The following is a 56,904-nucleotide window of genomic DNA, read 5'->3' as shown; positions in this document are numbered from 1 at the left end:
ACGCGGAGGCGGAGGTGGAGAGCGTGGCGCGCTCGGCGCTGCGCGCGGCGCGCTCGGCGGCGGCCTTGCGGGCGGCCTCGGCGGCCTTCTTCTTGGCCTCCGCCTTCTTCTTGGCCTCGGCGAGGTCCTTCTTGGCCTCCGCGGCGGCCTTGGCCGCGGCTGCGTCACGCTCGGCGCGCAGTTCGTAGTTCGCGGCCGCCTGCTGGGTGGCGGCGGCGGACTGGGCGACCTGAGCGGACATATCGGCCGTCAGGGTGGGCAGTTCGATGGTCTGGGTGACCGGCTCGGCGGCGTTCGCCGAGGCCGACGCACCCGCCGCTGCCATGCTGAGAACGCCACCGGCAACTCCGGCACGCAGGGCGATCGAAGAGGTCGCGCTGCGGCGGGGCTTCCGGTGGCTGCGTATGTGAGCGGTGTGGGACATGGGAACAACCGGTACCAGGGGCTCCTTCATATCTTCAAGAAACGTGTGCTGCGCCACAGTTGTTCAATCGGGCTCCCAAAACCCCCTCGCGAGCCCCTTTATTGACGCCGTAACGGACATTCCGGGCTCACCGTAACCGGCCTGTGATCACGGTCTTTGATCAATACGCCCGAATTGCCCCGCACCTACCATCGGTTGGGTTGATTGGCCAAGCCCCGTTCTCATGGGCCTCTCATGCGTGTGACGGAGGTCACGGAACGGCTGCCGGGATGGGCGCGTCCGGCGCGGGAGATCACGACCGGATCACGACCTCGCGAAGATCGTGAACGAATGCACGCGTCCACACTCCGCCCCGCACGCCCCTCGATGTGTGAACGCGCCTCTATCAAGAGATCGACTCCCTCGCCAATTTGCATGCAAGGGAACCCTCTTGATATTGAGACGCCCCCTCCGGCCTGCGCTGACGAGCCAAAATGTCACCTCTCGTGATCACTCGGACGCTTCGGGTGTGAAGATCACCGCTCATCCGACTTCATGATCGATCGTCAGGTGGTGGAGATCACAAAGCTTGTGCAATACCCCGTGTCGCAGATCACAGAGCGTCGGGCATAAGATGCACGCGGTTGGGCTTGTGACCTGCTTCACATGTTCCCGATCTTCGCCGGGGCGGGCGGGGTTCGAGGGACAGGTGGGGCGGAAGTGGGCCCGACGCAAACCGCCAGCAGTCAGTGCCGACTGAGAGGAGCGAGGAGCGGTGAACGCTTATGCGCCCATCCTCGTACTGGGAGCCCTCGGGGCAGGCTTTGCGATCTTCTCCGTGGTCATGGCCACGTTGATCGGGCCCAAGCGGTACAACCGGGCCAAGCTCGAGGCCTACGAATGCGGGATCGAGCCGACCCCCACGCCGGCCGGCGGCGGGCGCTTCCCGATCAAGTACTACCTGACGGCGATGCTCTTCATCATTTTCGATATCGAGATCGTCTTCCTCTACCCCTGGGCCGTCACGTTCGACGCCCTGGGGATTTTCGGGCTCGTGGAGATGCTGCTCTTCGTGCTCACCGTCTTCGTCGCGTACGCGTACGTATGGCGGCGCGGCGGCCTGGAATGGGACTGAGGGGCCACACGTCATGGGACTCGAAGAAAAGCTGCCGAGCGGCTTCCTGCTGACCACCGTCGAGCAGGCCGCGGGCTGGGTGCGCAAGTCGTCCGTCTTCCCCGCCACGTTCGGCCTCGCCTGCTGCGCCATCGAGATGATGACCACGGGCGCCGGCCGCTACGACCTGGCGCGCTTCGGCATGGAGGTCTTCCGCGGCTCGCCGCGCCAGGCGGACCTGATGATCGTCGCCGGCCGGGTCAGCCAGAAGATGGCGCCGGTGCTGCGGCAGGTCTACGACCAGATGCCGAACCCCAAGTGGGTGATCTCCATGGGGGTCTGCGCCTCCTCGGGCGGCATGTTCAACAACTACGCCATCGTCCAGGGCGTCGACCACATCGTGCCGGTCGACATCTATCTCCCCGGTTGCCCGCCACGGCCGGAGATGCTGATGGACGCCATCCTCAAGCTCCACCAGAAGATCCAGAGCTCCAAGCTCGGCGTGAACGCCGAGGAGGCGGCCCGCGAGGCGGAGGAGGCGGCGCTCAAGGCCCTGCCCACGATCGAGATGAAGGGGCTGCTGCGGTGAGCGACGTCAGCGACAACGGGGTCAACCCCGAGAAGGACCTCAGCGCGTCGAACCTCCCGGGCCAGCGCGGCCAGGGCGGTGAGGAGATCCGCGTCCAGCGCGGCATGTTCGGCGCGAACAACGGCGGCGACACCTCCGGCTACGGCGGCCTGGTCCGCTCGGTCCGCCTCCCGGGACCGGCGACCCGCCCCTACGGCGGCTGGTTCGATGAGGTCGCCGACGAGCTGGAGGGCGCCCTGGAGGAACAGGGTCTGCTTCCCGACAACGCGATCGAGAAGACGGTCGTCGACCGCGACGAGCTGACCTTCCACATCGAGCGCGAGCACCTGGTGCGGGTCGCCAGGACCCTGCGCGACGACCCGGCCCTGCGCTTCGAGCTGTGCACCGGCGTCAGCGGCGTCCACTACCCGAACGACAAGGGCCGCGAGCTGCACGCCGTCTACCACCTGCGCTCGATCACCCACAACAGGGTGATCCGCCTGGAGGTCAGCGCCCCCGACAGCGACCCGCACATCCCGTCGCTGTTCGAGGTCTACCCGACGAACGACTGGCACGAGCGCGAGACGTACGACTTCTTCGGCATCGTCTTCGACGGCCACCCGGCCCTGACGCGGATCATGATGCCGGACGACTGGCAGGGCTTTCCGCAGCGCAAGGACTATCCCCTCGGCGGCATCCCCGTCGAGTACAAGGGCGCCCAGATCCCGGCTCCGGACCAGCGGAGGTCGTACTCATGAGCACTTCGCACGCCTCCCCTCGGGAGACGACAGAGGGCACCGTCTACACGGTCACCGGCGGCGACTGGGACGAGGTCGTCCAGTCCGCGGCCCGCGCCGACGACGAGCGCATCGTCGTCAACATGGGCCCGCAGCACCCGTCCACGCACGGCGTGCTCCGGCTGATCCTGGAGATCGACGGCGAGACCGTCACCGAGGCCCGCTGCGGCATCGGCTACCTCCACACCGGCATCGAGAAGAACCTCGAGTACCGGACGTGGACGCAGGGCACCACGTTCGTGACGCGCATGGACTACCTGACGCCGTTCTTCAACGAGACGGCGTACTGCCTCGGCGTCGAGAAGCTCCTCGGCATCGAGGACCAGATCCCCGACCGCGCCTCGATCATCCGCGTGCTCCTGATGGAGCTGAACCGGCTGTCGTCGCACCTGGTCTGCATCGCCACCGGCGGCATGGAGCTCGGCGCCACCACGATCATGATCTACGGATTCCGTGATCGTGAACTCATTCTCGACATCTACGAGCTGATCACCGGCCTGCGGATGAACCACGCGTACATCCGCCCCGGCGGACTCGCCCAGGACCTGCCGCCCGGCGCGGTGGACCAGATCCGCGAGTTCGTGAAGAAGATGAAGAAGAACCTCCCGGAGTACGACAAGCTCGCCACCGGGAACCCCATCTTCAAGGCCCGCATGCAGGACATCGGCTACCTCGACCTGGCCGGCTGCATGGCCCTCGGCGCCACCGGCCCGATCCTGCGCTCCGCCGGCCTGCCCCACGACCTGCGCAAGGCGCAGCCCTACTGCGGCTACGAGACGTACGACTTCGACATCCCGACCGCCGACACCTGTGACGCCTACGGCCGTTTCCTCATCCGCCTGGAGGAGATGCGCCAGTCCCTCAGGATCGTCGAGCAGTGCCTGGACCGGCTCCAGCCCGGCCCGGTCATGGTCGCCGACAAGAAGATCGCCTGGCCGGCCCAGCTCGCCCTGGGGCCCGACGGCCTGGGCAACTCCCTCGACCACATCAAGAAGATCATGGGCACCTCCATGGAGGCCCTGATCCACCATTTCAAGCTGGTCACCGAGGGCTTCCGCGTCCCGCCGGGACAGACGTACGCGGCGGTCGAGTCGCCCAAGGGCGAACTCGGGGTGCACGTCGTGTCCGACGGCGGCACGCGCCCCTACCGGGTCCACTTCCGCGACCCGTCCTTCACCAACCTGCAGGCCATGGCGGCGATGTGCGAGGGCGGCCAGGTCGCCGACGTCATCGTCGCCGTCGCGTCCATCGACCCCGTGATGGGAGGCGTCGACCGGTGACCACCTCTTCTTCCGAGCGGGGCGTCAGCCTGGGCATGCCCGAACTGCCCGCACCCGCCTACCCGGACGACGTCCGGGCCCGCCTGGAGACCGACGCGCGCGAGATCATCGCCCGCTACCCGGACTCCCGGTCCGCCCTCCTGCCGCTGCTGCACCTCGTGCAGTCCGAGGAGGGCCATGTCACGCGCACCGGCATGCGGTTCTGCGCGGACATGCTCGGCCTCACCACGGCGGAGGTCACCGCGGTCGCCACCTTCTACACCATGTACCGGCGCAAGCCGAGCGGTGACTACCAGGTCGGGGTGTGCACCAACACCCTGTGCGCCGTCATGGGCGGGGACGCGATCTTCGAGGAGCTCCAGGAGCACCTGGGCGTCGGCAACGGCGAGACCACCGACGACGGCAAGGTCACCCTGGAGCACATCGAGTGCAACGCCGCCTGCGACTTCGCGCCGGTCGTGATGGTCAACTGGGAGTTCTTCGACAACCAGACCCCGGCGAGCGCCAAACGCCTCGTCGACGACCTGCGCTCCGGCCGGCCGGTCACCCCCACGCGCGGGGCACCGATGTGCACCTTCAAGGAGACCGCCCGGGTCCTGGCCGGTTTCACCGACGAGCGGGACGGGGCCGTCGAGTCCGGCGGCAGCGCGGGACCCGCCTCCCTGGTCGGCCTGAAGCTGGCCAAGGGCGAGTCCGCTCCCGCGCGCGTGGTGCATCCGCGCGGCGAGGCGCCCCGGGACGACAAGCCGCACGAGCCGTCACCGACGGAGCACTTGAGCTCGCACGACGCGCCGCAGGACACGTCGGCCTCCGACCCCGCCCACCCGGCCGGGCCTGTCGCCGAGGAGGGGGAGTGATGACCTTGGCACCCGAGCTGAAAGACATGAGCCCCGAGAAGCTGCTCGCACCGGTGCTGTCGGCCTTCTGGGACGAGGACAGGTCCTGGACGCTGGACGTGTACCGGCGGCACGACGGCTACGAGGGGCTGCGCAAGGCGCTCGCCATGTCGCCGGACGACGTGATCGCGTACGTCAAGGACTCCGGTCTGCGCGGGCGCGGCGGCGCGGGCTTCCCCACGGGAATGAAGTGGCAGTTCATTCCCCAGGGAGATGGAAAGCCGCACTATCTAGTTGTCAACGCCGACGAGTCGGAGCCGGGGACGTGCAAGGACATCCCGCTCCTCTTCGCGAACCCGCACAGCCTCATCGAGGGCATGATCATCGCGTGCTACGCCATCAGGTCGTCGCACGCCTTCATCTATCTGCGTGGTGAAGTCGTCCCGGTGCTGCGGCGGTTGCACTCGGCCGTCCGCGAGGCCTACGAGGCGGGCTTCCTCGGCGAGAACATCCTGGGCAGCGGACTCGACCTCGACATCACCGTGCACGCGGGCGCGGGCGCGTACATCTGCGGTGAGGAGACCGCACTGCTGGACTCGCTCGAAGGCCGCCGGGGTCAACCGCGGCTTCGTCCCCCCTTCCCTGCCGTCGCGGGCCTCTACGCGTGCCCGACTGTGGTGAACAACGTCGAGTCGATCGCGTCGGTTCCCGCGATCATGCACCGGGGCAAGGAATGGTTCCGGTCGATGGGGAGCGAGAAGTCGCCCGGCTTCACGCTCTACTCCCTGTCCGGCCATGTCGCCAGCCCCGGCCAGTACGAGGCGCCGCTCGGGATCACGCTCCGCCAGCTCCTCGACATGAGCGGCGGGATGCGCCCCGGGCACCGCCTCAAGTTCTGGACGCCGGGCGGCTCCTCGACCCCGATGTTCACCGACGAGCACCTCGACGTCCCTCTTGATTACGAAGGAGTGGGCGCCGCGGGTTCCATGCTCGGCACAAAAGCCCTCCAGTGCTTCGACGAGACGACCTGCGTGGTGCGGGCCGTGACGCGCTGGACGGAGTTCTACGCCCACGAGTCCTGCGGCAAGTGCACGCCCTGCCGCGAAGGGACGTACTGGCTCGTGCAGCTGCTGCGCGACATCGAGGCCGGCAAGGGACGGATGTCCGACCTCGACAAGCTGAACGACATCGCCGACAACATCAACGGCAAGTCCTTCTGCGCCCTCGGCGACGGCGCCGCCTCGCCGATCTTCTCCTCGCTCAAGTACTTCCGCGAGGAGTACGAGCAGCACATCACGGGCCGGGGCTGCCCCTTCGACCCGGCCAAGTCGACGGCCTGGGCCGACCGCACGGAGGTGAACGCATGACCGTGACCACCAACGCTCCCTCAGGCGGGGGAGAGGCGGCGGTCCCGCCGGAGGACCTCGTGACGCTGACGATCGACGGCATCGAGATCAGCGTGCCCAAGGGCACCCTGGTCATCCGGGCCGCCGAACAGCTCGGCATCGAGATCCCCCGGTTCTGCGACCACCCTCTCCTCGACCCGGCCGGCGCCTGCCGCCAGTGCATCGTCGACGTCGAGGGCCAGCGCAAGCCCATGGCGTCCTGCACCATCACCTGCACCGACGGGATGGTGGTCAAGACCCACCTCACCTCGCCGGTCGCCGAGAAGGCCCAGAAGGGTGTGATGGAGCTCCTGCTCATCAACCACCCGCTGGACTGCCCGGTCTGCGACAAGGGCGGCGAGTGCCCCCTGCAGAACCAGGCCATGTCGCACGGTGACGCCGAATCCCGCTTCGAGGGCCGCAAGCGGACCTACGAGAAGCCCGTCCCGATCTCCACGCAGGTGCTGCTCGACCGCGAGCGGTGCGTGCTGTGCGCCCGCTGCACCCGGTTCTCCAACCAGGTCGCGGGCGACCCGATGATCGAGCTGATCGAGCGGGGCGCGCTCCAGCAGGTCGGCACCGGCGAGGGCGACCCGTTCGAGTCGTACTTCTCCGGCAACACCATCCAGATCTGCCCGGTCGGCGCGCTGACCTCGGCGGCGTACCGATTCCGCTCCCGCCCCTTCGACCTCGTCTCGTCCCCGTCGGTGTGCGAGCACTGCTCCGGTGGCTGCGCCACGCGCACCGACCACCGGCGCGGCAAGGTCATGCGGCGGCTCGCCGCCAACGACCCCGAGGTCAACGAGGAGTGGCTCTGCGACAAGGGGCGGTTCGCGTTCCGGTACGCGCAGCAGCGGGACCGGCTGGAGACGCCGCTGGTGCGCAACGCCGAGGGCGAGCTGCAACCGGCTTCCTGGCCGGAGGCGCTCCAGATCGCGGCCCAGGGGCTGCTGGCCTCCCGGGGCCGCACCGGCGTGCTGACCGGCGGCCGGCTCACCATCGAGGACGCCTACGCGTACAGCAAGTTCGCGCGCGTGGCGCTCGACACCAACGACATCGACTTCCGCGCGCGCGTGCACAGCGGCGAGGAGGCCGACTTCCTCGCCGCCCAGGTCGCCGGGCGCGGCCGGGACCTCGACGGCACGGGCGTCACGTACACCGCGTTGGAGAAGGCCCCCGCCGTCCTGCTGGTCGGTTTCGAGGCGGAGGAGGAGGCGCCCGGCGTCTTCCTGCGGCTGCGCAAGGCCTGGCGCAAGCACGGGCAGAAGGTGTTCTCCCTGGCCACGCATGCCACGCGCGGTCTGGAGAAGGCCGGCGGGACGCTGCTGCCGGCGGCTCCCGGCACCGAGACCGAGTGGCTGGACGCGCTCGCGAGGAACGTCGGCCTGGAGGACGACGGCGCTCTCGCCGCCGAGGCGCTGCGCGCCGAGGGCGCCGTGATCGTCGTCGGTGAGCGGCTGGCCGCCGTGGCCGGCGGGTTGACCGCCGCCGTACGCATCGCCTCCGCGACCGGAGCCCGGCTGGCGTGGATCCCGCGCCGGGCCGGGGAACGCGGCGCCGTCGAGGCGGGCGCGCTGCCGTCGCTGCTGCCGGGCGGGCGCCCGGCCACCGACCCACGCGCGCGTGACGAGGTCGCCACCGTCTGGGGCGTGGCAGGTCTTCCGCACCGCTACGGCCGTGACACCGGGCAGATCGTGGAGGCCGCTGCGACCGGCGAACTCCAGGCGCTGCTGGTGGCGGGCGTCGAGATCGCCGACCTGCCCGACCCGGCACGCGCGCGTGCGGCACTCGACGAGGCCGGCTTCGTGGTCTCGCTCGAACTGCGGCCCAGCGAGATCACGCACAAGGCCGATGTCGTCCTGCCGGTCGCCGCGGTCGCCGAGAAGGCCGGCACCTTCCTCAACTGGGAAGGCCGGGTCCGCTTCTTCGAGGCCGCGCTCAAGCCCGACCACATGACCCGCCGCCTCGCACCCACCGACGCGCGCGTGCTGCAGATGCTGGCCGACGCCATGGACGTCCACCTCGGACTGCCCGATCTGCGCACCGTACGGGCGGAGATCGACCGGCTCGGCGCCTGGGACGGCCCGCGGGCCACCGAACCCCTGGAGACGGCGGACGCCCTGCCCCGTCCGGCCGCCGGGGAGGCCGTGCTCGCCGGGCACCGGCTGCTGCTCGACCAGGGCGTCCTCCAGCAGGGCGACGAGGCACTCGCCGGTACCCGGCACGCCGCACGCGCGCGTGTGTCGGCCGCGACGGCCGCCGAGGCGGGCGTCAAGGAGGGCGACCTCCTCGCGGTGACCGGCCCCCGGGGAGTCGTCGAACTCCCGCTCCAGATCAGTGAGATGCCCGACCGGGTGGTGTGGCTCCCACTGAACTCCGCCGGTGGCGGTGTCGCCTCCGACACCGGGGCGCGGCCCGGCTCCCTCGTCCGCATCGGACCGGCGACGCTCGCCGGCGAGGCCCCCAAGGAGGTGGAGGCATGAGCCCGTACCTCGCCGCTGAAGACCTCTCGATGTTCGGCCACGACCCGTGGTGGCTGGTCGTCATCAAGGCGGTGTTCTGCTTCGCGTTCCTGATGGTGACCGTGCTGATCTCCATCGTCATGGAGCGCAAGGTCGTCGCCTGGATGCAGCTGCGCATCGGCCCCAACAGGCACGGCCCCTGGGGCATGCTCCAGTCGCTCGCCGACGGCATCAAGCTGATGCTCAAGGAAGACGTCATCGTCAAGCGCGCGGACAAGGCGGTGTACGTCCTCGCGCCGATCGTCGCGGCCATCCCGGCCTTCATGGCGATCGCGGTGATCCCCTTCGGCCCGGCGGGCAACGAGATCTCGATCTTCGGCCACCGCACCACGATGCAACTCACCGATCTGCCGATCGCGATGCTCTACATCCTCGCGGTCGCCTCCGTCGGCATCTACGGCATCGTGCTGGCGGGCTGGAGCTCCGGATCCACGTACCCGCTGCTGGGCGGTCTGCGCTCCTGCGCGCAGATGATCTCGTACGAGATCGCGATGGGCGCCGCCTTCGCCTCCGTGTTCCTCTACTCGGGGTCGATGTCGACGTCGGCGATCGTCGAGCAGCAGACCGACCGCTGGTACATCCTGCTGCTGCCGCTCTCCTTCGTCATCTACATCGTGACGATGGTGGGCGAGACCAACCGCGCCCCGTTCGACATGCCGGAGTCCGAGGGCGACCTGGTCGGCGGCTTCAACACCGAGTACTCGTCGATCAAGTTCGCGATGTTCATGCTCGCCGAGTACGTCAACATGGTGACCGTCTCGGCCGTCGCCACGACGCTGTTCCTCGGCGGCTGGCGGGCCCCCTGGCCGATCAGCACCTTCTGGGAGGGCGCGAACCACGGCTGGTGGCCGATGCTCTGGTTCACGGTCAAGGTCCAGTTGCTGCTGTTCATGTTCATCTGGATCCGCGGCACGCTCCCACGCGTCCGCTACGACCAGTTGATGAAGCTCGGCTGGAAGGTCCTCATCCCGGTCTCGCTGGTGTGGCTGATGCTCGTCGCGACCGTGCGTGCCTTCAGGAACGAGGGCTACGACTTCGCCGACATCGCCCTCTACGTCGGCGGCGGCGTGCTGGCCCTGCTGGTGCTCTCCTTCGTCGTCGACATGTTCCGCGAGAAGGCGAAGGAGGCCGAGCAGCCCGCCGAGACCCCGGCCGCCTTCGACCCCATGGCGGGCGGATTCCCCGTACCGCCCTTGCCGGGGCAGGAACTTCCACCGGTCCCGCGACGCCGCTCGCGCGGTGAGCGGGAGCTGATTGTCAGTGGTGGGCCCGATACTCAGAGTGACGGATCTCTGGGCGGAACTACGGATGGAAAGGAGGCGTCCGATGGCTGAGGAACCGAAGGACACCAAGCCCGGGTTCCAGAACCCGGTGGCCGGCTTCGGCGTGACCTTCAAGGCCATGTTCAAGAAGCGGCTGACCGAGCAGTACCCGGAGCAGCAGAAGACCACGGCTCCGCGCTTCCACGGACGGCACCAGCTCAACCGCCATCCCGACGGCCTGGAGAAGTGCGTCGGCTGCGAACTGTGCGCGTGGGCCTGCCCCGCCGACGCCATCTACGTGGAGGGCGCGGACAACACCGACGAGGAGCGCTACTCACCGGGCGAGCGGTACGGCCGCGTCTACCAGATCAACTACGCCCGCTGCATCCTGTGCGGCCTGTGCATCGAGGCGTGCCCCACCCGCGCGCTGACGATGACGAACGAGTTCGAGCTCGCCGACTCCAGCCGGGCCAACCTCATCTACACCAAGGAGCAGCTGCTCGCCGGTCTGGAGGAGGGCATGGTCGACACGCCCCACGCCATCTTCCCGGGGACGGACGAGCAGGACTACTACCGGGGCCTGGTCACCGAGGCCGCGCCCGGTACGGAGCGTCAGGTCGCCCACTCCAAGGGCGAGGTCGTCCAGGAGGCCGACTCGACCTTCGGCGGGACGGAACCGGCGTCAAAGAAGGTGATCGGCCGATGACCACCCAGCTCGCCGCCTACTCCACCTCCACCGGAGAGGCCGTCCAGTTCTGGATCCTCGGCACGATCGCGGTGATCGGCGCCCTGTGCACCATCCTCATGAAGAGAGCCGTGCACAGCGCGCTCTGCCTCGCCGGGACCATGATCATCCTGGCGGTGTTCTACCTCGCCAACGGCGCCTACTTCCTGGGCGTCGTCCAGATCGTCGTCTACACCGGCGCGATCATGATGCTGTTCCTGTTCGTGGTGATGCTCGTCGGCGTCACCGCGGCGGACTCCCTGAAGGAGACCATCAAGGGCCAGCGCTGGCTGGCCCTGTTGTGCGGGCTCGGCTTCGGCGTCCTGCTGATCGCCGGCATCGGCAACGCCTCCCTCAGCGAGTTCAACGGCATCGGCCAGGCGAACGCCGGGGGCAACGTGGAGGGCATCGCCGCCCTCCTGTTCACCAAGTACGTCTTCGCGTTCGAGATCACCGGTGCCCTGCTCATCACGGCCGCCGTGGGCGCCATGGTGCTCACGCACCGCGAGCGCACCGAGCGCGCCAAGACGCAGCGGGAGCTCTCCGAGGAGCGCGTCCGCGCAGGCAAGCAACTGCCGCCCCTGCCGGCGCCCGGTGTGTACGCCCGGCACAACGCGGTCGACATCGCGGGCCTGCTGCCCGACGGCACGCCCTCGGACCTCACCGTCAGCAAGACGCTGCGGGAGCGGGGCCAGATCCGGGACGTGTCGCAGGAGGCGCTCAACGACCTGCGGGCCCTGGAGCAGCGTGCCGAGGAGCGCCTGGAGCGGAAGGCCATCGAGCCGACCACGTTCAAGCGGCCCGAGGAGGCATCCAAGTGAACCCGGTCAACTACCTCTATCTCGCGGCCCTGCTGTTCACGATCGGTGCCACCGGCGTGCTGATCAGGCGCAACGCGATCGTCGTGTTCATGTGCATCGAGCTCATGCTCAACGCCTGCAACCTCGCGTTCGTCGCCTTCTCCCGGATGCACGGCAACCTCGACGGCCAGATCATCGCCTTCTTCACGATGGTCGTCGCCGCCGCGGAGGTCGTGGTCGGGCTCGCGATCATCGTGTCCCTGTTCCGCGCCCGCCACTCGGCCTCGGTCGACGACGCCAGCCTGATGAAGCTGTAAGGGGTCGGAAGAATCGTGGAGAACCTCATCGCGCTGCTGGTGGCGGCGCCCCTGCTCGGAGCGGCGGTCCTGCTGTGCGGCGGACGCCGGCTGGACGCCGTGGGCCACTGGCTCGGCACGCTGCTCGCGGCCGCCTCCTTCGTGCTCGGCCTGGTGCTGTTCAGCGACATGCTCGCCCAGGACCCCGAACACCGCGTCATGTCCCAGCACCTGTTCAGCTGGATCCCGGTCGAGGGCTTCCAGGCGGACGTCGCCTTCCAGCTCGACCAGCTGTCCATGACGTTCGTCCTGCTCATCACGGGCGTCGGATCGCTGATCCACCTCTACTCCGTCGGGTACATGGAGCACGACGAGCGGCGCCGCCGCTTCTTCGGCTACCTCAACCTGTTCCTCGCGGCGATGCTGCTGCTCGTCCTCGCCGACAACTACCTGCTGCTGTACGTCGGCTGGGAGGGCGTCGGTCTCGCCTCCTACCTGCTGATCGGCTTCTGGCAGCACAAGCCCAGCGCCGCGACGGCCGCGAAGAAGGCCTTCCTGGTCAACCGCGTCGGCGACATGGGCCTGTCGATCGCGATCATGCTGATGTTCCTGTGGTTCGGCACCTTCGCCTTCGGGCCGGTGCTCGGCGACCACGCGGAGGCCGGGCTCGCCGGTGCCGCCGGTGAGGACAAGCTGACCGCGATCGCGCTGATGCTGCTGCTCGCCGCCTGCGGCAAGTCCGCCCAGGTGCCGCTGCAGTCCTGGCTCGGGGACGCGATGGAGGGCCCGACCCCGGTCTCGGCCCTCATCCACGCCGCGACCATGGTGACGGCAGGCGTGTACCTGATCGTCCGCTCGGGTGCCGTCTTCAACGGCGCCCCTGACGCGCAGCTGGTCGTCACGATCGTCGGTGCGGTCACGCTCCTCTTCGGTGCGATCGTCGGTTGCGCGAAGGACGACATCAAGAAGGCCCTGGCCGGCTCGACCATGTCGCAGATCGGCTACATGATCCTCGCCGCGGGCCTCGGCCCCATCGGCTACGTCTTCGCGATCATGCACCTGGTGACGCACGGCTTCTTCAAGGCCGGGCTGTTCCTCGGCGCCGGTTCGGTCATGCACGGCATGAACGACGAGGTGGACATGAGGAGGTACGGCGGCCTCAGGAAGTACATGCCGGTCACCTTCGTCACCTTCGGCCTCGGCTACCTGGCGATCATCGGCTTCCCGGGCCTGTCCGGCTTCTTCTCCAAGGACAAGATCATCGAGGCGGCGTTCGCGAAGGGCGGCACCGAGGGCTGGATCCTCGGCGCCTGCGCCCTGCTCGGCGCGGCCATCACCGCGTACTACATGACGCGCGTGATGCTGATGACGTTCTTCGGCGAGGAGCGCTGGCGCAACGCCCCGACGCCGTCCCCGGCCGAACCGGACGTGGAGCCCGCCGCCGAGACCCGCGGCGAGTACACCCCGCCGCACCCGCACGAGTCGCCCAAGGTCATGACGATCCCCATGATCGTGCTGGCCGTCGGGTCGGTGGCCGGCGGTGCGTTCTTCAGCATCGGCGACCGCTTCCTGCACTGGCTGGAGCCGATCACCGGGCACAGTCACGGCAACCCGCCGATCAGCGCGGGTGTGGTCACCGGTGCGACCGTCGCGTGCATGATCATCGGTGTCGCCCTCGCCTGGGCGCAGTACGGCCGCCGCCCGGTCCCGGCCGTCGCCCCGCGCGGCTCGCTGCTCACCCGGGCCGCCCGGCGCGACCTGCTCCAGGACGACTTCAACCACGTGGTCCTGGTCCGCGGCGGCGAGCACCTCACGCGGTCCCTGGTCTACGTCGACCACACCCTGGTCGACGGCGTCGTCAACGGCACGGCGGCCTCGGTCGGCGGCCTCTCCGGGCGGATGCGCAAGCTGCAGAACGGCTTCGCCCGCTCCTACGCGGTCTCGATGTTCGGCGGCGCGGCGGTCATCGTCGCCGCGACCCTGCTGATGAGGGCGGTCTGATACCGATGTCCTTTCCTCTGCTGACAGTGACAGCGGCGCTCCCGGCCGTCGGGGCGATCGCCACGGCCGCCGTACCGGCCGCGCAGCGCACCGCCGCCAAGTGGCTGGCGCTGCTCGTCTCGCTCGCCACGCTCGTCCTGGCGATCACCGTCCTGGTGCGCTTCGACCCGGACGGCGAGCGTTACCAGCTCACCGAGTCCCACGCCTGGATCGCGGACTTCGGTGTCCGCTACGAACTGGGCGTGGACGGCATCGCGGTGGCGCTGATCGCGCTCACGGCCCTGCTGATCCCGTTCATCATCCTCGCGGGCTGGCACGACGCCGACCCGCTGGAGACCGGCAGCACCCGGTGGCGGCCCACGCAGGGCTTCTTCGCCCTGATCCTCGCCGTCGAGGCGATGGTGATCCTCTCCTTCGAGGCCACCGACGTCTTCCTCTTCTACATCTTCTTCGAAGCCATGCTGATCCCGATGTACTTCCTCATCGGCGGCTTCGGGGACCGTGCCCACGAGCACGGCGAGAAGACGGCGGCGACCCAACGGTCGTACGCGGCGGTGAAGTTCCTCCTCTACAACCTGGTCGGCGGTCTGATCATGCTGGCCGCGGTGATCGGCCTGTACGTGGTCGCCGGGAACTTCTCCCTCCAGGAGATCGCCGCCGCCCGCGCCAACGGCTCGCTCGACATGGCGACCAACACCGAACGCTGGCTGTTCCTGGGCTTCTTCTTCGCCTTCGCGGTGAAGGCGCCGCTGTGGCCGCTGCACACCTGGCTGCCCAACGCGATGCAGGAGTCCACCGCCCCGGTCGCCGTACTGATCACGGCGGTCGTCGACAAGGTCGGCACCTTCGCGATGCTCCGCTTCTGCCTCCAGCTGTTCCCGGAGGCCAGCAAGTGGGCGACGCCCGTGATCCTCGTCCTGGCCCTGATCAGCATCATCTACGGGGCGCTGCTCGCGGTCGGCCAGCGGGACATCAAACGGCTGATCGCCTACGCGTCGATCTCCCACTTCGGCTTCATCATCATGGGCATCTTCGCGATGACCAGCCAGGGCCAGTCCGGCGCGACGCTCTACATGGTCAACCACGGCATCTCGACCGCCGCGCTGATGCTGGTGGCGGGCTTCCTGATCTCCCGGCGCGGCTCGCGGCTCATCGCCGACTACGGCGGAGTGCAGAAAGTCGCCCCGGTGCTGGCCGGCACGTTCCTGATCGGCAGCCTCGCGACGCTCTCCCTGCCGGGACTGGCGCCGTTCGTGAGCGAGTTCCTGGTCCTGGTCGGCACGTTCACGCGCTACCCGGTGATCGGCATCATCGCCACCTTCGGCATCGTCCTCGCCGCGCTCTACACCCTCGTCCTGTACCAGCGGACGATGACCGGGCCGGTGAAACCCGAGGTCAGTGCGATGCCCGACCTCAGGGTGCGTGAACTCGTGGTCGTCGCCCCGCTGGTCGCACTGCTGATCTTCCTGGGCGTCTACCCGAAGCCCGTCACGGACATCGTCAACCCTGCGGTCAAACAGACCATGTCCGACGTACAGAAGAAGGACCCCCAGCCCGAGGTGGAGGCGGCCAAGTGAGCGCAACAGCCGTCCACAGCCTGTGGACAACCGCGGCCGAGCCGATCACCAAGATCGATGCGCCGAAGTTCGAGTACGGACAGCTGGCGCCCACCCTGATCGTCGTCGGAGCGGCGATCGTCGGGATCCTGGTCGAGGCGTTCGTACCGCGCAAATCGCGTTATCACGTTCAGATGTTCGTGTCCGTCGTCGCCCTCGCGGCCGCCTTCGCCGCGGTCGTCGCCCTCGCGGCCGACGGTTACGGCACGACCAAGGCGCGCATCGCGGCGATGGGCGCGATCGCCGTCGACGGACCGGCCCTCTTCCTCCAGGGCACGATCCTGCTGGCGGCCCTGGTCGGCCTGTTCACCTTCGCCGAGCGGCGGCTCGACCCGGTGGTGCACGGCAACCGGGTCGACTCCTTCGCCGCGCAGGCCGCGTCCGTGCCGGGCAGTGAGAGCGAGAAGGCGGCGGTCAAGGCCGGGTTCACCACCACCGAGGTGTTCCCGCTGCTGCTGTTCGCCGTCGCCGGCATGCTGATCTTCCCTGCGGCCAACGACCTGCTGACGCTCTTCGTGGCGCTGGAGGTCCTCTCGCTCCCGCTGTACCTGCTGTGCGCGCTGGCCCGCCGCAAGCGGCTCATGTCGCAGGAGGCGGCGGTCAAGTACTTCCTGCTCGGCGCGTTCGCCTCCGCGTTCACCCTGTTCGGCATCGCCTTGTTGTACGGCTACGCGGGCTCCATGTCGTACGCGACGATCGCGCAGGTCGTCGACGGCACGGTCGCGGACGTCAACCCGGCGCTCGCCGACACCATGGGCAACGACGCGCTGCTGCTGATCGGTGCCGCGCTGGTGGTGATGGGCCTGCTGTTCAAGGTGGGCGCGGTGCCGTTCCACATGTGGACGCCGGACGTGTACCAGGGCGCGCCGACGCCGGTGACCGGTTTCATGGCGGCGGCGACGAAGGTGGCGGCGTTCGGCGCGCTGCTGCGGTTGCTGTACGTCGTCCTGCCGGGACTGCGCTGGGACTGGCGGCCGGTGATGTGGGCCGTGGCGATCGTCACCATGCTGGGCGGCGCCATCGTCGCGATCACCCAGACCGACATCAAGCGGCTGCTGGCGTACTCGTCGATCGCGCACGCCGGATTCATCCTCGCGGGTGTCATCGCGACCACGCCCGACGGTGTCTCGTCCGTCCTCTTCTACCTGGCCGCGTACTCGTTCGTGACGATCGGCGCCTTCGCGGTGGTCACGCTCGTGCGCGACGCGGGCGGCGAGGCGACGCACCTGTCCAAGTGGGCGGGGCTCGGCCGGCGTTCGCCGCTGGTGGCGGCCGTGTTCGCGGTGTTCCTGCTGGCCTTCGCGGGCATTCCGCTGACCTCCGGCTTCGCCGGGAAGTTCGCCGTGTTCAAGGCGGCGGCGGAGGGCGGGGCCGCCCCGCTCGTCGTGATCGGTGTGATCTCGTCGGCGATCGCGGCGTTCTTCTACATCCGCGTCATCGTGCTCATGTTCTTCAGCGAGCCGCGGCCGGAGGGCCCGACGGTGGCCGTGCCGTCGCCGCTGACGATCACGGCGATCGGAGTCGGCGTGGCGGTCACGCTGGTGCTCGGTGTGGCGCCGCAGTACTTCCTGGATCTGGCGGGGCAGGCGGGGGTGTTCGTGCGCTGACACCCCCGCCCACAGAAGTGGGACCCGGTCTCCTTCGGAGACCGGGTCCCACTGTGTGTCCGGGTCAGGGGCACGTCAACCTGGGGTTCCAGGGGTAGAAGACACCCCTGGGGTTGTCCTTGAAGATCCAGGCGTGCAGCGTGTAGACGACGCCCAGGCCGGGGATCTCCTCCGGCCCGTCGAAGTGCCGGTCGCCGAACATGACCGGACGGTCGTCGTCCGTCTCCACGTTCTGGTCGGCGTCACGGACGCTCCACTCCACAGCACCGAGACGCAGCTTGCCGTGCTTGCCCTTGTGGTGGACGAGCCCGGCGGGCTCCGTCGGGTTGGTGGAGTTGATGAGCCGCTGCTTGACGTAGTGGTATCCCATGGCGCCTTCTCCGGGCAGCGCGGTGCACGGGCCGGCGGGGAGGTGGCCGTCCTTGATCGCGCGCTTCACGTGCTGGTACTGGCGCGTGACGGCGTAGGTCTGGACGAGTTCGGGTTCGCCTTCGTGGTCGTGTCCGGCGGCGTGCGCGGGGGCCGCGGCGCATGCGAGCGCGGTGGTCAGCGTGAGGGCACAGGCGGCCTTGAGGAAGGACATGTCGTGTCGCTCCCTGCGGGAGGGGCGCCCGGGGGCGGGCGCCCGTCATGGGGGCGCGGTCGCGCCCGGTGAGGGATGGGGGGGGCCTCCCCCGTCTCGCGTCGGCAGCATCGCCCGGCCGGTGGGGGCCTGCCAGGCGGGGTGTCCGTTCGGGCTGGGAACGAGCCGTCGATTCGGGCGAGTACAGGCCGTCTGTCCAGGCTGGGGGCCGGCTGTCCGTTCGAGCCGGGTATCGGCCGCCCGTTCGAGCTGGGTGCGGAGGTGACGGGATCCGTCGAGCGAGGCCTGTGGATAACTCCGGGGGTGTCGGTGCGGGCACCTATGGTGGACGCAGTGGTCGAGGGGCGACCTACGGGGGACAGGACGATGGGCGCGATGGGCGGGACGGATGTGATGACGGACGTGGACGCGGTGACCGGGACCGGCGGGCCAGGCGGTGCCAGCGACAGCGCGGCGCTGGCCACGCTGCACCGGGTCTTCGGGTACGAGACCTTCCGTGGCGAGCAGGAAGCGGTCATCGAACACGTGGTCGCGGGCGGCGACGCGGTGGTGCTGATGCCGACCGGCGCCGGCAAGTCCCTCTGCTACCAGGTCCCGGCCCTGGTCAGACCGGGTACGGGGGTGGTCGTCTCCCCGCTCATCGCCCTGATGCAGGACCAGGTGAACGCGCTGCGGGCGCTGGGCGTGCGGGCCGGGTTCATGAACTCCACGCAGGACTTCGACGAGCGGCGGATGGTCGAGGCCGAGTTCCTCGCCGGCGAGCTGGACCTGCTGTACCTGGCGCCGGAGCGGCTGCGTCTGGAGAACACGCTCGACCTGCTCTCACGCGGGAAGATCTCCGTCTTCGCGATCGACGAGGCGCACTGCGTGTCCCAGTGGGGCCACGACTTCCGGCCGGACTACCTGACGCTTTCGCTGCTCGGGGAGCGCTGGCCGGACGTACCGCGGATCGCGCTCACGGCGACGGCCACGCGGGCCACGCACCAGGAGATCACCGAGCGGCTGAACATGCCGACGGCCCGGCACTTCGTGGCCAGCTTCGACCGGCCCAACATCCAGTACCGGATCGTGCCGAAGGCGGACCCGAAGAAGCAGCTGCTGAGCTTCCTGCGCGAGGAGCACGCGGGTGACGCGGGCATCGTCTACTGCCTGTCGCGCAATTCGGTCGACAAGACCGCCGAGTTCCTCAGCCGCAACGGCATCGAGGCGGTGCCGTACCACGCGGGGCTGGACGCGGGCACCCGCGCGGCCCACCAGTCCCGCTTCCTGCGGGAGGACGGCCTGGTCGTGGTGGCGACCATCGCCTTCGGAATGGGCATCGACAAGCCGGACGTACGCTTCGTCGCCCACCTCGACCTGCCCAAGTCGGTCGAGGGCTACTACCAGGAGACGGGCCGGGCGGGGCGTGACGGGCTGCCGTCGACGGCCTGGATGGCGTACGGGCTGAACGACGTCATCCAGCAGCGCAAGCTGATCCAGTCGGGCGAGGGCGACGAGGCGTTCCGGCGACGGGCCCAGGCCCACCTGGACTCGATGCTGGCGCTGTGCGAGACGGCCCAGTGCCGCCGGGGCCAGCTCCTGGCCTACTTCGGCCAGGACCCGGACCAGCCTGCCTGCGGCAACTGCGACACCTGCCTGACCCCGCCGGAGACCTGGGACGGCACGGTCGCGGCGCAGAAGGTGCTGTCGACGGTGGTGCGGCTGCAGCGGGAGCGCGGGCAGAAGTTCGGCGCGGTGCAGATCGTCGACATCCTGCTGGGCAAGCGGACCGCCAAGGTCATCCAGTTCGACCACGACCAGCTGTCGGTGTTCGGCATCGGTGACGATCTGACCGAGGGCGAATGGCGGGGCGTCATCCGGCAGTTGCTGGCCCAGGGGCTGCTCGCGGTGGAGGGCGAGTACGGCACGCTGGTGCTGACCGAGGCGAGCGGGGCGGTGCTGCGGCGGGAGCGGGAGGTGCCGCTGCGCAAGGAGCCGAAGAAGCCGGTGACCTCCCGGTCGGGGTCCTCGTCGTCCTCGGGCTCGGGCTCGGGGCGGGGCGAGCGCAAGGGCAAGACGGTCGCCGCCGAGCTGCCCGAGGAACTGCTGCCGGCCTTCGAGGCACTGCGCGCCTGGCGGGCCGAGCAGGCTCGCGAGCAGGGCGTCCCGGCGTACGTCATCTTCCACGACGCCACGCTGAGGGAGATCGCCACGGTGTGGCCGGGCTCGGTGGCCGAACTGGGCGGGATCAGCGGCGTGGGGGAGAAGAAGCTCGCGACGTACGGGGAGGGCGTGCTGGAGGTGCTCGCGTCGCTGGGCGGGCCGGCAGGCTCCGCTCCCGCGGGCGACTCACCCTCGGCCCAGGCGCCCGGGCAGGCTCCGGCACACGCCGCCGCCGGTCAGGGCGCGGGGGAGCCGGACCACTGGCCGGAGATGGACGCGGAGCCGGAGCCCGACGACTGGATATAGAGCCGGGCTCCGGCCACGTCATAGCGTCATAGGGAGTGGCGAGCCGGGCCGGTCACAACGCCCGTGCCGCGTACGCCCTGACATCCGCGTCGGAGTCCGTCGTCGCCGTGGCGAGGGCCGCGTGGGCCTCCTCGGTGGCGCGGTGCCGGGTCAGGGCCAGCACGGCGGCCTTGCGGACATCGGCGTTGGCGTCCGCGAGAGCCTTGGCGAGGGCGGGGACGGCCGACGCCGGGTCGGCGACGGACAGGGCCGTGGCCGCTCCGGCCCGCACCTGCCAGGCCTGCTCCGACAGGGCGGCCAGGGCGCGCGCGGTGAGGTGTGCCGGGCAGCCGGTGGCACCCAGTGCTCCGTAGGCCGCTGCGCGGACCAGGGCGTCGGGGTCGTCGAGGAGGCCCGTGAGGGCCGTGGCGATCGCGTCGGCGGCGGGGTCGGCGGTCGACGGGAGGTCATCCGCCAGACGCTCCGCACCCACCGTGGCCAGTCCCTTGGCGATCGCCACCCGGATCTCGCGGGACGGGTCGGTGGCCGCCGCTCGGGCCAGTTCGCCGGCGGCGTCGACCGACACCAGTGCGCGTACGGCCTCGATGCGGACGGCGATCTCGGAGTCGGTCAGGGCGTGCGCGAACAGGTCCCTGCCGCCGAGGCGCAGGGCGCGCAGGACGTCCAGCGCGGCGGCGCGGACCACCGGGTCGGGCTCTGCCAGGGCGGCGGTGAGGCCGTCGCGCAGGTCGGGCTCGGGCGGGAGCGTCTCGACGAGCTCGCGCAGTGACGCGGCCGCGGTGGCACGGACCTCGGCTGCGGTGTCGCGCAGGGCGGCGGCGAGGGCGGGGCCGGTCCCCGGCGGCAGCGTCTCGGTGAGCACGGCGACCGCCTCACGCCGGACCGCGGGCACGGGGTCGGACAGGTAGGGCTGGAGAGCGGCGAGTTCGGGCTCTTCATCGGCGAGCGCGACGAGTTCGAGGAGGCGGGCGGAGGACTGCCCCCGGGTGGGATCGGAGGGCTGCTCCAGGGCCGGAGCCGAGGGCGCGTACCGCTCACCCGGGGTCCGCTCCTGCTCAGTACGTTCCGCCCCGTCCCGAGCCGCCACCGGCGCCAGATCCCGCGATCCCGCCGTCGCCACGTTCTCGGCGTGGACCTCGCCGAGGGAACGGGACGGGCCGCCGGCGGGGGCGAAGCCGTCGACCGGGACGAGATAGGGAGCCACGGGACGGGCCGTGAATTCCATCGCACCAGAGGGGGACTTGTGCAGATCGAGATGGTGGAACCAGGACGCGTCGTCGCGAGCGGGATGGTCGAGGCGGTCGTGGTAGAGGCCCCAGCGGGACTCCGTGCGGGCCAGGGAGGAGCGCGCGGCCATCTCCGCGCAGTCGCGGATGAAGGTGACCTCCGCGCAGCGCATCAGCTCGTGCGCGGTGCGGGCGCCCATTGCGGCGATGTCGGCGCGCATCCGCTCGAACGCCTCCAGGGCCAGCGACAGCCGGGCACCGGACTTCGGCGGGGCCACGTAGTCGTTCACGAAGCGGCGCAGCTTGTACTCGACCTGGGGCTGCGGCGGGCCGTCGGGGTTGCGCAGCGGGCGGTAGATCAGCTCGTGCGCCTCCCGGAGCTGCTCACGGGGCAACTCCCCTTCGTACGCGGAGTACTGGGACGCGTCCGCGCCCGCCAGGTCGCCGAAGACGAACGCGCCGATCATGTAGTTGTGAGGGACGCAGGCCAGGTCGCCGGCCGCGTACAGGCGGGGGACGGTCGTGCGGGCGTGGTCGTCCACGCGGACGCCGGAGGCGGAGTGGCCGCCGCACAGGCCGATCTCGGAGATGTGCATCTCGACGTCGTGGGTGCGGTAGTCGTGGCCGCGGCCGGAGTGGAAGGTGCCACGGGTCGGGCGTTCGGTCGAGTGGAGGATCGTCTCCAGGGCGGAGACGGACTCCTCGGGGAGATGGCTCAGCTTCAGGTAGACCGGGCCCCGGTCGGACGCCACCTCCGCCGCGAACTCGGCCATCATCTGGCCGGACCAGTAGTCGGAGTCGACGAAGCGTTCGCCGTGCCGGTTGACCTGGTAGCCGCCGAAGGGGTTGGCGACATAGGCGCAGGCGGGCCCGTTGTAGTCCTTGATCAGCGGGTTGATCTGGAAGCACTCGATGCCGGTGAGCGCGGCGCCCGCGTGGTAGGCCATGGCGTAGCCGTCGCCCGCGTTGGTGGGGTTCTCGTAGGTGCCGTAGAGGTAGCCGGAGGCGGGCAGGCCGAGGCGGCCGCAGGCACCCGTCGCGAGGATCACCGCGCCCGCGCGGACCTGGACGAACCGCCCCGTACGGGTGTTGAAGCCGGCCGCCCCCACGGCCCGCCCCCCGGTCGTGAGCACGCGCACCGGCATCACCCGGTTCTCGATGCGGATCCTCTCCCGCATCTCGCGCCGCCGCAGCTGCCGGTACAGGACCTTCTTGACGTCCTTGCCCTCCGGCATCGGCAGGACGTAGGAGCCGGAGCGGTGGACCTGGCGGACCGCGTAGTCGCCGTGCTCGTCCTTCTCGAACTTCACGCCGTACGACTCCAGCCGCTGCACCATCGCGAAGCCGCGGGTGGCGGTCTGGCGGACGGTGGACTGGTCGACGATGCCGTCGTTGGCGCGGGTGATCTCGGCGACGTAGTCGTCGGGTTCGGCGCGGCCCGGGATGACCGCGTTGTTGACGCCGTCCATGCCCATGGCGAGCGCGCCGGAATGGCGGACGTGGGCCTTCTCCAGCAGGAGGACGTTCGCGCCGTGCTCGGCGGCGGTGAGGGCCGCCATGGTGCCGGCGGTGCCGCCGCCGATGACGAGGACGTCGCAGGTCAGTTCCTCGGCGTCGGTGAGGGACGGGACGGCCAGGGGAGTGTCCGCAGGGCGGTTCACGGAGGTGGTCACCGGGGTGCCTTTCACGTACCGAGCGAGGTGAGGACGTCGCGCCGCAGGGCCAGGCGCGCCGGGTCGTCGTGCGCGCCGCGCTCGCGCGGGCGGGGCACGTCCCGTACGGCGACGAGGCCGCCCGCGCCGAGCAGGGCCACGCGGTCGCCGAGGAAGAGCGCCTCGTCCACGTCGTGGGTGACGAAGACGACGGTCGCGCCGGTGCCGTGCAGCACCTCGACCAGCAGGTCCTGCATGCCCGCGCGGGTCTGCGCGTCGAGCGCGCCGAACGGCTCGTCCATCAGGACGGCGCGGGGGCGGGCGGCCAGGGCGCGGGCCAGCTGGACGCGCTGGCGCTGGCCGCCGGAGACCCGGTGCGGCAACTGCCGTGCCTGTGTGCCGAGCCCGACTCGCTCCAGCCAGGCCTGGGCCTGTTCGCGGCGCTCGGCGCGGGGCACGCCGCTGATGGCGAGGGGGAGTTCGACGTTGGCGCGCAGAGTGCGCCAGGGGAGCAGGGCGTCCTCCTGGAAGACCAGGGCGCGGTCGGCCGAGGGGCCGGTCAGCGGGTGCCCGTCCTGGGTGATCTCCCCGGCGAGCGGCGGCAGCAGGCCGGCCAGGGTGCGCAGGAGGGTCGACTTGCCGCAGCCGGAGGGGCCGACGACGGTGAGGATCCCGCCGGGGGCGATGTCCAGGTCGACGCCGTCCAGGGCGGGCGCGCCGGGGCGGCCGAGGGAGGCGCCGGAGAGGGTGAGCCGGGTGCCGCGGACCGGCGCGGCGGCGACGGCCCCGGGCGAGGTGCTCAGGGTGGTGTCAGACGAGGTGCTCATCGCGTGCCTCCTCGGATGCGGGCCCGCCGGATACGGCGGCGGGGGCGGCCGACGCGGGTTTCGCGGACCGGAAGGACCGGACAGGCCGGAAGGGCCGGAAGGGCCGGAAGGGCCGGGCGGGCCCGGGCGGCCGGACGCCGGGGACGTACGCGGTGCGGGGCAGCCAGCAGGTGAGGCGGCGGCCGAGCAGTTCCACGGCCGTGGAGGTGACCCAGCCGAGCACGCCGATGGTGACCATGCCGACGAACACGCCCGGGTAGTCGACGACGGTGTAGTCCTGCCAGGTGCGGTAGCCGACGCCGTACTGGCCGGAGATCATCTCGGCGGAGATCACGCAGATCCAGGACACGCCGATGCCGACGGACAGGCCGCCGAACACCCCGGGCAGCGCGCCCGGCAGGACGACGGAGCCGAGGATCCGCCACCGGCCGCCGCCCATGGTGCGCACCGCCTCCTCCCACGTGGGGGTCAGCGCGCGCACCGCGTGCCGTGTCGAGACCAGGACGGGGAAGAAGGCTGCGGCACAGGTGATGAAGACGATGCCCTGTTCGTTGGAGGGGAAGAGCAGGATCGCGACGGGGACGAGCGCGATGGCCGGGATCGGGCGGACCACCTCCAGCAGCGGGCCGAGCAGGTCCTCGGCGAGACGCGAGCGGACCACGAGCACGCCCGTGGCCACGCCCAGGACGGCGGCCAGCAGGAAGCCGGTGAGGATCCGGGTGAGGCTGTCGGTGAGGTCCGTCCAGTAGTCCGGCCCGGAGAGCCGGGCGGAGAAGGCCCGGGCCACGTCGGTGACCGTCGGGAACTGCGAGAACCGCAGCCACAGGTCGATGTTCAGGCTGGTCAGCCCCTGCCACAGGCCGAGGGCGGCGGCCAGCGACAGCACGCGGAGCGCATAGCGCCTCACGACGCCCGCTCCAGGGCGTCGGCGTACGGGACGACCCGCGCCCCGCCGTGCCCGGCGACGTACGCCTGCGCGGTGTCGGGGGCGACGAAGGGCAGCAGCTTGTCGCCGTCGGCCACCCACACGGCCTTGTCGGCGAACCAGAGGGTTCCGGTGGTGGTGTCGGGGACGTAGGCGGCGCGCAGGGCGTCGCGATGCCCTGCCACGTAACGCAGCAGCTGAGAGGGGGAGTTGAAGGTGAGGGTCTTCGAGGCGCCCTTGGGCCAGGCCTCGCTCGCGGCCGGTGCGGGCTTCGTGGCGAGACGCCCGGCGTACGCCGTCGGTCCGAGGGCCTTCTTCACGTACTGGTCGTCGACGAAGGAGTCGACGTCCACGTCGCCGGTGAGTTTCGCCGACTTGAGGACCGAGACGTCCTGCTTCAGCGCGGAGACGAGCTGGGGTTTGATCGCCGGGTCGAAGGTGGCGATGCCGTGAGCGCCGTTGTAGAGGTAGACGACCTCGGCGGGCAGCCCTGTGGCCTTCGCGACCTTCTCGGCGGCGTCCACCGGGTGGTCGTTCAGGTAGTCCGTCGCCTGCGCCTGGGCCTTCAGGAACGCCTCCAGTACGGCCGGCCGCTCTTTCGCGAACTCCTCGCGGGCGGTGACGCCGTGGAAGGTGGGCAGGTTCAGCCGGGCGCCGTCGTAGATCGCCTTCGCCTTGCCCTGGTAGGTGAGCAGGCCCGGCCAGGCGACGAACTGCGACAGCGCGTCCGTGCTGCCCGCCGCGAGGGCGGAGGCGCCGACGGAGGGCTGCTGGTTGAGCTTCTCGATGCCGCTGTCCGGATCGATGCCGGCGCGCTGGAGGGCCCGTACGAGGGTGCCGTCGGCGGCCGAGCCGACGCTCGTGGAGACCTTCTTGCCCTTCAGGTCCGTCAGCGAGCCCAGCTTCGAACCGGGCGCGATGACGACGGTGTTGAGGCCGCCGCGCAGGTTGTAGCCGGTCACCGAGACCAGCCGGGTCGGGCTGTTCAGCTGCTTGCCGCGGGCCGCGTTGATGAGCAGCGGGAAGTCGCCCATCGAGCCGATGTCGATCTTCCCGGCGGTCATCTGGGCGGTGATGGGCGCGCCGGTGGCGTAGTCCTGCCAGTCCACCTTGTACCGGACGCCGTCGTGCAGGGAGTTCAGCTGCTTCTCGAAGGAGCCGAGGGAGCGCAGGAGGGTGCCCGCCGTGACGGTGTTGATCGTCCTGGACTGGTAGCCGACGGTGACGGTCACGGTGGAGCCGCTGCCGGCCTCGGCGTCACCCCCGCAGGCGCTCAGCGGGAGCAGGAGAACGACGGCGGAGACGGCGACTGCCGTGCGTTTCAAGCGGGTTCGGTAATCGACGGTTCGGGAATCGATGGTTCGGGACTTGGCGGTTCGGGACATGGCGGTTCGGGCCTCTCACCGGAGCAGATAGGGCATGTTGACCGTGACGGCTCCGGTGGGGCAGCGGGCCGCGCACGGGCCGCAGTACCAGCACTCGTCGACATGCATGTACGCCTTGCCGTTGCGCTCGTCGATGGCGAGGGAGTCCAGCGGGCACATGTCCACGCAGAGCGTGCAGCCGTCGATGCACTTCGACTCGTCGATGGTCACGGGCACGTCGGCCCGCTGGGGCGCCAAGGGCATGGATGTCTCCAGGAGAGTGCGCGAGAGGGTGGGCTACCGGGACCGGTGCAGCAGGCCGCTCATGGTGATGCGGTCGCCGCGGAACCGGATGAACTCCAGGTCGACCGGGCGGCCGTCCGCGAGGTGGGTGAGGCGTTCCAGCATGAGGACGGCGGCACCGCGCGGGGCCTCGAGCACGGCGGCCGAGTGGGTGTCCGCGCTGACCGCTTCCAGGGTGATCTCGGCGTGGCCGAGGGGCCGGCCGGTGACGGTTTCCAGGAGGCGGAAGACGTCGGTGTTCTCCAGGTCGGCGCCGAGCAGTTCGGTGCCGATGTCGAGGGGGATGTAGGTGAGGTCGAGGGACAGGGGGAGGCCGTTCAGGCGGCGCAGACGTTCGATGTAGAGGACGTCGGTGCCGGGCGCGAGGTGGAGGCGTCCGGCGACGGGCGCGGGTGCCGGGGCGGGGCCCATGGTGCGGACCTCGTTGGTGACCCGGCCGTGTTCGCGGAGGGTTTCCGCGAGACCCATCAGACGGTCGAGGCCGTGGGGGTACTTCTGGGCCACGACCACGGTGCCGACGCCGGGCTGGCGCGCCACGAGGCCCTCGGCCCGCAGCAGGTCGAGCGCCTCGCGGACCGTGTTGCGGCTGGTGCCGTAGTCGGTGGCGAGGGCCGACTCGTGGGGGAGCGTGCCGTCGGGGAAGGCGTCCGTGAGCAGTTGTCGGCGGAGCAGGTCGGCCAGTTGCCGGGCCCGGTCGGCGCGCAGCCGGCGCCGCGCGCGGTGGGCGGCGACGGTGGTCGCGGCTCCCTGGCCGGCGTGGTCTCGGATGCGGTCGCTGGGCATGGCTCGGACCATACCTATCCGATAGGAAAAGTGGTGTTGCGGGAATGTTGCGCCATCGGGAGCGCGGCCGGGTGGGCTGCTGAGCTGGACTTCCGGCGTGCCGACCTGGAGATCCGCCACCGGCCGCCGCCCCGGTACGGCTACGACAGGGCGGTCAGACCCGGCGCGAACACGATGAGCAGGGGCAGCAGCGGCACCAGCGCGGCCGTGGTGGTCGTCAGGGCCCGGTGCCGGCGGCCCAGCCGGGGCGGCGGCTCCAGGAGCCGGTCGACCCGCTCGCCCAGCAGGCGATGGCTGGAGGCGCAGGACAGGACGCCGCGGTGCTGGTTGAGCTCGATCAGCGCCAGGGCCGTGGTCAGGTGGCCGCAGCGGCGGGAGGCGGTGTCGTCGGCGGCCAGTTCGACCAGGCGGTGCGTCTGGTCGCAGAAGTGGGCGAACAGCGGGACGCGGGGGAAGCCCGTGGCCAGGGCGGTGGACAGGTGCAGCAGCCAGTCGTGCCGGGCGCGGGCGTGGCCGCGCTCGTGGGTGAGGACGGCGTCGAGCTGGTGGTCCGTGAGGCGGTGCAGGGCGCCCGTGGTGACGATCAGCTGGGGCGGGCTGCCGGGCATCCACCAGGCGTCGGGGTACTCGTCCTCCAGGACCAGGAGGGGGCCGCGGGCGGCGGGCAGTCCGGCGGGCAGGTCGGGGGCGCGTTCGCGAAGGTGGGCGCGGGCCTGCGCGCGGCGCCGGCGCGCCTCGACGAGTTCACGCGCGAGCATCGCGGTCGTCCAGGCGGCACCGCAGGCCAGCAGCAGGGTGAGGGCGGCGGCCCCGGGCGGCGCGGTGGACAGGTCGTACGCCGCCGTCACCGCGGGCGGAGCCGGGGCGAAGAGCTGGGCGCGGACCGTGCCGAACACGGCGGCGGCGCCCAGGGCGAGCGCCGTCACGCAGCACAGCAGGACGGTGGCGACCAGGCACTGCCACACCCACAGCGCGACCACCGGTTCCCGCTCGGGCCAGTCGGCCCGGGTCAGCGCACGGGGAACGGGTACGGCGGCCGTCACGGCGACAGCGCTCAGCAGGAGCAGGCAGACGGTCATGGCCACGGGCTCCGGTTGGTCGGAAGAGGGGCGGCTACGGGTCGTGCGGGGGAGGGCGGCTGCCGAGCGCACCGGTGACGCGGCTCAAGTGCACACCGGCGAGCGCCCCGAACGTGCCGTGCACCGCGCACGTGCGGGCACACCGCCCGAGCCCAGTATGACGGTGCCGGGCGGTGTGAGTCAGGAGTCGAGCGGCATCACAAGCGCCGGGAGGGGCGACTGTCGGCCAGACCCGGCCATTGTCGGCCAGACCCGGGCCGTTGTCGGCCAGATTCGGGCGGCCCCGCGGGCGCACGACGGGACGTCGCGGACGCCCCCTGGAGCGCCGTCAGGCCGGCACCACCCGCCCCGTCACCTCGCCCAGCCCCACCCGCACACCGTCCGGCCCCGGGGCCCAGGCGGACAGGGTCACCACGTCGCCGTCCTCCAGGAACGTCCGCTTGCCGTCGGGGAGTTCGAGCGGGTCGCGGCCGTTCCAGGTCAGTTCGAGGAGGGAGCCGCGCTCGCGGTCCGCCGGGCCGCTGACCGTGCCCGAGCCGTAGAGGTCGCCGGTGCGCAGGGAGGCGCCGTTGACGGTCATGTGGGCCAGTTGCTGGGCGGCCGTCCAGTACATGGTGGAGAAGGGCGGCTCGGAGACGACGTGGCCGTTGACGGCGACGCTGATCCGCAGGTCGTAGCCGCCGGGTTCCTCGTCGCTGTCGTCCAGGTAGGGCAGCAGCTCGTGCGTCCGGGCCGGCGGGGTCACCCGGGCCTCCTCCAGGGCGTCCAGCGGGGTGATCCACGCCGACACCGACGTGGCGAAGGACTTGCCGAGGAACGGGCCGAGCGGGACGTACTCCCAGGCCTGGATGTCGCGCGCGGACCAGTCGTTGAGGAGGCAGAGGCCGAAGACGTGCTCGCGGAAGCCGTCGAGGGACACCGGCGCGCCCATCCGGGACGGCACGCCGACCACGAAGCCGACCTCCGCCTCGATGTCCAGGCGCACGGACGGGCCGAAGACCGGAGCCGGGTCCGCCGGCGCCTTGCGCTGGCCGGAGGGGCGTACGACGTCCGTGCCCGAGACGACGACCGTGCCGGAGCGGCCGTGGTAGCCGATCGGCAGGTGCTTCCAGTTGGGAGTCAGGGAGTCCTCGGCGTCGGGGCGGAAGATCCGGCCGACGTTCCGGGCGTGGTTCTCGGACGCGTAGAAGTCGACGTAGTCGGCGACCTCGAAGGGGAGGTGCAGCGTCACCGAGGAGAGGGGGTGGAACATCGGTGCGAGGGTCTCGCGGTGGGACGGCACGGTCACCCACGCCGTCAGTGCCCGGCGGACGTCCGACCAGGCCGTGCGGCCCGCGGCCAGCAGCGCGTTGAGGGTCGGCCGCGCGAGCAGGGAGGCGTACGGGGAGCCGAGGGCGTGGGCCGCCGCGCCGGCGTCCAGGACGTGGTCGCCGAGCCGGACGCCCACGGTCCGGTGGGAGGAGCCGGGGAGGGAGAACACGCCGTACGGCAGGTTGTGCGGGCCGAAGGGGTCGCCCTCGGGGACATCGAAGGGGGGCATCGGGTGCTGCCTCGCTTTCGGGTGTGCCGTGTCGTCGCCACGTGTTCGTGGTCCTGCCACACGTTACGGGTGGCACACCCGTCCTGGGCAGTGTCCGAGGAGGCGGATACGGGCGAACGGGGCAGGTGGGCCCGGGTGGGACCGGACGGCGCGACTCGGGCGCGGCGGACGGGACGTCACATCCGTACGAGCCGGAAGTTATCCACAGGACGCGACGCAATCTTGACGGAGCGGTGCGAACGGGGCGACTCTGGGCGGGTGCCGGAAGGCCTCGGGGAGGGGGCGTTCCGATGGCACACCAGGGGGGCGGATGGCCATTGGGGAGGCCGGTCCGGGCTCGGTGCGGCATGGCGTGCAGCCGAAGCGGCTGGAAGAGGCCATGCGCGTGCGGCTCGGCCGGGAATGCGTGTATGTACCGTCGTGCCGTTTCGGGCTGTACGTGGCGCTGCGCCACTGGTGCCCGCCCGGCGGACGGGTGCTGATGTCGCCGGTCAACGACGACGTGATCTTCTTCGTCGTGCTCGCGGCCGGACTGCGCCCGGTGCAGGCGCCGTTGAACCCGCTCGACGCGTCCATCGACATCGATGCCGTGCCGGACGAGACGTGGAGATCGGTGTCCGCCGTGCTCACGACGAACCTGTACGGGAACCCTGACCCGGCGCCGGGGCTCAGACAGAAGTGCGACGCGCTGGGCATCCCGCTGTTCGAGGACGCGGCGCACGCCATCGGCAGCCGGGTGGGGGACCGGCCGGTCGGGGCGTGGGGCGAGGCGTCCGCGTTCAGCCTGTCCAAGCATGTAGGCGCCAAGGCCGGGGGCATGCTCTCCCTGGCCGACCCGGGGCTGCGGGACGCGGTGGAGAAGACCTGCGCGGGGCTGCTCACGCCCCGCCGGCCGAGCTCCGAACTGGCCTATGCGATCCGGCCGTACGCGGAGGCGGCGGTGCGCGGGCTGCGGCTGCGGCGCGCCGCCTGGGCCGCGATCCGGCTGCTGGGGCTGGCGGACCGCGAGGAGATCCGGATGCCGCTGCGCCCGGACGAACTCGCGCGGGCCGCCCGGCACGCGCCCGGGCTCGACGCCCACCACCCCTGGGTACGCGTCGACATGCACGACTACCGCCAGGAGTCCGGCCGGCTGCGCCTGCGACGCGTCGCGCGCCAGCTCGACCGCCTGGACGAGGTGCTGGACGCCTGCCGGGCGGGCACCGAGTTGCTGCTGTCCACACCCTGGGCCAAACCCCGTGACGGGCACGGCACCCAGCCGCTGTTCCGCGTCCCGCTGTTCGTGGCGGACCGGGACGCGGCGATCGCGGCACTGGCGCGGCGGGGCATCGTCGTCGGCTACCTCTACGACCCGCCGCTGGACGACTACGCCGGCGAGCGGTTCACCGACCTCTCACCGGCCCCCGAGGCGGCCCGCTGGTTCGCCCGGCACGCGCTGCCCGTGGACCCGCTGCGGGCCCGGACGGCCGTGGAGGTGCTGGAGCGGTCCGGGGCACGGCCGGCCGAGGCGCCGGGAGCACCACCCAGCGGCAGGCCGGCCGAGGCACCGGGAGAACCGCCCCGCGGCAGGCCGGCACCGGGGAGGCCGGATCAGTCCCGTGGCTGAGATCCAGGTGCACGAGCCCGCCCCCACGCGCGCCGACGGCGGCGGACCGAAGCCTGCCGCCGACGAGCACACGCACGACTCGCTGTTCAAGAACGCCTACTTCCTCATGCTCAGCACCGGCGTGTCCGCCGTCCTGGGCCTGGGCTTCTGGCTGGTGGCCGCCCGCTACTACTCCGAGGAGGCCGTCGGCCAGGGTTCCGCCGCCATCGCGGCGATGCGGTTGCTCGCCAGCATCACGGCGACGACGATGATCGGCGCCGTCGTGCGTTTCGTCCCACGCGCGGGACGGGAGACCGGGCGCCTGGTGTGGGGCATGTACGCGGCCAGTTCGCTGGTCGTGGCGCTCGCCGCCGCCGTCTTCCTGCTCACGATCGACGCGTGGGGAGCGTCGTACGCCCCGCTGGGCACGCCCATGGCGGGCGCGGTGTTCGTCGCGGCGGCCGTGGCCTGGGCGCTGCTCACGCTCCAGGACGGGGTGCTCACCGGACTGCGCAAGGCGGAGTGGGTGCCGGCCGGGAACGCGGTGTTCTCGGTCGGGAAGCTGGCCCTGCTGGCCGTCTTCGCCGGCACGCTGCCCGTCCTCGGCATCTTCGTCTCCTGGGCGGTGGCGATCGCGTTCTCCACCCTGCCGCTGGGCTGGCTGATCTTCCGCCGGCTCATCCCGCGCCAGGCCGAACTCGACCGTGAGAAAGAGCCCCCGAAACTCCGCGACATGGGCCGCTTCCTGGCCGGGGACTCGCTGGGCGCGCTGTTCAGCCTGGCGATGATCAACCTGCTGCCGGTGATGGTCGCGGTCCGCTTCAGCGCCGCGGAGAACGGCTACTTCTACGTGGCGTACACCGTCGGCGGCACGATGGAGTTCATGGCCATCAACATGGCCTCGTCCCTCACCGCGCACGCCTCCCACGACCCCCGGCAGCTCGCCGACGGCGTCCGGGGCGCCCTGCGGCGCATGACGCTGCTGCTGGTCCCGGTCGTGCTGGTGCTGGTCCTCTTCGCCCCGTACATCCTCACGCCGTTCAGCCCGGACTACGCCGAGCACGGCTCGACCGTGCTGCGGCTGCTCGCCCTCGGCGCGCTGCCGCGGGTCGTGGTGGAGCTGTACATCGGCGTACTGCGCGTGCAGGGGCGCACGGGTGTGCTCGCCGCGCTCCAAGGCGCCATGTGCGTCCTGGTGCTGGGCAGCGCGGCCGTGCTGTTCACCCCGGCCGGGATCGCGGGCGCCGGCTGGGCGGTGCTGCTGAGCATGACGCTGATCGCCGTCGTCTCCGCGGTCGGGCTGCGAGCGGCTCTGCGACACAACGCCAGCGCGCCCGCGCCCCGTACGCCCGCCGATCCCTCCCACCCGTCCTACGGCACGCACTGGGCGAAGCTGAACGCCACCGCCGGGTACGGCACGACCTGGGCCCGCCGGGCCGCCTGCCAGCCCCAGGACGGCGACCAGGACACGGTCACGCTGTTCATAGGGCGCCCCGGATACGAACGGGAGGCGCTCCAGGCGGACACACTGGCGCTGATCGTGCGCCCGGAAGGGCCGACCAGGGAACCACCGCGCCAGGAGCCCGCGGAACCGGACCAGGAGCCGCGGGAGCGGCGGCTGAGAGGCGCCCTGTGGAGCCTGCTCGGCTTCGCCACCGTCTTCTTCTGGGCGCCGTTGCGCGATCTGCCCTCGCTCGACCACGCCACCGAAGCGGCGCTGACAGGGCGCCAGCTGCTGGAGGGCCTGCCGCTGCCGTCGCTCACCGCGGGAGGCCTGCTGCTCGTGGTGTTCGCCGCCGCCGTGACGCTGTGCACCCGGCGCGACCCGTGGCTGCCCGGTACGGCGCTGTACGCCGCCCTGCTCGCCCTGTACGCCGCACCGGCCGCCCTCGGGCGGGAACCGCGGCCGGTGGACGGGGCGTTGTACGAGAGGACGGCCGGCTTCCTCGCGGACGCGGTCGGGCTCGACGGGCCCGAGCCGCTGCTTCGCTGGGCGCCGCCGGTCTGCCAGCTGCTGTGTCTCGTGCCTCTGTGGCTGCTGCTCGCGAGCGCGGGCGGACGGCTGCCGTGGCCGGGGCGCTGGGGGGTTCTGTATCTCGTCGCGGTCGGCGGCTGGGTGTGGCGTGAGGCGCTCGCACCGGTCGCGCCGCCCCTGCTCGCCGTACTCGTCCTGCTCCTGCCGCTCTGCCGCCGTGCCGCGTCGGCCCTACAGCACCGCAGAAGTCCGAACGGCCGACCCAGCGCCTGATCAAGCCCAAGAGCCGAACAGGGCCCGAAGAGAGCCGAACAGAGCCGAACCGCCAGGGGGGAACCACCGTGCGTCCGCCAGTCACTCCGAGGGAGAGATCCACGCCAGAACCCACACCGGCACGGGACGGCGCGAGCACCCCCGGCAGCAGCCCCGAGACCGCCGGCCAGTCCTCCGGTTCCTCGTCCTCGGAGTCGTCGAGCCCGGCCCACGAGCCCGTGACGGACCTGTCCGACCTTCCCCCCGCCGGGTCCGGGTGGCGCGCAGCCTGGCCCGGCGTTCCGCTGCTCGTCGCGCTCGCCCTGTGGGCGTACGCCGTGCGGCACACCGACGTCTCGCGGCTCGACGACTACGGGCTGGTCACGGCGCTGCACCCGGCCTTCTGGGCCGGCCTCGCGGTGCTCACCACCGGCTTCTGGTTCACGGTCCGCGATCCGCGGCGGCCGGGCGCCTGGGCGTTGGCGTACGTCCTCGGGCTGCTGGTGATGGAGCGGGTCACGCAGGCCGTGGTCTACCCGACCCCGCTGTACGCGTGGGCGTGGAAGCACGAGGCGGTCATCGACCACCTGCTGACGGCGGGCGGTCTGCAGACGGCCGACCAGGTCGGCGACATGGCGGTGTACGACCAGTGGCCCGGCTTCTTCGCCGCACAGGCCGCCCTGATGCGGCTGCTGGGCGTGGAGTCGGCGGCGATGTTCATGGCCTGGTGGCCCCTGGTCTCCAGCCTGATGCTGCTGCTCCCGCTGCTGCTGATCTACCGCACCTTCACGGAGGACCGGCGGCTGATCTGGACCGCTGTCTGGCTCTTCTACGTCGCCAACTGGGTCGGACAGGACTACTTCTCCCCCCAGTCCGTGGCCTACGCGCTGCATGTCGGCGTCCTGGCCCTGGTCCTGCGCCGCTTCGGCCGGTCCGCCGTGCGGGGCGGGCGGCCCCGGCAGGCCGTGTGGACGGTGATGCTCGTCGTCATGGTCGTGGCGATCGTCATCTCCCACCAGCTCACCCCGGGCATGCTGGTCGTCTGCCTGCTCGCCCTGTGCCTGAGCCGCCGCTACCGCGACTGGGTCCCGGTGGTCACGACCGTCGTGATCTTCCTGGCCTGGTGTCTCACGGCCGCGCTGCCCTTCCTGTCCGCGGCGATGCCGGACATGATCCGCTCCGTCGGCGACATCGGCGCCAACGTGGAGACGGGGTACGGCGCCACCCCGACCGGCACCGGAGCGATCGCCACCTCCTGGGCGGCCCGGCTGCTGTCCGCCTCCGCCCTGCTGCTCGCGGCCGTCGGCGTCCTGCGCCAGCGGGTGCTGCGGCACCGGGCGCGGCCCCTGCTGCTGCTCGCGGCCGCCCCGCTGCCGATGTTCGCGGCGAGCAGCTACGGCAGCGAGATGATCTTCCGGGTGCTGCTGTTCATGCTGCCCGGCGCCGCGTTCTTCGCCGCCGCCGCGCTGCTGCCCAAGGTCCGCACGCTGGCCGCCGACGCCGCCGCGAAGGAGGCCGTCGGCCGGCAGGCCGCCCCCGTGCAGGCCCGCAGACGCGGGCTCGGCACGTGGGTGGGGCTGGCCGCACTGCTCGGCGGGACCCTGGCGTTCGTCCCGGCCTACTCGGGCAAGGACCGGATCAACTACTTCCCGCCGCAGGAAGTGGCTCTCGTACGGCAGCTCTTCGACCAGGCGCCCGACGGCTCGCTCGTCGTGGCCGCCAACCGCAACTACCCGCTCGCGTACGACTCCTACTGGAGCGTCGACCACTACTGGTTCCTCGACGACGCCCGCAGCCACGTCGACCGGATCGTCGAGAACCCGGCCGGCACCCTCGCCAGCGACATGGCCGGGGTGGAACGGCCGGCCCGGGCCTACTTCCTGCTCACCCAGGGGCAGTTGGCCAACTCCGAGATGAACGGACAACTCGACGAGGCGCAGCTGGACCGCATCCAGAAGTCCGTCGCCGCCTCACCACGCTTCCAGCTCGTGGCGGAGAACAGCGCCGGGTGGCTCTACGTACTGAAGCAGGCTGGGGGTGCGGAGCGATGACGCCGCAGGAACTCGTGGTCCGGATGCTGCCGCCGTTCGGCGGCTGGCTCGCGCTCGCCGCCCTCGCGCTGCCCGGCGGATCGCCGCTGCGGGGTGCCGCCGTCGCCCTCTTCCTGGCGGCGGGCCCGGGCGCTGCCATGGTCAGAGTCTGCGCTCCCGCGCTCGGGGAGCGGCCCGCCGAAGGCCCCGTCGAGCGCCGCGACCCGGACTTCGCCCGCCACTCCGACCTGCTGGAGCGGCTGATGCTGGTGCTGTTCGTGAGCATCGGCGCCGTGATGCTCGTCGCGACCGTGCTGATCGCCACGCACTCCTTCAGCGCGCAGCGGGTGCTGCTGACGTTGACGCTGCTGACCACAGTCGCCGCGTTCTGTCCGCAGCTGCGCGCCTCCCCACCGCCGAGGACGACACCGAGGACACCGAAGGGTTCTGCTCAGTGAGGTTCAACCGTCCCCACCGTCCCTTTCGCCGCACGCCGACCACGACCGGACAGCACCGGAGAAGGCCACAGCCACACCAGGAGCAGCCGTCCGCCGGCCCGTTCACATCGAGCCGGCGCCGACTGCTGATCATGTCGGCCACGATCGTCAGCGCGGTCCTGGTCGGCGTCCTCGCCCTCCGGAACGCCTCCGGGCCGGACGAGAGCGGAGCCGCCGGTTCCAAGGCGGACTGCCGCCCCACGGCGCTCCTGGAACCGCCCTGCGGCGCCTGGTTCGGGGCGTTCGTGCCGCACGAGCGGGACGACCTGCCGGAGAAGGTGCGCGCCTACGAGAAGCGCGTCGGCCGCGAACTCGACATCGTGTACACGTACCACGACATGTCTCTGCCCGAAGGCACGCGCAGGGAGGGCCAGTTGCTCACCCCCGAGGAGCGGCGCGTCGGCGAGGACCGCCTGCTGCTGCTGTCCTGGGAGAGCAAGTGGTGGGGCGGCACCAAGGAGCAGCAGCCGACCTGGAAGCAGATCGCCTCCGGCGAGCTGGACAAGACCGTCATCGACGTCCAGGCCGAGCGCGTCAAGGACTACGGCAAGAAGGTGTTCCTCTCCTTCGACCTGGAGATGGACACCCGCACCCCGGCCAACGGCACCCCCGCCGAGTACGTGAAGGCGTACCGGCACATCCACGACCGGTTCCGCGCCCTGGGCGTCGACAACGTGGTGTGGACGTGGATCACCACCGGCTACCTCGACCACGCGGACGAGATGAAGGCGATGTATCCCGGCGACGAGTACGTCGACTGGATCGGCTACAACCAGTACAACTACTACCGCTGCCACAAGGCCGGCTGGCGCACCTTCGCGCAGACGCAGCACTCCGTGCACGACTGGATCCGCGGCAACATCTCCGACGACAAGCCGCTGATGCTCTCCGAGTTCGGCACCGCCGCGGACCCGTCCCGCCCGCAGCGGCAGGCCGAGTGGTACGCGCAGGTGCCCGGGGTGCTGAAGGGCCTGGACGGCGTGAAGGCGGCCCTCCAGTGGAACTACCGCGACCCCGGACCGCACTGCAACCTGGCCCTGGCGAACGACGCGGCCTGGGGCAGCCTGCGCGAGGCGGTCGCCGACCCCTACTTCAACCAGCCGCTCAAGTAACCCGGGCAGGGATCAGCCCGCGAACTCGGGCCCGTGCAGCACCGCGCGGGCCCGCCGGTACCACCGCCACGCGATGGTCTTGGGCCCGTCCCGGTAGGGCGCGACCCGGGCGCCCGCACCCGCCAGCCAGGCCTCGACGTCGGCGACGGTGTGGGTACGCCGGACGATGAGCCGGGCGATGCGGTAGCACTCGTCGCGGTCGGAGCTGAGCGCGTGCCGCACGGCGGTCGCCGTCTCGTAGCCGGCCCGGGCCGACATCGCCCGCACCCGCGGGCTGTTGTAGCCGTGGGGATAGGCGAGATGACGGACCTCGTGCCCGAGGGCGTCCTCCAGCACGGCCTTCGACGAGCGCAGTTCGTACGCCAGGTCCTTGCGGGACAGGGTGTCGAGCTGCGCGTGCGTGACCGTGTGGCTGCCGATCTCCATGCCGTAACGTTCCAGCTCCGCCGCCCGGTCCAGGTTCATCATCGGCGCGGGCGGCAGCAGACTGCGGCCGCCCGGGGCGATGGCACCGGTGGTGAGATAGGCGGTGGCGGGCAGCGCCCGCTCGGCCAGCGCCTCGGCGGTGGGGCCGGGCAGATCGGCGAAGCCGTCGTCGAAGGTGAGCAACACGGGCCGGGGCGGCAGGGGCGCGCGCCCGGCCAGATGGTCGGCGATCGCGCTGATCGTGACGGGGGTGCGGCCGCTGCGGACCACGGCGTCGAGATGCGCGGCGAACTGCTTCGGCGTGACCGTGAACTCGGCGATCCAGCCGGGCGGATCGTCCATCACGGAGTGGTACAGGAAGACCGGGATGGCCGGGGAGCCGGCCGCACCCGGTGCGGGGATGGCCGGGGAGACGGCCGCACCCGGCGCCGATATCGGCCCCTCACCCTCCTGCGCACCCCGCTCCGTCCGGCCTCTGCCGTCCCCCTGGCCCTCGTCCCGCGTGCGTGCCGACGTCCTCATCTCGCCCCCTCACCACGCGCCCGCAGCGCCCGCCGCGCGCGCAGATAGCCGACAGGCCCGTACACCATCCCCCGGCGCTGCAACCGCGACAGCCGCCGCGGCCAGGGATGCGTCCGTGTGTCGTGGTCACCCGGCGCCCCGCCGCCCTCGGTCTCGCGTACGGCGGTCAGCGCGCGGGCGTGGGCGAGGCCCCGGGGCAGTCTCGCGAGGAACGCGGGCAGCAGCGCGGGGCGGTTCACGAGCACCGCGGTGAGATACGCGGTGAGCCCGGCGCCGTAGCCGTACGCCTGCGTCTGAAGGTCCTGCCAGGTCTCCCGGTGGTGGTGCCACACCAGTGCGGACGGGGTGTAGCGCAGCCGGTGGCCCTCGGCGAGGACGCGGACGAAGCCGTAGAGGTCGTCGCCGCCGCGGGCGGCCGTGCCGGCACCGGTGGCCGGGTCGAAACCGCCGACGGAACGCAGGACGGCCGTCCGGAAGGCCATGTTGGCACCGGAGCCGAACCGCCCCGCCGTGAATGGGAACAGCGGTTCGTCGCCCGGCGGCCGCGCCGGGTCGTACGTCCTTGGAGTGAAGCCTTTCGCGAAGCCGCCGTGGCTCTCCAGCAGCACCTGGGCCGGGGTGGTCAGCCGCGCGGGCAGGATCAGACCGGTGCTGCACCCGAGTGCGGGGTCGGTGGCGAAGGGCGCGGTCAGCTCGGTCAGCCAGCGCGGATCGGCGACCACGTCGTCGTCCGTGAAGGCGACGACCTCGCCGCGCGCGGCCGCGAGACCCGTGTTGTGCGCGACCGCGAGGCCGGGCACCCGCTCGCAGACGTACCGCACGCGCTCGGCGTACTTCCGCTCGACCAGTTCCCGCGTCTCGCTCGTCACCGGAGCGTTGTCCACGACGACGATCTCGAACCGCGGATGGTCCTGCGCCAGCAGCGAGTCCAGGGCCCGGGCCAACTGCCCGGCACGCTCGCGGGTGGCGACGACGACACTCGTGTACGGCGGCTCACCGGCCCCAGGAGCCTGCCGCGCCTTCTCCGGCTCGGCGTGCACGGCCTTCTCCGGCTCCGCGAGCACCGCCTTCGCCCGCTCCGCGAGCACCGTCCTCGCGTCCGCCCCTTCCGGCACCCGCCCGAGCAGCGTCCCCACGGGCCGCCCGCCCCGTCTGACCAGCACGAACACCTCGCCGTGCGTCACCGGCGGGCCCCCCGGGCCCGGTCTGAGCACCACCTCGTCACCGTCGAGGTCCAGCTCGGCGACCTGCACCGCATCGATGTCCAGGAACCGCCGTATCTCCTCCTGCGCACGCGCCGAACGGGCCATGGGCCCCACCCCCCTCGTCGTCAGGATCGTCGTCAGGTACGGCGCAGCCGGGCCGCGCCCTTCAAGGTCCGCGCGGCCAGCGCCGCGAGTCGTGGCCTGTCGCGGACGAAGCCGTGCGCGCGGCGCGCCGGTTCGCGGCTCAGCCAGTGCAGTGCCGCGCCCGCCCCCGGTCGCGTCACCGCACCCTCGTACACGGGCAGTTCACCCGTCTTCAGCGCGTCCTTGTACTCGGCCGCGCCCCGCCCCAGGTCGAGCATGCCGATGCCCTCGGCAGCCGCCGCCTCGGCCATGCGCAGGTGCAGCACCAGACCCGGCGAGTACTTCGCGAACTCCGGGTCGTAGGCCGGGAACCAGCAGGCCAGGACCGATGCCGAGCGCAGTCCGAAGTGCGCGGCCAGCGGCCGCCGACCGGCGTAGAGCACGGACAGCGTGCCGCTGCACTCGGGCGCCCGGGTCTCGGCCAGCCGCCCCACGAGCCGGGTGATCCACTCCCGGGCGAACCGGTCCCGGCGGCCCGTCCTGCGGTACTGCGCCGACTTCCACTCCATGAGCGTGCGCAGCGCGGCCGGCTCGCGTTCGTCGAAGACGAACCGCAGCTCGCCGACCTGCCGGCCCAGCCTGCGCTCCTTGGCCAGGGTGGTCTTCAGGAACTTCGGCGACTGGGCGCGCAGCACCGACTCGTACGTCTCGTAGCCCTTCTCCACGCCGATGACGTAGGTGGCGTGCTCCTCGGCCGCGTACCGGACGAACAACCGCTGCTCGGCCTCCAGGTTGTCGAAGGCGAAGCTCGACAACGAGCAGGCCCGCAGCAGTTCGCCCGTGTCCAGGCGAAGGCCGGGCCGCAGGATCGCGCCCTGCGCGTCCGAGACGCCCAGCCCGATCGCCCGTCCTTGCCCCAACGGGCCCCGTTCGTGGGGCAGGAAGCCGGCCGGCTCCAGCCCCTCGTACACCACCGCGACCCGCGCCTGCGGCTTCACCAGGCCGACGGCTTCGGTGAACTCCGGTTCCATGAAGGGGTTGCGCGGTGTCTCCGACGCCGCGCGCAGCGCGCGCCAGCGCTCCTTCTCCCCCTCGCCGAGCTCCCCGGGCACACCCACACGAACACGCCCACTGCTCAACCCGACCCCCCGATCAAGTCCCCCCTGGACACTTGGAAGGTACCGCCCGAGACGGCCCCGACGGTAGGTAGCGGACCATCTTGTTGCCAACTGGCGCAGAGGCCTTCAACCGGGCAATCGGCGTGCGCCGTGCGATGAAACGAAGGGGCGCGTTGTCCGTATTCTCTGATCATGGCCGCACCCCTCGCATATTCACTCATCGCCACCGACCTGGACGGGACGCTGCTGCGCGGCGACGACACCCTGTCCGACCGGTCCCTCGCCGCGCTCACGCGGGTGGTGGACGCCGGTGCCCGGCACCTCGTGGTGACGGGCCGGCCGGCGCCGAGAGTGCGGCCGCTCCTGGACGACCTGGGCTGTACGGGGCTCGCGGTGTGCGGACAGGGCGCGCAGGTGTACGACGCCGGCGCGGACCGGCTGCTGTGGTCGATCACCCTGGACCGGGAACTGGCGGAGACCGCCCTCGGCAAGATCGAGGCCGAGGTGGGGCAGGTGTACGCCGCGGTCGACCAGGACGGGGTCGACGGCCTCACGCTCATCGAGCCGGGCTACCTGATGCCGCACCCGACCCTTCCGGCGGTGCGGGTCGACCGGCGCGACGACCTGTGGGGCGAGCCCATCAGCAAGGTGCTGCTGCGCCATCCCCACCTGTCGGACGACGAGTTGGCGGCGACGGCCCGCTCGGTGGTCGGTTCACTGGCGACGGTGACGATGTCGGGACCCGGCACGGTCGAGCTCCAGCCGTGCGGCATCACCAAGGCCACCGGCCTGGCGCTGGCCGCCGAGCACCTGGGGCTGCGGCCGGCGGACACCCTCGCCTTCGGCGACATGCCCAACGACATCCCGATGTTCGACTGGGCCGCCCACGGCGTCGCCATGGCCAACGCCCACCCCGAGCTCAAGGCCGTGGCCGACGAGGTCACCCTGTCGAACGAGGACGACGGCATCGCCGTCGTCCTCGAACGACTGCTGGGCGGGACGGATCAGTACGGGCCGTTGACGTTGTCGATCGAGCCGTAGCGGTCGGCCGCGTAGTTGCAGGCCGCGGTGATGTTGGCGACCGGGTCGTACGGGTCCCACGACGTGCCGTCCACGTGGTAGGCCTGGAAGGTCGGGTCGATGGTCTGGAGCAGACCCTTGGACGGCGTGCCCTTGGCGGCGTTCGAGTCCCAGTTGTTGATCGCCTGGGGGTTGCCGGACGACTCGCGCATGACGTTGCGGTAGATGCCGTCGTACGAACCCGGGATCCCCTTCTGCGCCATGATGTCCAGCGCCTCGCGGATCCAGCCGTCCAGGTTGTTCGCGTAGGTCTTCGCGGAGGCCTGGGTGGCCTGGGCGACGCCACCGGCGGGCTTCGCGGCCGGCTTGGCGGGGGCGGAGGACTTGGTCGCCGTCTTCTTCCCGGCGTCCGCCTTGGCCGTCTTCACCGTGAGCTTCAGACCCGGGTGGATCAGCTGCGGGTTGTCGCCGACCGCGGCGCGGTTGTCCTTGTAGAGCTGCTTCCAGCCGCCCGACACGTCGTACTTGTCCGCGATGCGGGCGAGCGAGTCGCCCTTGGTGACGGTGTACGTGAGGGACTTGGCGGGCTGGGCCGCCTGTGGCACGGACTGCGAGACGGTGGGTGCGCTCTGGGCCGGCTGGGCGGCGCTGGCCTGCGTCGCGCCGATCAGCGGCAGGGCGAGGGCCGCTCCGCCGGTGCCGGCGGCCAAGACACGACGGGTGAACTGACTGGTTCTGGGGCGACGGTGCTTGCCTCGGGGCATGGCGATGTTCCTCTCCGGCGCCTGCGAGGTGAGCTGTCGGGTTCGGGCCGGGAGGTGCCCGGCCGCCTACGGCGCTGTGTGCCGTACGCGGCTTCACCCCGAGCCGTTCCGCTGCGCGGACCGGCGACTTACCTGGGTCCCCCGCTCCTGCCCTGCGTGAGTGAGTGGGTTCGTGTGGGGTGTCCGGGCGGTGGCAGGATTCGGCGATCCGCCGGACAGGCCCGGAACGTATGCGAGAGCACATGTCGGGAACAAGCACCGGAGTCACATATCGAGCGGTTGACCTTGGTCAGGGGTGTATGGGGCACTTGATCCTTTGCTGAAGCCAAGGCTCAACTTGCGTGCGGCGGAAGGAGGTACGGGCCGGTGCCGGAGGGGGATGTCACAGGGGATAACGTGATTCAACTCACTGATCACGAGTCCGTGGGGCGATTTGCGCTTAGGGGAATTCGCTTATCCAATGCCGCAAATCGTGCATAGCTCGCTATCGACTGGTAAGTCGATAAATGTCTGTTCTTATGAGCTGATCGAAAACATTGCGGTCGTGATCGGATACCACCCGGCCTGTAACCCTGGGCGCTGGCGGTGATCGAAACGTGACCGGATACGCTGACTCGAGTGATGGCAGCGACCTATCGACAAACCGCGTAATCACCGGCAGACACCAGCAGACACACCGGCAGACACCAGCAGACAGGAGACCCCTCGTGACCGACGTCGGGCCGTTCGGGCTGAGCGTGCGGGACCAGGCTCTGGAAGCCGATGTCCAGGCCGGGATGGCGGCTGTCGAGGAAGGCTTGCTCGAGGCCACCAAGAGTGAGGTGCCCTTCATCACGGAGGCCGCCCAGCACCTGGTCCGGGCCGGTGGCAAGCGGTTCCGCCCGCTGCTCGTGATGCTCGCCGCCCAGTTCGGCGACCGGTACGCGCCCGGGATCGTGCCGTCGGCCGTCGTCGTGGAGCTGACCCACCTCGCCACGCTCTACCACGACGACGTGATGGACGAGGCCACCGTGCGGCGCGGGGTGGCGAGCGCGAACGCCCGCTGGGGCAACTCCGTCGCGGTCCTCACCGGAGACTTCCTCTTCGCCCGCGCCTCGCACATCCTGGCCGACCTCGGCCCGGAGGCGGTGCGGGTGCAGGCCGAGGCGTTCGAGCGGCTGGTGACCGGGCAGATCCTGGAGACGGCCGGACCGCAGGACGGCCGCGACCCCGTCGAGCACTACCTGGACGTGCTGGGCGGCAAGACCGGCTCTCTGGTGGCGGTGTCGTGCAGGTTCGGCGCGATGATGTCCGGCGCCGACGACACGGTCGTGGACGTGCTGACCCAGTACGGCGAACGGCTCGGCGTCGCCTTCCAGCTCGCGGACGACGTCCTGGACATCGCCTCCGACTCCCACGAGTCCGGCAAGACGCCCGGCACCGACCTGCGCGAGGGCATCCCCACGCTCCCCGTGCTGCGGCTGCGCGAGCGCGCCGCCCGGCTCGGACTCGCGGACGACATCGCCCTGTGCGAACTGCTGGACTCCGACCTCACCGACGACGACCGGCACGCCGAGGCCCTGCGCCTGCTGCGGGCCCACCCGGCGCTGGAACAGGCCCGGCGGGACACCGTCCGCTACGCCCAGGACGCCCGCTCGGCGCTGGCGCCGCTGCCCGAATGCACCGCGAAGACGGCGCTGGTGGAGCTGTCCGACGCGGTGGTGCACCGGGCCGGCTAGCGCGTTTTTCCGCCACGACCCCTACGGGTCGGGGGAGATGCCGCCCTCTCGTGTCATACCGCAGCAGTACGTGGAGTTGAGCCCGGGGTCTGACGTATCTCGCCGGCCGATTTGGTCAGATAGTCACCACGGAAAACACCACTCCTCACCAGTTCGGGTGAGAATGGCGGCTCAGGGACGAGTGCGTGCACGACACGGACAGCCGCCGCCGATCACGGAGGTAGGGCACACATGGCACCGTACGCAACCGACGACAGCACGACCGCCGGGGAGGTCGACGAGCAGCGCTCCGGGCGGCGCAAAGCCGCGCGGTACGTCGTCCCGGTCACGGTGATGGGGGTGGCGGCCGCGACGATCGGCCTGGTCCCCGCACTCGCCGACTCCGGTGACCCCGACCTCCCGAAGATCACCGCACAGCAGCTCATCGAGAAGATCGCCCAGTCGGACGTCCAGCAGCTGTCCGGCACGGTGAAGATCAGCACGGACCTCGGCCTGCCGGACCTCGGAGGCCTGGAGAGCAGCCTGATGTCCGGTGCCGCGAGCCCGGACCGGGGCGGCTCCTCCGCCGACCCGACGGCCAAGCTCACGGAACTGGCCTCCGGCACGCACACCCTGCGTGTCGCGGCCGACGGCCCGGACAAGCAGAAGCTGTCGCTGCTGGAGAACGCCGCCGAGTACAGCATCGTCCACAACGGCAAGGACGTCTGGGGCTACGACAGCAAGTCGAACGAGGTCTACCACGGCACCGCCTCCGACAGCCCGGAGCGCGGGAAGGACCAGCAGCCGCCGGCCACGCCGAAGGACTTCGCCGAGGAGGCGCTGAAGGCCACCGACGACACGACCGCCGTGACCGTGGACGGCACCGCCCAGGTCGCCGGCCGGGACGCCTACAAGCTGGTCATCAAGCCTAAGCAGTCCGGCTCGACGGTCGGTGCGATCACCGTGGCCGTGGACGCGAAGACGGGCATGCCGCTGAAGTTCACGCTGACCCCGGCGAGCGGCGGCGCCGCCGTCGTCGACGCGGGCTTCACCCAGGTCAGCTTCGCCAAGCCGGCCGCGTCGACCTTCGACTTCACCCCGCCCAAGGGCGCGAAGGTCACCGAGGAGAAGGACGCCGCCAAGGACTTCGGCAAGGGCTCCGACAAGCACTTCGGCAAGGGCTTGGAGAAGGGCTTGGAGAAGGGCGGGGCGCGTGAGCACGCCCCCAAGGCCGGGGAGGACGCCGGCAAGGCCCACGACGGCATGAAGACCATCGGCGAGGGCTGGAGCTCCATAGCCACCTTCGACACCGGCGGCGAGGGCATGCCCTCGGGCAAGGCCGGCGGCGAGTTCGGCGGCTTCATCGACTCGCTCGGCGACAAGGTCACCGGCAAGTTCGGCTCGGGCACGGTCTTCTCGACCCGCCTGATCAACGCCCTGATCACCGACGACGGCAAGGTCTACGTGGGCGCCGTCACCAAGGACGCGCTCGTGAAGGCGGCCGACGCCGGGAAGTAAGTCCCGAACTCCCGCGGGACTCGGAGGGAACGAGGAAGCCGATGGGCGAACCGTCCGCCACGGAGCCGGAACAGCGGGGCGATCAGGCCGGGGACCCGGTCATCGCCACCCGCGCGCTCACCAAGCGCTACCGCGGCGGACAGCTCGCCGTCGACGGCCTCGACCTGACCGTCCCGGCGGGCAGCGTCTTCGGCTTCCTCGGCCCCAACGGCTCCGGCAAGACCACCACCATCCGCATGCTGATGGGCCTCATCGAGCCCACCTCCGGCACGGCGACGGTGCTCGGGCGTCCCATGCCCCGGGCCACCCGCGCCGTGCTGCCGCACGTCGGCGCCCTCATCGAGGGCCCGGCCCTGTACGGCTTCCTCTCCGGCCGCGACAACCTCGTCCGCTACGACTCCGCCGACCCGGCCGCCGATCCGCGCACCCGCAAGGCCCGGGTCGCCGCCGCGCTGGACCGGGTGGGCCTGACGGCCGCCGCGGGCAAGAAGGCCAAGGCGTACTCACTGGGCATGAAACAACGCCTGGGCCTGGCGGCGGCGTTGCTCCAGCCGCGCCGGCTGCTCGTGCTCGACGAGCCGACCAACGGCCTCGACCCGCAGGGCATGCGCGAGATCCGCACGCTCATACGGGAGCTGGCCTCGGACGGCACGACCGTCTTTCTCTCCTCCCACCTGCTCGACGAGATCGAGCAGGTCTGCACGCACGCGGCCGTGATGACACAGGGCCGCCTCATCACCCAGGGCCCGGTCGCCGAGCTGTCCGCCGGGGCGCGCGGCCGGCTGGTGGTGACCACGCCGGACCCGGCGGAGGCGGCCCGGGTGCTGAAGGAGCAGGGCGTCGGCGACGTCGTCGTCACGGACGACCGGGTGACCGGCGAACCACCGGAGCGCGACCTCGCCGATGTGAACGCCGCGCTGGTCACGGCCGGTGTGCGGGTCCGCGGCCTCACGGTCGAACGGGCCTCGCTGGAGGACGCGTTCGTGGCGCTGACCGGGGAGGGATTCGATGTCGCAGGCTGAAGCCGCGAACGCCGTACGGCCGGTGAGCCCGCTGTGGACCTTCGGGCTGCTGCGCAGCGAGCTCACCACCACCTTCCGGCGCTGGCGCACCCTCGCGCTGCTGGCCGTGCTGGCGGCCGTGCCCGTCCTGGTCGGCATTGCCGTCAAGCTGGAGACGAGCGACGGTTCGTCGCCCGGCGGTGGCGGCGGCGGAGGACCGGCGTTCATCTCGCAGATCACGAACAACGGCCTGTTCCTCGTCTTCACCGCGCTGGCCGCCACCCTGCCGTTCTTCCTGCCGATGGCGATCGGTGTCGTCGCGGGTGACGCGATCGCCGGCGAGTCGAACGCCGGCACGCTGCGCTACCTGCTCGTCGCCCCGGCCGGCCGCACCCGCCTGCTGCTCACCAAGTACGCCACCGTGGTCATCTTCTGCCTGGCCGCCACCCTCGTCGTGGCGGTCTCGGCGCTGACGGTCGGCGCGCTGCTGTTCCCGCTCGGCGACCTGACGACCATCTCCGGCACGCAGATCAGCTTCGCCGAGGGCCTCGGCAGAGCCCTGCTGATCGCCCTGGCCGTCGCCGCGTCACTGATCGGCGTGGCGGCGCTCGGACTGTTCGTCTCGACGCTCACGGGCAGCGGCATCGCGGCGATGGCGACCACCGTCGGCCTGCTGATCACGGTCCAGATCCTCGACCAGATCCCGCAACTGCACGCCCTCCAGCCCTACTTCTTCTCGCACTACTGGCTGTCCTTCGCCGACCTCATGCGCGAACCCGTCTACTGGGACGACCTGACGAAGAACCTCGGCCTCCAGGCCCTGTACGCGGTGGTGTTCGGCTCGGCGGCCTGGGCGCGCTTCACGACCAAGGACATCACCGCGTAGCGCAAGCCCTCGAAACATCCATTCCTCGCAGCACTCAGTCCTCGAACACGAACCGGGCCAGGGGCGCCTCCCGCGCGAAGAACGTCTTGGCCCGGGCCAGTGCCTCGGTGTCGTTCCGTACGTCACCGGGCTTGCTGCCGTTGCCGAGCAGCACCCCGCCGAACCGCATCCCCATGTACGCGGCCGAGTTGTTGAGCGTCCCGACCAGCGGGTCGGCCACCTCCGGCTCACGGTGCGCGAGCGCGGTGACTCCCCACAGGGTGCGTCCGGCCAGGGTCGCCTTGAAGTCGAGGCCGGGCGTGCGCAGCCAGCCCGACCAGTAGTCCAGGTAGCGCTTGGTGTGCGCGGAGACCGAGTACCAGTACAGGGGCGAGGCGATCACGATGTCCGTGGCCGCGAGGGTGGCGTCGAGCAGCAGTGCCACGTTGCCCTCGGTCGGGCGGACGTGGTCGCTGTCGTGCCGCAGGTCCTCGAAGTCGGGCACCGGATGCTCGGCGAGGTCGATCCATTGCTGTTCGACGTCCGGGGGCAGTTGCTCGGCGGCCGCGCGGGCCAGCAGCTCGGTGTTGCCGTCGGCTCGGGCGCTGCCCAGGACGAAGAGGAAGCGACGGGTCATGAGGGTCCCCAGAAAGTAGGCGCGGGTCAACAACACGCGCTTGCATTATATGCATACGCATGAGATCAACGGCGTCCTCATCTCCCGGTGCGCGCCTCCGCCTCCCGTGCCACGGCCAGCAGCAGTGCCTCCCGGCCGTGCGGCGCCACCAGCTGCAGCCCGGCCGGGCAGCCGTCGCCGCCGAAGCCCGCCGGGAGGCTCAGGGCCGGATGCCCGCTGAGGTTGAACGCCCAGGTGAGGGAGGTGGAGTAGCGGTCGCCCGGGCCGTCGTGACCGTGCGGCGGAGTGGGCGTGGTCGGCGTCAGCAGCAGCTCCGCCTCGGCGAACAGCGCGGCCAGCCGTCGGTCGTTCTGCGCCCGGACGCGGTGGGCTTCGCCCGGATCGGCACCGGGGGTGCGCAGGGCGAGCCAGGCGGGCCCGGGGTCCGTGAGCCGCGGCGGCACCCGCGGCCGTACGAGCCGTACGACACCCGCCGCCGCGAGCCGTTCGACCGCCGCCCGGGCGAGCGCGACGGGCTCCGGGTCGGGCCCGGCGAAGCCCAGGTCGGAGGACCAGACGGCGGTGACGGGGAACGGCGTGCCGGTCGGCACCTGCTCCTGGGACACCACCCGCCACCAGGCCGCCGCGTCCGACGCCGAGCGGGCGAGGACACCGGGCACGGCGAGCCCCGTATGGTCGGCGGAGGGCAGTCGTCCGGCCGTGGTCTTCAAGCCGGTCACCCCGCACCACGCCGCCGGGATCCGCACCGACCCGGCACCGTCGCTCCCCGTCGCCAGCGGCACCAGCCCGGCCGCCACCGCCACCGCGGCCCCGGCCGAGGAGCCGCCCGGCGTCCGGTCCGCCCGCCACGGATTGACCGTCCGGCCACGGGCGCCGAGCCCCCAGGTCTGCCAGGGCGTTCCCGGCCCGGGTACGGAGGTCGCGCCCACGGCGACACCACCGGCCGCGAGCAGCGGCCCCGCCGCACGCAGCCCGTGCCTCCCCTTCACGGCGATCGGCACCCCGGCGAGCGGCAGGGCTTCCCCCTTTCGGGGGACATCCCCGGCCCGCCGGCCGAGCCGTGCGTCCACCTCGCCCGCCCGCCGCAGTGCCTCCTCGTGCCACACCTCGACGAACGCGCACAGTTCCGGATCGGCCCGCTCGATCCGCTCCAGCGCCGCCTCGGCCACGTCGACCGCGCGCAGCTCCCCGGCCCGTACGCTCGCCGCGATCTCCCTGGCGGACAGGGACGCCGCCGTCAGTGCGCCGCTCCCGTCAGCCGGACCAGGGCCGAGGTCTCACGCGGCGGACGCCCCAGCTCGCCCAGCCGCCAGGCCGGCACCCACGGCACCCGGTACACGTCGATGACCGACTCCAGGGACTTGACCCGCTGGGCGAGCGGGCGCGGCAGCCGGCCCGGGGCGTCCGCCACGAGGACGACGGCGTCGAGGTCGAGTCCGGGCGGTGCCTGACCGCGCCGGAAGATCTCCACGGCACCGGCGACCGTGTCCAGCCCGGCCGCGTGCGTCCGCGCGACCAGCAGCACCGACGCCGGTTCGTCCGGGCCGGGCCAGGCGCGGCCGCTGTCATGACCGCCGTAGACCGCGGCGAGGGTGGAGACGCCCGCGCCGCCGTGTGTGCCGACCCAGGAGAAACGCCGTGCCGCGGCATGGGCGTGAGCGGGCTCCGGCGGCCCCGGCTCCTGGCTGGTCACCGGGCCGCGGATCCAGATCTCCGGCCCCTGTCGCATGCCTGTCTGCATGCCCCTCTCCTCCCTCGTACGCCCGATCCTCATGCCAAGCGGAACGATCCATGCCGGGACCTGGAACCCTTGGGACGAGCCTGTGACACCGCGGTGACGTGAGAAACGGGAGCGAGCGGACACACTCGACAGTAGGACGACGCCGAATGAGGGGACGATGGCCCGACTCAGCCGCGAGAAGAAGCGGGAACAGAAGCAGGCCGCGCACGCGGCGACCCCGGCGGCGCCGATCGACGTCCGTGTCCCCGGGACCGGAGCGGACCCGACCGGAGCGGTCCCGGCCGGAGGCTTCCCGGGAGCCGGCGCGGGGGGTGTCTGCGACGGTGCGTCGGTCGGCGGCGTCCCCGTCTTCGCGGCCCCCGGCGAGGAGATCCAGCAGGCCGTCCTGAACCGCCTTCACCACATCGCCCTGGCCACCGGCCACCCCGTCCTCGCCACGATCCACGACGAGCGCATCGGCTACGTCGTGCCGCTCCAGGTCGACCCGGACGGCTCCAGCCGCTTCACCGCCGAGCCGGTCCGCACGGCCCCGCCGGAGGACGCCGTCGCCACGGGGACGCCCTCGGTGGATGCGGTGACGGAGACGCCCGGGCCGACACCGCCCGCGCCCGAGCGGCAGCACCCGCAGGAGGACAGGGCCACGCACGTCCTGCGCCCCGTACCGGAGCCGGAGCCCGCCCGTGGCACGCCCCAGACGTTCCCGCTGCGGGCGGTTCCCGAGCCGCAGCCGGCCGATCAGGCCCCGCCGACGTTCGAGCTGCGCCCCGTACCGGAGGCGCCGCGCCCCGAGCCGGAGGACATCCCGCCCGGCACCGTCGCACCCCCGACCGGCGAGTTCGGGCCGCCTCCGCTCATGGACGTCAGGCCGCTCCCCGTCCCCGGAGCCGCCCCGGCCCCCCACCGCAGGCGGGAACCCGAGCCGATGTCCGAGGCGGAGCTGCTCGCGGCCGAAGCCGACGCCAAGCCGACTCCCGCCCGGGGCTTCGACGCCATCGCGGAGGCCGTGCTCGGCGACGAAGCCCTCGGCGCCCCGGGCGACCCCGCCGCGCCCGCCCTGCTCGCCGAGCTGGTCGCGCGGATCAACGAGGCCGTCAAGGAGGGCCGGATCGCCGCCGCCGCCGGACTGGCGGACCAGACCGTGGCGGAGGCGTCGGGGACGCTCGGGCCGGAACATCCCGAGGTGCTCCGGCTGCGTGAACTGACCGCCTACATCTCCTACTTGGCGGGCGATCCGCTCCGGGCCTTCCATCTCTCCCTCGACCTGGCCGGCGCCCGCCGCCGCTCGGGCGACGCGGAGGCCGCCTACGGCAACGTGCAGAGCGCGGCCACCGCCTGGCGCGCCGTGCGCGACCCGGCGGTGGGACTGGAGCTGGGGCGGGACCTGATCGGCCTGTGGACCGAACTCGCCGCCGAGGACGGCCCCGCCGCCGAGGAGATCGAGCAACTGGAGTCGGCCCGCGCCCGCATGGGACGCCTGACCGAACGCGCCCGCAACCAGTAGGCGCCGTTATCCCGACAGCTCCCACACCGCGTACGCGACGGCGTCGCTGTTGCGGTCGAGGGCGGTGTCGTCGATGTTGGCGGTGGTGTCGCAGGAGGAGTGGTAGCAGCGGTCGAAGGCCCGCCCGGCCGTACCGCCCCACTTGGCCGCCTGCGCCGCCGTCTTCGCCCTGCTCGCCCCGGTGAACAGGCCGCCCACCGGCACGCCCGCGCTCTTGAAGGGTGCGTGGTCGGAGCGGCCGTCGCCCTCGGTCTCGATCTCGGTCGGGACGCCGAGGCCGCTGAAGTACTCCTTGAACGTCTTCTCGATCGCCGGGTCGTCGTCGTAGACGAAGTAGCCCGGGTTCGGGGAGCCGATCATGTCGAAGTTCAGATAGGCGCTGATCCTCGAACGGTCGCCGGTGGCCAGCCGGTTGACGTAGTGACGGGACCCGACCAGGCCGAGTTCCTCCGCGCCCCACCAGGCGAACCGCAGGTGCTTGGCGGGCTTGTACTGCGCCCGGGACACGGCGAGGGCGGTCTCCAGGACGGCGGCCGAGCCGGACCCGTTGTCGTTGATGCCGGGCCCGGAGGAGACGCTGTCGAGGTGCGATCCGGCCATCACGACCTGGTCCGCGTCACCGCCGGGCCAGTCGGCGATCAGGTTGTAGCCGGTGCGGCCGGAGGCGGTGAACTGCTGGACCGTGGTGGTGTACCCGGCCGCGTCCAGCTTCGCCTTGAGGTGGTCGACCGAGGCCTTGTAGCCGGGCCGGCCGTGCGCGCGGTTGCCGCCGTTGGCGGTGGCTATGGACTGCAGCTGGGACAGGTGGGCCTTGACGCCCGCCAGGGGTATGTCGGGCGCGGCGGCCGGTCTCGGGGGAGTCGACGCGGCGTCCGCCACGGCACCGCCGGTCAGGAGCATGGCGGTCGCCACGACACCCGACGCCACGGCACGCGCGGAAACGGAGAGCTTCATGTGGGGGCTCCGAATTCCATGGGGAAGCCCGTGGGGTGTCCACGGGCTTCCCACAGTGAAGGGGGTGCCTGGATGGTGAAGCTGGTATTGACTCTCCGTCAAGAGGCCTATCCGGCCAGGGCGTTGTGAGACACCGGCCCGCACGGGAAGGTCACTGCACGCAGAACTCGTTCCCCTCCGGATCCGCCATCACGACCCACTCACCGCCCTGCTCCGCCACCCGCCGCAGCACCCGCGCACCGAGCCCTTCCAGCCGCGCGACCTCCTCCTCGCGCCGCCCCTCGCCCGGGTGCAGATCGAGGTGGAGCCGGTTCTTGACCGTCTTGGCCTCCGGCACCCGCTGGAACAGCAGCCGCCGCCCCAGCCCGGTCCCGCTCTCCTCCTCGAACGGGTCCTCGGGGTGCCGTACGGCGATCAGGTCCCGGAAGGCACGGCGGCCGTGGAAGGCGACCGTGGCCTCTTCGGGCAGGGCGCCGAAGCCGAGCAGCTTCTCGATCAGGGCGCTGTTGTCCTCGGCCTCGTACCGGAGGGCGGCGGCCCAGAAGTCGGCCTGCGCGTGCGGATCGTTCGCATCGATGACGATCTTCCAGTGCACGGGGGCGGATGGTACCGGGGTCTGTGTCATGTAACCACTTATACTGGTTACGTGAGTGGACGCGCAGGGGAAACGCCGGACCGGACGCCCGGCCTCACGCTGGTCTCGCACCAGGGGAAGGCCTACCGCTTTGACCCCGGCGCCCTGTGCCTGGAACTGCTGACCACGGGCGGCCCCGGGGAGTTCGCGCGGTACGAAGTGCTGCACGAACCCTCCGACCTGATCGCCTGGGCCGCCCGCAGCCGTCTCCCGGACGGCCTGGACATCACCGTCACCGAGGGCGAGCTGGAGCGCGTGCGCACCCTGCGCGACGCCGTGTTTCCGCTCGCCGCCGACCGCGCCCACGGCCGCCCGCTGCAGGCAGCCCACCTGGACGTCGTCAACGCTGCCGCGGCCGGGCCCCCGCTGGTCGCCCGCATCGAGCCGGACGGCACCCGCGCCTGGGCCCCGGGCGCCACCGGAGCCCAGCTCCTCTCCACGGTCGCCCGGGACGCGATCGACTTGTTCACCGGCCCCTACGCCCACCGCGTCCGTGAGTGCGGCGCCCCCAACTGCCGGCTGCTCTTCGTGGACACCTCCCGCCCGGGCCGCCGCCGCTGGTGCGCGATGGAGCACTGCGGCAACCGTGAGAAGGCCCGGGCCCACCGGTCCCGCGCCCTGCCTAGGAAGCCGTAGCCTTCCCCTCGCGGGCGTCATTCGCGCTGCGGGCCGCCGCGATCTCCTCCTGGTGCCGCTCCGTCCAGGTCACCAGGGACTGGATGGTGGTGTGGAGCGTCCTGCCGAGGGAGGTCAGTTCGTACTCGACCCGCGGCGGCACCACCGGGTGCACCGTCCGTTTCACCAGGCCGTCCCGCTCCAGCGACCGCAGGGTCACCGTCAGCATCCGCTGGCTGACCCCGTCGATCTCCCGGCGCAGCTCGGTGAAGCGCAGCCGTCGGTTCTCCAGCAGCGCGATGACGAGCAGCGACCACTTGTCGGCGATCCGGTCGAGGATCTGCCGGACCTGGCAGTCCTCGCGGGTGTCCCACTGGAAGGGGTCGGCGTCGCCGTGCTCCACGGTGCTCTCGCAGTTACTCGGTGACTTCGAAGTGCCTACTTCCATGCCTGTCGATGCTGCCGCAGGGTGGTCGTGGTTACAAGAGGGAACCGACCCTCGCTTGCGTAACCGACCTTCTCCAGAGGAGTGTTGACTCATGGGCACGCGTGCCTGGGCGTTGCTGCTCGTCCTGTGCGGGACGATCTTCCTCGAGGGCGCCGACGTCGCGATGATGGCGGTGGCGATCCCGGCCATCCGCGCCGATCTGGGCCTCGCCACCGGAACGGCGGCCTGGGTGCTGAGCGCCTACGTGCTCGGGTACGCCGGCTTCACCCTCCTCGGCGGCCGGGCCGCCGACCTGCTCGGCCGGCGGCGGATGTTCCTGCTCTGGCTGACCGTCTTCCTCGCCTTCTCCGGACTCGGGGGCCTCGCGACGGACGGCCGGATGCTGATCGTCGCCCGGTTCGCCACCGGCGTCGCCGCCGCGTTCATGACCCCGGCCGCACTCTCCCTGATCACCACGTCCTACGAGGAGGGACCGAAGCGCAACAAGGCCCTGCTGGTCTTCGCCGGGACCGGCGCGGCCGGCTTCTCTCTCGGCCTGGTCATAGGCGGCCTGCTCACCGAGCTCGGCTGGCGCTGGGTGTTCTTCGCGCCCGTGCTGCTGACCGCCGCCCTGCTCGTCGCTGCCGTGCGCCTGGTGCCCCGGCAGGACGCCCCACCCGCGCGGGGGCGCACCTTCGACCTGCCCGGCGCGATCACCGCCGCCGGCGCCATGCTGCTGGCCGCCTACACCGTCGTACGCCTGGAGCATGGCCTGCACGACTGGCCGCTCACCCTGGTCTCGGGGCTCGCGGCTCTGCTCGTGGCCGGTGCCTTCGTCGCGCTCGAGCGTCGCTGCCCGGACCCGCTCGTCCGCCTCGGGATCCTTCGCCAGGGCCCGGTCGTGCGCGCCGACCTGGGAGCGTTGCTCTTCCTCGGCGCCTTCTTCGGCTTCCAGTTCGTCGTCACGCTCTACCTGCAGGAACTGCGCGGCTGGTCGTCCCTTCAGACCGCCGTCGCCCTGATCGTCATGGGGATCGACGCGGTCCTCGCACCGACGCTCACCCCGAGACTGGTCGCCCGCTTCGGCAATGCCCGGGTGATCCTCGGCGGATTCCTCCTGGCGGTGGCCGCCTACGCCCTGTTCCTGCCGGTGGGCATGGACTGGTCCTACGCGATGATGTTCCCGACGCTGCTGCTGTCCGGCCTCGCCTTCGCCCTGGCCGCCGGGCCGCTGATGATCGCGGCCACGGACGGGGTCACCGAGTCGGAGCAGGGCCTGGCCGGCGGGCTGCTGACCACCGCCACGCAGTTCGGCTCCGCGATCGGCATCTCGGCGGTGACCGCGGTCTACGGCTTGGTGTCCACCGGGTCCGGCCCCGAGGCCACGCTGTCGGCGTTCCGGGTGGCGCTGACCGTGCCGGTGGCCCTGGTGGTGCTGGGCGCGCTGATCTCGCTGGTCAGTGTGCGGGAGGCCCGGCGGGCGGCGCGCAGGGCGTCCCAGGTGAGCAGCGACAGTGCCAGCCACACCAGCGCGAACCCGGCCCAGCGCTCCGGCGGCATCTCCTCGTGGAAGTAGAAGACGCCGAGCAGGAACTGGAAGACCGGCGTCAGGTACTGCAGCAGGCCGATCGTGGACAGGGGCACGCGGATGGCGGCGGCGCCGAAGCAGACCAGGGGCAGCGCGGTGACGATCCCGGCCGAGGCGAGCAGCGCCGCGTGTCCCGCGCCCTCGGCGGCGAAGGTGGACTCACCCCGCGCGCTGAGCCACACCAGGAAGCCGAGCGCGGGCAGGAACTGCACCACGGTCTCGGCGGCCAGCGACTCCACGCCGCCGAGGTTCAGCTTCTTCTTCACCAGCCCGTACGTGGCGAAGGAGAAGGCGAGGCCGAGGGAGATCCAAGGGGGCCGGCCGAAGCCGACGGTCAGTACGACGACCGCCGCGGCGCCGGTCCCGACCGCCAGCCACTGCACCGGCCGCAGCCGCTCCTTCAGCAGCAGCACACCCATCGCGATGGTGACCAGCGGGTTGATGAAGTACCCGAGCGAGGCCTCGACGACGTGCCCGGAGTTCACGGACCAGATGTACAGGCCCCAGTTGAGGGTGATGAACGTCGCGGCGACCGCGACGAGGCCCAGCCTGCGCGGCTGCCGCAGCAGCTCACCGGCCCAGGCCCAGCGGCGCAGCACGAGCAGGGCGGCGCCCACGAAGACCAGCGACCACACCATCCGGTGGGCCAGGATCTCCATCGCCCCGGCGGGCTTCAGCAGGGGCCAGAACAGCGGAACGAGCCCCCACATGCCGTAGGCCGCGAAGCCGTTCAGCAGTCCTATGTGCCGCTCACCCCTCGGCTTGCCGCTCACGGGCCCCTCCTCCGTACGTGTGTTCCGCGTCCACGACGGTAACGCCGAGCGCCCCCGGCTGTCATGCCCGTATCGGTATACGGTCATGACAGCCGGGGGTGGGGCGGCTCAAGGGGGTGTCCGCGAAGTCCCGTCGTCCGCCCGGAGGGCGAGCCCTGCGGCGTCCGGTGCGGCGAGATGCGTGCCGGGCCTCGCGGGGCAGGCGGGACTCTGCGGACACCCCCTAGGCCGTGTCCGCAATGTCAGGGAAGCCAGAGCCTGAGACAGGCGATGGTGACCAGGGCTTGGTAGTGACGAGCGCGCTTGTCGTAGCGGGTGGCCAGGGCCTTGTTGTGTTTGAGCCGGTTGAAGCAGCGTTCGACGACATTGCGGCGACGGTAGGCCGCCCGGTCGAGTCGGCACAGGCTTTCGCCGCGCCGGAT

The 56,904-nt window shown here is 71.4% G+C and carries 49 protein-coding genes, 1 pseudogene and 1 riboswitch (1 of these 51 only partly in view); of the genes and pseudogenes, 28 read left to right on the top strand and 22 right to left on the bottom strand.

Features of this window, described 5'->3' with window-relative positions; all coding sequences use genetic code 11:
- Window positions 1-454, bottom strand: the 5' portion of a protein-coding gene (locus ABZ192_RS16760) for a C40 family peptidase (protein ID WP_356925227.1). The gene continues 386 nt to the left of window position 1, outside the view; the window shows 454 of its 840 coding nt (coding positions 1-454); it begins with the start codon at window positions 452-454; its stop codon lies off the left edge, out of view.
- Between the two features lie 724 nt (window positions 455-1,178).
- Between ABZ192_RS16760 and ABZ192_RS16755 the strand changes: the two genes are divergently transcribed.
- From ABZ192_RS16755 to nuoN, 14 genes are read left to right on the top strand one after another with little or no spacing between them, the layout of a single operon-like run.
- On the top strand, window positions 1,179-1,538 hold the full coding sequence (locus ABZ192_RS16755; RefSeq protein ID WP_003974383.1) for an NADH-quinone oxidoreductase subunit A: 360 nt from the start codon (window positions 1,179-1,181) through the stop codon (window positions 1,536-1,538).
- Window positions 1,539-1,551: 13 nt separating this feature from the next.
- Complete coding sequence (locus tag ABZ192_RS16750; protein WP_018528252.1) at window positions 1,552-2,106, top strand: NADH-quinone oxidoreductase subunit B; 555 nt, start codon at window positions 1,552-1,554, stop codon at window positions 2,104-2,106.
- Window positions 2,103-2,843, top strand: a complete 741-nt coding sequence (locus ABZ192_RS16745; protein ID WP_356925226.1) for an NADH-quinone oxidoreductase subunit C — start codon at window positions 2,103-2,105, stop codon at window positions 2,841-2,843. The genes ABZ192_RS16750 and ABZ192_RS16745 overlap by 4 nt, the downstream gene beginning before the upstream one ends.
- Window positions 2,840-4,162, top strand: coding sequence for an NADH-quinone oxidoreductase subunit D (locus ABZ192_RS16740; protein ID WP_356925225.1), 1,323 nt, complete (start codon window positions 2,840-2,842; stop codon window positions 4,160-4,162). The genes ABZ192_RS16745 and ABZ192_RS16740 overlap by 4 nt, the downstream gene beginning before the upstream one ends.
- On the top strand, window positions 4,159-5,019 hold the full coding sequence (nuoE, locus tag ABZ192_RS16735) for an NADH-quinone oxidoreductase subunit NuoE (RefSeq protein WP_356925224.1): 861 nt from the start codon (window positions 4,159-4,161) through the stop codon (window positions 5,017-5,019). The genes ABZ192_RS16740 and nuoE overlap by 4 nt, the downstream gene beginning before the upstream one ends.
- Window positions 5,019-6,365, top strand: coding sequence for an NADH-quinone oxidoreductase subunit NuoF (gene nuoF / locus ABZ192_RS16730; RefSeq protein WP_356925223.1), 1,347 nt, complete (start codon window positions 5,019-5,021; stop codon window positions 6,363-6,365). The genes nuoE and nuoF overlap by 1 nt, the downstream gene beginning before the upstream one ends.
- Window positions 6,362-8,866 carry an NADH-quinone oxidoreductase subunit G gene (locus ABZ192_RS16725; protein ID WP_356925222.1) on the top strand — a complete coding sequence of 835 codons (2,505 nt, stop codon included), beginning with the start codon at window positions 6,362-6,364 and terminating at the stop codon, window positions 8,864-8,866. The genes nuoF and ABZ192_RS16725 overlap by 4 nt, the downstream gene beginning before the upstream one ends.
- A complete protein-coding gene (gene nuoH, locus ABZ192_RS16720) occupies window positions 8,863-10,239 on the top strand; it encodes an NADH-quinone oxidoreductase subunit NuoH (RefSeq protein ID WP_356925221.1) in 1,377 nt (458 codons plus the stop codon). The genes ABZ192_RS16725 and nuoH overlap by 4 nt, the downstream gene beginning before the upstream one ends.
- Entirely contained in the window at window positions 10,232-10,873 is a 642-nt protein-coding gene (gene nuoI / locus ABZ192_RS16715) for an NADH-quinone oxidoreductase subunit NuoI (RefSeq protein WP_356925220.1), read from the top strand. Before nuoH ends, nuoI begins: the two co-directional genes overlap by 8 nt.
- Window positions 10,870-11,712, top strand: a complete 843-nt coding sequence (locus ABZ192_RS16710; RefSeq protein ID WP_356925219.1) for an NADH-quinone oxidoreductase subunit J — start codon at window positions 10,870-10,872, stop codon at window positions 11,710-11,712. Before nuoI ends, ABZ192_RS16710 begins: the two co-directional genes overlap by 4 nt.
- Window positions 11,709-12,008 carry an NADH-quinone oxidoreductase subunit NuoK gene (nuoK, locus tag ABZ192_RS16705; protein WP_003992252.1) on the top strand — a complete coding sequence of 100 codons (300 nt, stop codon included), beginning with the start codon at window positions 11,709-11,711 and terminating at the stop codon, window positions 12,006-12,008. The genes ABZ192_RS16710 and nuoK overlap by 4 nt, the downstream gene beginning before the upstream one ends.
- A gap of 15 nt (window positions 12,009-12,023) precedes the next feature.
- Window positions 12,024-13,988 carry an NADH-quinone oxidoreductase subunit L gene (gene nuoL, locus ABZ192_RS16700; RefSeq protein WP_356925217.1) on the top strand — a complete coding sequence of 655 codons (1,965 nt, stop codon included), beginning with the start codon at window positions 12,024-12,026 and terminating at the stop codon, window positions 13,986-13,988.
- Between the two features lie 5 nt (window positions 13,989-13,993).
- Window positions 13,994-15,565 (top strand): NADH-quinone oxidoreductase subunit M, encoded by a 1,572-nt coding sequence (locus tag ABZ192_RS16695; protein WP_356925216.1) that lies wholly within the window; start codon window positions 13,994-13,996, stop codon window positions 15,563-15,565.
- The gene (gene nuoN, locus ABZ192_RS16690) at window positions 15,562-17,211 is read left to right on the top strand and encodes an NADH-quinone oxidoreductase subunit NuoN (RefSeq protein ID WP_356925215.1); all 1,650 of its coding nucleotides are present in this window, start codon (window positions 15,562-15,564) and stop codon (window positions 17,209-17,211) included. The genes ABZ192_RS16695 and nuoN overlap by 4 nt, the downstream gene beginning before the upstream one ends.
- A gap of 64 nt (window positions 17,212-17,275) precedes the next feature.
- On the opposite strand, the gene ABZ192_RS16685 is transcribed toward nuoN, so the two are convergent.
- A complete protein-coding gene (locus tag ABZ192_RS16685; RefSeq protein WP_356925214.1) occupies window positions 17,276-17,794 on the bottom strand; it encodes a hypothetical protein in 519 nt (172 codons plus the stop codon).
- 375 nt (window positions 17,795-18,169) lie between these two features.
- Between ABZ192_RS16685 and recQ the strand changes: the two genes are divergently transcribed.
- Window positions 18,170-20,242: a DNA helicase RecQ gene (gene recQ, locus ABZ192_RS16680; RefSeq protein ID WP_356925213.1), complete on the top strand. Its 2,073-nt coding sequence runs from the start codon at window positions 18,170-18,172 to the stop codon at window positions 20,240-20,242.
- 52 nt (window positions 20,243-20,294) lie between these two features.
- On the opposite strand, the gene ABZ192_RS16675 is transcribed toward recQ, so the two are convergent.
- The 8 genes from ABZ192_RS16675 to fahA all read right to left on the bottom strand — a co-directional run bounded on the left by ABZ192_RS16675 (window position 20,295) and on the right by fahA (window position 29,941).
- The gene (locus tag ABZ192_RS16675) at window positions 20,295-23,141 is read right to left on the bottom strand and encodes a fumarate reductase/succinate dehydrogenase flavoprotein subunit (protein ID WP_356925212.1); all 2,847 of its coding nucleotides are present in this window, start codon (window positions 23,139-23,141) and stop codon (window positions 20,295-20,297) included.
- Between the two features lie 11 nt (window positions 23,142-23,152).
- Window positions 23,153-23,947 (bottom strand): ABC transporter ATP-binding protein, encoded by a 795-nt coding sequence (locus tag ABZ192_RS16670; RefSeq protein WP_356925211.1) that lies wholly within the window; start codon window positions 23,945-23,947, stop codon window positions 23,153-23,155.
- Window positions 23,931-24,854: an ABC transporter permease gene (locus ABZ192_RS16665; protein ID WP_356925210.1), complete on the bottom strand. Its 924-nt coding sequence runs from the start codon at window positions 24,852-24,854 to the stop codon at window positions 23,931-23,933. Before ABZ192_RS16665 ends, ABZ192_RS16670 begins: the two co-directional genes overlap by 17 nt.
- Entirely contained in the window at window positions 24,851-26,197 is a 1,347-nt protein-coding gene (locus ABZ192_RS16660; protein WP_356925209.1) for an ABC transporter substrate-binding protein, read from the bottom strand. The genes ABZ192_RS16665 and ABZ192_RS16660 overlap by 4 nt, the downstream gene beginning before the upstream one ends.
- Window positions 26,198-26,272: 75 nt before the next feature.
- On the bottom strand, window positions 26,273-26,500 hold the full coding sequence (locus ABZ192_RS16655) for a ferredoxin family protein (protein WP_003992261.1): 228 nt from the start codon (window positions 26,498-26,500) through the stop codon (window positions 26,273-26,275).
- Between the two features lie 33 nt (window positions 26,501-26,533).
- On the bottom strand, window positions 26,534-27,322 hold the full coding sequence (locus tag ABZ192_RS16650; RefSeq protein WP_356925208.1) for a GntR family transcriptional regulator: 789 nt from the start codon (window positions 27,320-27,322) through the stop codon (window positions 26,534-26,536).
- 140 nt (window positions 27,323-27,462) lie between these two features.
- Complete coding sequence (locus tag ABZ192_RS16645; RefSeq protein WP_356925207.1) at window positions 27,463-28,401, bottom strand: M56 family metallopeptidase; 939 nt, start codon at window positions 28,399-28,401, stop codon at window positions 27,463-27,465.
- A gap of 328 nt (window positions 28,402-28,729) precedes the next feature.
- Complete coding sequence (gene fahA / locus ABZ192_RS16640; protein ID WP_356925206.1) at window positions 28,730-29,941, bottom strand: fumarylacetoacetase; 1,212 nt, start codon at window positions 29,939-29,941, stop codon at window positions 28,730-28,732.
- Window positions 29,942-30,251: 310 nt separating this feature from the next.
- Between fahA and ABZ192_RS16635 the strand changes: the two genes are divergently transcribed.
- The 5 genes from ABZ192_RS16635 (at window position 30,252) to ABZ192_RS16615 (ending at window position 37,392) form a co-directional block, all read left to right on the top strand.
- On the top strand, window positions 30,252-31,547 hold the full coding sequence (locus ABZ192_RS16635) for a DegT/DnrJ/EryC1/StrS family aminotransferase (RefSeq protein ID WP_356925205.1): 1,296 nt from the start codon (window positions 30,252-30,254) through the stop codon (window positions 31,545-31,547).
- Window positions 31,540-33,774, top strand: a complete 2,235-nt coding sequence (locus ABZ192_RS16630; protein WP_356925204.1) for a lipopolysaccharide biosynthesis protein — start codon at window positions 31,540-31,542, stop codon at window positions 33,772-33,774. Before ABZ192_RS16635 ends, ABZ192_RS16630 begins: the two co-directional genes overlap by 8 nt.
- 68 nt (window positions 33,775-33,842) lie before the next feature.
- A complete protein-coding gene (locus tag ABZ192_RS16625) occupies window positions 33,843-35,804 on the top strand; it encodes a glycosyltransferase (protein ID WP_356925203.1) in 1,962 nt (653 codons plus the stop codon).
- Window positions 35,801-36,241 (top strand): hypothetical protein, encoded by a 441-nt coding sequence (locus ABZ192_RS16620; protein ID WP_356925202.1) that lies wholly within the window; start codon window positions 35,801-35,803, stop codon window positions 36,239-36,241. The genes ABZ192_RS16625 and ABZ192_RS16620 overlap by 4 nt, the downstream gene beginning before the upstream one ends.
- A 131-nt stretch (window positions 36,242-36,372) precedes the next feature.
- Window positions 36,373-37,392 (top strand): glycosyl hydrolase, encoded by a 1,020-nt coding sequence (locus ABZ192_RS16615; RefSeq protein WP_356925201.1) that lies wholly within the window; start codon window positions 36,373-36,375, stop codon window positions 37,390-37,392.
- Window positions 37,393-37,404: 12 nt separating this feature from the next.
- On the opposite strand, the gene ABZ192_RS16610 is transcribed toward ABZ192_RS16615, so the two are convergent.
- The 3 genes from ABZ192_RS16610 to ABZ192_RS16600 form a co-directional block, all read right to left on the bottom strand.
- Window positions 37,405-38,160, bottom strand: a complete 756-nt coding sequence (locus ABZ192_RS16610; RefSeq protein ID WP_356925337.1) for a polysaccharide deacetylase family protein — start codon at window positions 38,158-38,160, stop codon at window positions 37,405-37,407.
- A gap of 176 nt (window positions 38,161-38,336) precedes the next feature.
- Window positions 38,337-39,650: a glycosyltransferase gene (locus tag ABZ192_RS16605; RefSeq protein WP_356925200.1), complete on the bottom strand. Its 1,314-nt coding sequence runs from the start codon at window positions 39,648-39,650 to the stop codon at window positions 38,337-38,339.
- A gap of 32 nt (window positions 39,651-39,682) precedes the next feature.
- Window positions 39,683-40,747 (bottom strand): GNAT family N-acetyltransferase, encoded by a 1,065-nt coding sequence (locus tag ABZ192_RS16600; RefSeq protein WP_356925198.1) that lies wholly within the window; start codon window positions 40,745-40,747, stop codon window positions 39,683-39,685.
- A 192-nt stretch (window positions 40,748-40,939) separates the two neighbouring features.
- Here ABZ192_RS16600 and ABZ192_RS16595 point away from each other — a divergent pair, with 192 nt between their 5' ends.
- The gene (locus tag ABZ192_RS16595) at window positions 40,940-41,788 is read left to right on the top strand and encodes an HAD family hydrolase (protein WP_356925197.1); all 849 of its coding nucleotides are present in this window, start codon (window positions 40,940-40,942) and stop codon (window positions 41,786-41,788) included.
- Here ABZ192_RS16595 and ABZ192_RS16590 read toward each other — a convergent pair.
- On the bottom strand, window positions 41,752-42,531 hold the full coding sequence (locus tag ABZ192_RS16590; RefSeq protein WP_356925196.1) for a transglycosylase SLT domain-containing protein: 780 nt from the start codon (window positions 42,529-42,531) through the stop codon (window positions 41,752-41,754). The genes ABZ192_RS16595 and ABZ192_RS16590 overlap by 37 nt on opposite strands.
- Before the next feature lie 3 nt (window positions 42,532-42,534).
- Window positions 42,535-42,708: riboswitch (cyclic di-AMP (ydaO/yuaA leader) on the bottom strand.
- A gap of 530 nt (window positions 42,709-43,238) precedes the next feature.
- Between ABZ192_RS16590 and ABZ192_RS16585 the strand changes: the two genes are divergently transcribed.
- The 4 genes from ABZ192_RS16585 (at window position 43,239) to ABZ192_RS16570 (ending at window position 47,633) form a co-directional block, all read left to right on the top strand.
- Complete coding sequence (locus ABZ192_RS16585) at window positions 43,239-44,249, top strand: polyprenyl synthetase family protein (RefSeq protein ID WP_356925195.1); 1,011 nt, start codon at window positions 43,239-43,241, stop codon at window positions 44,247-44,249.
- Window positions 44,250-44,480: 231 nt separating this feature from the next.
- Window positions 44,481-45,746: a DUF2092 domain-containing protein gene (locus ABZ192_RS16580; RefSeq protein WP_356925194.1), complete on the top strand. Its 1,266-nt coding sequence runs from the start codon at window positions 44,481-44,483 to the stop codon at window positions 45,744-45,746.
- A gap of 41 nt (window positions 45,747-45,787) precedes the next feature.
- Window positions 45,788-46,768 carry an ABC transporter ATP-binding protein gene (locus tag ABZ192_RS16575; protein ID WP_356925193.1) on the top strand — a complete coding sequence of 327 codons (981 nt, stop codon included), beginning with the start codon at window positions 45,788-45,790 and terminating at the stop codon, window positions 46,766-46,768.
- Window positions 46,755-47,633, top strand: coding sequence for an ABC transporter permease (locus ABZ192_RS16570; protein WP_356925192.1), 879 nt, complete (start codon window positions 46,755-46,757; stop codon window positions 47,631-47,633). Before ABZ192_RS16575 ends, ABZ192_RS16570 begins: the two co-directional genes overlap by 14 nt.
- A gap of 34 nt (window positions 47,634-47,667) precedes the next feature.
- Here the strand turns inward: ABZ192_RS16570 and ABZ192_RS16565 are convergent, their stop codons facing one another.
- The 3 genes from ABZ192_RS16565 to ABZ192_RS16555 form a co-directional block, all read right to left on the bottom strand.
- Window positions 47,668-48,249, bottom strand: a complete 582-nt coding sequence (locus ABZ192_RS16565) for an NAD(P)H-dependent oxidoreductase (RefSeq protein ID WP_356925191.1) — start codon at window positions 48,247-48,249, stop codon at window positions 47,668-47,670.
- Between the two features lie 77 nt (window positions 48,250-48,326).
- Window positions 48,327-49,418: an amidase gene (locus ABZ192_RS16560; RefSeq protein WP_356925190.1), complete on the bottom strand. Its 1,092-nt coding sequence runs from the start codon at window positions 49,416-49,418 to the stop codon at window positions 48,327-48,329.
- Window positions 49,419-49,486: 68 nt separating this feature from the next.
- Window positions 49,487-49,990, bottom strand: coding sequence for a DUF6668 family protein (locus ABZ192_RS16555; protein ID WP_356925189.1), 504 nt, complete (start codon window positions 49,988-49,990; stop codon window positions 49,487-49,489).
- 157 nt (window positions 49,991-50,147) lie between these two features.
- On the opposite strand from ABZ192_RS16555, the gene ABZ192_RS16550 reads away from it, so the two are divergent.
- Window positions 50,148-51,491: a tetratricopeptide repeat protein gene (locus tag ABZ192_RS16550; RefSeq protein ID WP_356925188.1), complete on the top strand. Its 1,344-nt coding sequence runs from the start codon at window positions 50,148-50,150 to the stop codon at window positions 51,489-51,491.
- A 6-nt stretch (window positions 51,492-51,497) separates the two neighbouring features.
- Here the strand turns inward: ABZ192_RS16550 and ABZ192_RS16545 are convergent, their stop codons facing one another.
- Both ABZ192_RS16545 and ABZ192_RS16540 read right to left on the bottom strand, forming a co-directional pair.
- Complete coding sequence (locus tag ABZ192_RS16545) at window positions 51,498-52,445, bottom strand: M28 family metallopeptidase (RefSeq protein ID WP_356925187.1); 948 nt, start codon at window positions 52,443-52,445, stop codon at window positions 51,498-51,500.
- Between the two features lie 151 nt (window positions 52,446-52,596).
- The gene (locus tag ABZ192_RS16540) at window positions 52,597-53,070 is read right to left on the bottom strand and encodes a VOC family protein (RefSeq protein WP_356925186.1); all 474 of its coding nucleotides are present in this window, start codon (window positions 53,068-53,070) and stop codon (window positions 52,597-52,599) included.
- Between the two features lie 21 nt (window positions 53,071-53,091).
- On the opposite strand from ABZ192_RS16540, the gene ABZ192_RS16535 reads away from it, so the two are divergent.
- A complete protein-coding gene (locus tag ABZ192_RS16535) occupies window positions 53,092-53,715 on the top strand; it encodes a CGNR zinc finger domain-containing protein (RefSeq protein WP_356925185.1) in 624 nt (207 codons plus the stop codon).
- Here the strand turns inward: ABZ192_RS16535 and ABZ192_RS16530 are convergent.
- Window positions 53,702-54,142 carry a helix-turn-helix domain-containing protein gene (locus tag ABZ192_RS16530; RefSeq protein ID WP_356925184.1) on the bottom strand — a complete coding sequence of 147 codons (441 nt, stop codon included), beginning with the start codon at window positions 54,140-54,142 and terminating at the stop codon, window positions 53,702-53,704. The two genes, ABZ192_RS16535 and ABZ192_RS16530, sit on opposite strands and share 14 nt — an antisense overlap.
- A 91-nt stretch (window positions 54,143-54,233) precedes the next feature.
- Between ABZ192_RS16530 and ABZ192_RS16525 the strand changes: the two genes are divergently transcribed.
- The gene (locus ABZ192_RS16525; protein WP_356925183.1) at window positions 54,234-55,697 is read left to right on the top strand and encodes an MFS transporter; all 1,464 of its coding nucleotides are present in this window, start codon (window positions 54,234-54,236) and stop codon (window positions 55,695-55,697) included.
- On the opposite strand, the pseudogene rarD reads toward ABZ192_RS16525, so the two are convergent.
- Both rarD and ABZ192_RS16515 read right to left on the bottom strand, forming a co-directional pair.
- Window positions 55,586-56,482: pseudogene (gene rarD / locus ABZ192_RS16520) on the bottom strand (EamA family transporter RarD); the annotation flags it as partial. The gene ABZ192_RS16525 and the pseudogene rarD overlap by 112 nt on opposite strands.
- A 242-nt stretch (window positions 56,483-56,724) precedes the next feature.
- Window positions 56,725-56,904: transposase (locus tag ABZ192_RS16515; RefSeq protein WP_356925182.1), on the bottom strand; the 180-nt coding region annotated here is incomplete at its 5' end.

The organism is Streptomyces sp. NPDC006235 (assembly GCF_040613735.1).
Lineage (GTDB): Bacteria > Actinomycetota > Actinomycetes > Streptomycetales > Streptomycetaceae > Streptomyces.
Note: the sequence above shows the minus strand (reverse complement) of the source record. Positions and strands in the feature narration are given on the sequence as shown.

Excerpts from the sequence above, each read along its gene's own strand:
- ABZ192_RS16750 (WP_018528252.1), top strand. The coding sequence starts at position 1,552 with ATGGGACTCGAAGAAAAGCTGCCGAGCGGCTTCCTGCTGACCACCGTC.
- ABZ192_RS16740 (WP_356925225.1), top strand. The coding sequence starts at position 2,840 with ATGAGCACTTCGCACGCCTCCCCTCGGGAGACGACAGAGGGCACCGTC.
- nuoF (WP_356925223.1), top strand. The coding sequence starts at position 5,019 with ATGACCTTGGCACCCGAGCTGAAAGACATGAGCCCCGAGAAGCTGCTC.
- ABZ192_RS16725 (WP_356925222.1), top strand. The coding sequence starts at position 6,362 with ATGACCGTGACCACCAACGCTCCCTCAGGCGGGGGAGAGGCGGCGGTC.
- nuoH (WP_356925221.1), top strand. The coding sequence starts at position 8,863 with ATGAGCCCGTACCTCGCCGCTGAAGACCTCTCGATGTTCGGCCACGAC.
- nuoI (WP_356925220.1), top strand. The coding sequence starts at position 10,232 with ATGGCTGAGGAACCGAAGGACACCAAGCCCGGGTTCCAGAACCCGGTG.
- ABZ192_RS16710 (WP_356925219.1), top strand. The coding sequence starts at position 10,870 with ATGACCACCCAGCTCGCCGCCTACTCCACCTCCACCGGAGAGGCCGTC.
- ABZ192_RS16695 (WP_356925216.1), top strand. The coding sequence starts at position 13,994 with ATGTCCTTTCCTCTGCTGACAGTGACAGCGGCGCTCCCGGCCGTCGGG.
- ABZ192_RS16685 (WP_356925214.1), bottom strand. The coding sequence starts at position 17,794 with ATGTCCTTCCTCAAGGCCGCCTGTGCCCTCACGCTGACCACCGCGCTC.
- recQ (WP_356925213.1), top strand. The coding sequence starts at position 18,170 with ATGGGCGGGACGGATGTGATGACGGACGTGGACGCGGTGACCGGGACC.
- ABZ192_RS16670 (WP_356925211.1), bottom strand. The coding sequence starts at position 23,947 with ATGAGCACCTCGTCTGACACCACCCTGAGCACCTCGCCCGGGGCCGTC.
- ABZ192_RS16655 (WP_003992261.1), bottom strand. The coding sequence starts at position 26,500 with ATGCCCTTGGCGCCCCAGCGGGCCGACGTGCCCGTGACCATCGACGAG.
- ABZ192_RS16650 (WP_356925208.1), bottom strand. The coding sequence starts at position 27,322 with ATGCCCAGCGACCGCATCCGAGACCACGCCGGCCAGGGAGCCGCGACC.
- ABZ192_RS16645 (WP_356925207.1), bottom strand. The coding sequence starts at position 28,401 with ATGACCGTCTGCCTGCTCCTGCTGAGCGCTGTCGCCGTGACGGCCGCC.
- fahA (WP_356925206.1), bottom strand. The coding sequence starts at position 29,941 with ATGCCCCCCTTCGATGTCCCCGAGGGCGACCCCTTCGGCCCGCACAAC.
- ABZ192_RS16635 (WP_356925205.1), top strand. The coding sequence starts at position 30,252 with ATGGCCATTGGGGAGGCCGGTCCGGGCTCGGTGCGGCATGGCGTGCAG.
- ABZ192_RS16620 (WP_356925202.1), top strand. The coding sequence starts at position 35,801 with ATGACGCCGCAGGAACTCGTGGTCCGGATGCTGCCGCCGTTCGGCGGC.
- ABZ192_RS16615 (WP_356925201.1), top strand. The coding sequence starts at position 36,373 with ATGTCGGCCACGATCGTCAGCGCGGTCCTGGTCGGCGTCCTCGCCCTC.
- ABZ192_RS16610 (WP_356925337.1), bottom strand. The coding sequence starts at position 38,160 with ATGGACGATCCGCCCGGCTGGATCGCCGAGTTCACGGTCACGCCGAAG.
- ABZ192_RS16605 (WP_356925200.1), bottom strand. The coding sequence starts at position 39,650 with ATGGCCCGTTCGGCGCGTGCGCAGGAGGAGATACGGCGGTTCCTGGAC.
- ABZ192_RS16595 (WP_356925197.1), top strand. The coding sequence starts at position 40,940 with ATGGCCGCACCCCTCGCATATTCACTCATCGCCACCGACCTGGACGGG.
- ABZ192_RS16590 (WP_356925196.1), bottom strand. The coding sequence starts at position 42,531 with ATGCCCCGAGGCAAGCACCGTCGCCCCAGAACCAGTCAGTTCACCCGT.
- ABZ192_RS16580 (WP_356925194.1), top strand. The coding sequence starts at position 44,481 with ATGGCACCGTACGCAACCGACGACAGCACGACCGCCGGGGAGGTCGAC.
- ABZ192_RS16575 (WP_356925193.1), top strand. The coding sequence starts at position 45,788 with ATGGGCGAACCGTCCGCCACGGAGCCGGAACAGCGGGGCGATCAGGCC.
- ABZ192_RS16570 (WP_356925192.1), top strand. The coding sequence starts at position 46,755 with ATGTCGCAGGCTGAAGCCGCGAACGCCGTACGGCCGGTGAGCCCGCTG.
- ABZ192_RS16565 (WP_356925191.1), bottom strand. The coding sequence starts at position 48,249 with ATGACCCGTCGCTTCCTCTTCGTCCTGGGCAGCGCCCGAGCCGACGGC.
- ABZ192_RS16555 (WP_356925189.1), bottom strand. The coding sequence starts at position 49,990 with ATGCAGACAGGCATGCGACAGGGGCCGGAGATCTGGATCCGCGGCCCG.
- ABZ192_RS16550 (WP_356925188.1), top strand. The coding sequence starts at position 50,148 with ATGGCCCGACTCAGCCGCGAGAAGAAGCGGGAACAGAAGCAGGCCGCG.
- ABZ192_RS16545 (WP_356925187.1), bottom strand. The coding sequence starts at position 52,445 with ATGAAGCTCTCCGTTTCCGCGCGTGCCGTGGCGTCGGGTGTCGTGGCG.
- ABZ192_RS16540 (WP_356925186.1), bottom strand. The coding sequence starts at position 53,070 with ATGACACAGACCCCGGTACCATCCGCCCCCGTGCACTGGAAGATCGTC.
- ABZ192_RS16530 (WP_356925184.1), bottom strand. The coding sequence starts at position 54,142 with ATGGAAGTAGGCACTTCGAAGTCACCGAGTAACTGCGAGAGCACCGTG.
- ABZ192_RS16525 (WP_356925183.1), top strand. The coding sequence starts at position 54,234 with ATGGGCACGCGTGCCTGGGCGTTGCTGCTCGTCCTGTGCGGGACGATC.